The organism is Pseudooceanicola pacificus (assembly GCF_009789075.1).
GTDB classification, from domain to species: Bacteria; Pseudomonadota; Alphaproteobacteria; order Rhodobacterales; family Rhodobacteraceae; genus Pseudooceanicola; species Pseudooceanicola pacificus.
In genome coordinates this window covers 57,216-114,364 of record NZ_WNXQ01000008.1, presented here as the reverse complement: position 1 = coordinate 114,364, position 57,149 = coordinate 57,216, and the positions used below count along the sequence as shown (strand labels likewise).

The window sequence follows — 57,149 nt, the reverse complement described above, 5'->3', positions numbered from 1 at the left end:
TATGCTGCCTCCGACTGACGGGAACCGGGCGTGGCAAGCAACTGGCCTGACGCGTCGAACAGAAAGCAGCCCGCCGGGTCGATGGTGACCCTGCACTCGCTGCCGGTGGGCTGGGGATGCACACCGTCGCGTTTCATCACCCATTCATGGCCGCCATGTTCGAAATGCACGAAGGTGCCCGAACCATCGACCTCGCACAGGCTCACGCGGCCGCACAGGTCTTCGGCTTCCCTGCTCGCGGCGGGGCGGATGCGATGCGGTGGAACCCCAAGCAGGCATGACCCCGGGACGGACCCCTGCATGTGCCGGGGCAGTGCCGTGCGGATCCCTGCAAACTCGATCATCGACCCCGAGACGCTGCACCGGATCACATTCATCGGCGGGTCGTAGAAAATCTCGGCGACCTTGGTCGAGCAGGGGTTGGCGTGAACCTCTGCCGCCGGGCCAACCTGGATCACCCGGCCCTCGTCCATGACGATGGTGGTGCCGCCCATTTGCAGCGCCTCGTCGGGTTCCGTTGTCGAATAGACCACGGTTGCCTCGCCGCCGCGAAAGATCCGCCTGAGATCGGCGCGCAGTTCCTCGCGCAGTTTGTAGTCGAGATTGACCAGCGGTTCGTCGAGCAGCAGGACGCCGGCCTCCTTGACCAGGGCACGGGCGATGGCCAGCCGCTGCTGCTGACCGCCGGACAGGTTCTGCGGCAGGCGGTCAAGCAGGTGGTCGATACGCACCATCCTGGCAGCGGTCCGGACCTTCGCATCCAGCGCTGCCCGGTCCATCCCCTTGCGCCGCAACGGCGCCGCGATGTTGTCGTAGACCGTGAAGGACGGGTAATTGACGAACTGCTGATAGACAAAGGCGATGTCGCGGCGGCGCACCGGCATCCCGGTCAGGTCGGTGCCGTTGTGAACCAGCGTACCGCGATCCGGGCGTTGCAGCCCCGCCGCCACGCGCAGCAGCGATGTCTTTCCGGCTCCGGTCCGGCCCAGAAGCACGTAGAGGTTGCCCGGTTCGAAGGACAGGGTCACGTCCTCCAGCCAGGTTTCTCCGCCCACCTTGCAGCCGATGTTGTTGATTTCAAACGTCATGCGGATGCCCCGACATAGCTGGAGGCACAATCGGGCGCCGTGTGCGGCACCCATGCCGCGGACAGCCGTTCGCCGACCTCGCTGAACCGGCGATAGCGCGCCTTGAGCACTTCGACGCGGTCCGGGTCGGGCGTGTGCGTCCGTGAAATTCGTGTCATCCCGGCGATGGCGTGGGTCAGATCGGGCTGCATTCCCACGGCCACGGCGGCGCACATGGCACCGCCCTTGGCGCCGAATTCTGACCCGTTGGCCACGGCAAGCGGCAGGTTCAGCGCATCGCAGAAGATCTGTGACCAGACCGGGCTGCGGGACGGGCCGCCGGACAGCAGCGCGCGACGGATGCCACGGGTGCCCGAAGCGCCGAGCAGGTAGCCGATGTCCTGACAATGGGCAAAGACGATACCTTCGAACACGGCGCGCAGGACGTCGGGCAAGCGGCTGCCCGCCTGCACCCCGAGCAATCCCGCTGGCGCACCGCTTGGCCCGCCAAAGACATAGGGGAAGAACAGGATGCCGCAGTCACGGTCGATCGCGCTTTCCACCAGGTCGCTGCACACCTCGTAGATCGACCGGCCGTTGCGCCGGGCGATGTCGGCCTCGGCTGCAAGGAGCGTGTTGCACACCCATTCGAGATTGCTGGCCGAAGTGGCCGCCGCCATGGTGGCGAGGTATTTTCCCTCCGTCGGATAGGCGACCTGCAAGGTCGGCAGCGGATCGAGCGACGGCGTCGCGTAAAGGCGGGAATTGATGCTGAAGGTGCCGGCGACGACGCTCAGTTCGTCCGCGCGGGTCAGGCCCGACGCAAGCGAACAGGCGACCACGTCATAGACGCCACGACAGACGGGCGTCCCTTCCAGCAGGCCGGTCTGCGCCGCGGCCTCGGCGGTGACATGGCCGGCGATCTCGGTCGAGGCACCGATGTCCGGCAGCTTGTCGATACAGTCCCTGAGGCCGGCGGCGATCAGCGCATCGGTCGCATAGCGCCCCTTTGCGACATCGGCAAAACCGGCGCATCCGGCATCGGTCGGATCGGTCGAGATGTCACCGCATAGCCGCAGGCGGAGGAAGTCCTTGCACAGCAGGACATGCCGGGTGCGTTTCAGGACGTCGGGCTGATGCTGTGCGAACCACGCAAGGATCGGCAGGCTCTGACCCGCCCAGACCGCTTGCTGAATTGCCGCTTCCAGGTCCGATTTCAGCCCGGTGCGGTCCCAGGTGTTGATGGTTTCGGCACTGCGCGTATCGGTCGATCCGATACCGGGGCGGACGACGGCCCCGTCTGCGTCCACGAAATACAGCCCGGCCCCATAGCCGACTGCGGTGACGGCGGCGATATCGCCCGGCGAGGTGCCGGTCTTGTCGAGCACTGCGCGGATGCCCTCGCAGGCCGCATGCCACATGCCGTCCGGGTCCCGCTCCGTCCAGCCCGCGTGCGGAAACTGGATCCGGTTGGGACTGTGTTCGCAGGCGATCTCGTTGCCGACGTCATCGAACAACGCAACCTTTGTCATGGTACCGCCCGAGTCGATACCGAGTAGCCGAGCCACCATATTCCTCCTCCCTGGTTCCTTCGCGGCCTTCTGGCCGTCTTGTACGTTGAGCACTCACCCTCTAACATGTAATTACATGTGGACTATGGGGACGTGAGGGGCTGTCTGTCAATAGCGTTGGATCCCGACCAATGTCGCATAAACAGCGCCAGAAAGTGCGAATACTGCAGAGATTCGTGCGTCAGGGTTGGCGGATGTGGTTTATTTTGACACCACTCTCAGCCACTTGTAATTATATGTTTGCAGGGCAGCCGGAGGGGCTGCCGGGAGGAACCGATGGAAAAACGCAGCGAAATCCTGGGCCGCCTGAGCAGCGGAGCGTTCGATGGCACTGTCCTGATCGTCGGCGGAGGCATCAACGGAGTCGGGGTCTATCGCGACCTCGCTGCGCAGGGCGTGCCCGCGCTTCTCGTTGACAAGGGCGACTTTGCCTCCGGCACCAGCTCGGCACCTTCGAGGCTGATTCATGGCGGCCTCCGCTACCTGGAAACCGGTGAATTCCAGCTTGTGCGCGAATCCGTCGAAGAGCGGAACCGCCTGTTGCTGAACGCCCCGCACCTGGTGAAGCCGATCCCGGTCTGGGTTCCCGCGCTCAGCCGGTTCGGGGGGGCGCTGTCCGCAGGGTTGCGCTTTCTGCGCCTGAAACGGACGCCCGGCGCCAAAGGCTCCATCGTGGTGCGGATGGGACTCGCCCTGTTCGACCGCTTCGGCGACAAGGACCGCAGCATGCCGCGCCACAGGGCGGTCCCGATCTCCGAGGCGCGCGGGCGCGTCGGATTCGCATCCGGCGTGCGCGCGGTTCTAGAATACTGGGACGCCCGGATCGTTTCGCCCGAACGCTACACGCTCGAACTGGTGGAGGATGCCGAAAACGATTGCCCGGCCTCTGGTGCGCTGCCCTACATGGCCCTGTCCGGTCTGGTCGACGGCCGCGTGCTGCTGACCGATTGCCTCGATGGCGAGAGGTTCACCATGCGCCCCGCCCTGGTGGTGAATTGCGCCGGTCCCTGGATCGACCCGGTCGACGCGAAAATCGGCATTTCCGAACCGCTCAGCGACGGGACGAAGGGCTCGCACCTGATCCTCGAACGCCCGGATCTGGTGCGCGAACTCGACGGCGCGATGCTGTATTTTGAAACCCATGACCATCGCGCCTGCCTGGTCTACGCGCTCGATCAACGGATGATCCTGCTGGGCACGACCGATCTGCGCACCAAGCAGGTCGACGAGGCACGATGCAGCGACGAAGAGATCGAATACCTGTTCGGCGTGCTGCGGGATGTCCTGCCCCAAAGCCGCCCGGCGCGGGATCAGATCCGTTTCACTTTTGCGGGCGTGCGTCCGCTGCCGCGCAGCGATGCGGGCGCGACGGGGGCCATCAGCCGCGATCACACATTCCGCGACTTCCCTGCCGATGAGGCGCGCCCCTTCGAGGTGGTCACGCTGGTTGGCGGGAAATGGACGACCTATCGCGCCTGCGCCGAACAACTTGTCGACCGTATCCTGCCCCGCCTGAACAAGACCCGCCTGCGCTCGACCTTGACCGTACCGGTCGGGGGCGGCCGGGATTTTCCGAGCGAGAGCGCGGGACAACAGGCGCTGGTTGCCACGGTGGCCCGCGACGGCGGCATCGCAACGGCGGCGGCGGAACGCCTGGTCGCACGATACGGCACCCGCGCCAGGACCATCGCGCAAAGCCTCGATGAGGCCGGGCGCAAAGCGCTTTCCGGTGCCTCTGAATACCTTGTCGGCGAGATCCTTTACATGCTGCGCCACGAGCGTGTCGCGCGTCTGCAGGACATCGTGCTGCGGCGCAGTCTGCTGGCATTCGAAGGAAAGGCGAGCGAAACCACGGTGCGTGCAGTGGCCGATATCGTCGCGCCGGAACTGGGCTGGACCCCCGAGCAGCGGAACGCCGAAGTGGAGAAGCTGCTTGAGCAACTTGCAGAACGGCATCATGTTTCGAACATGAGGTATGAAAAAAGGGCAACCACAGATGACGAAGCCACCGTTGCCTGAAGCCGGATCCTCCACCGCCACGGATGTCCTGTCACGGTCGGACGACGACCTGAAGCTGCCGCTTTGGGCCCAGCTGAAGGTCTGGCTCATGTCCCAGATCACAAGCGGTCAGCTGCCTCCGCATGCGCAGTTGCCGTCCGAGGCCGACCTCTGCCGGCGCTTCGGCGTCTCAAGAACGGTGGTGCGCGAGGCGCTCAAGCAGCTGGTCATGGAACAGCGCATCTACAAGATGCAGGGCAAGGGTTCCTTTGTGAGCGAGCCCCGCACCGATCAGGATTTTGTCGGCTCGACCATGTCCTTCACCAGCGACCTGCAACGTTCGGGTCATATCGTGACGCGCCGCTTGTTGAACCAGTCGCTGCGGGCGCCCACCGAACAGGAGGCACGCCTGCTCCAGCTGACCGAAGAAGAGACCGAAGTTGTCGAGCTTGACCGGGTTCTCTGTGTCGATGGAGAGCCGCGCACGCGGGTCTTGGCTGTGCTGCGGGCGTCGGCGGTGCCGGGGCTTGCGGCAGCGCCCATCGGCAACCGCTCGCTCTACCAGACCCTGCAGCAGCGCTATGGGATTTTCCTGAAGAAGGCCGAACGCTGGATCAGTGCCGCAAATGCCGATGCCGGGTCCGCGTCGTTGCTGCAAATCGAACCCGGCAGCGCCGTGCTGAACATCCAGTCTGTCTCGACAGACCAGAACGGCCGACAGATCGAACTGTATTTCGCCCAGCACAGGACCGACAAATCCCGCCTGCATTTCTTCATCAAGTGAGGACGCGCCTCGACAAGCTGGCAATGCCCCGTGTTCCCTCTCGGGGTTGGCGCCGCGCAATGACCGCCTGGCGAAGCCATGCCTGCAATTCCGAATCCATGTTGTCATCCGGTTCAAGCGCGCACCGATTGGTCACGACTTTCCTTGTCCGGTGACAAGGAGTTGGGGACCGTGGGCGGCACGATCCGCCGCGCAAGCGTCCGGTTCGCGGGGCAAAGCAGTCAGTCACGCGAACTTAGACAGCGCGAATGCGATGAACCGCTTTGTCCTCAGCGGCATGTGCCGATCGCGGTGATAGAGCAGGGACATGGGCCTTTCGGGAAGCTGCCAATCCTCCAGAACCGGAACAAGCGTGCCCCTCTGGATGTCCGCCTGCACCAGCACGGCGGGAAGCATTCCCAGCCCCAGGCCCGCCCGGATTGCATTGCGCATGGCGTGGCCGGAGTTGACCGTGATCGCGTGGGATGGCGTCCATCGCAGCGTTTCGCCGTCGCGGGTCATCCGCCAGGGGCGCCCTGCGCCGAGGGCAAACAGGACGGCTTCATGACCCGTCAGGTCGTCCGGGTGATCTGGGACGCCAGCCTTTGCCAGATAGGCCGGTGACGCACAGATCCGCATCCGGTAGGGGGCAAGCGGCCGGTGAACGAGGGCACTGTCCTCAAGCACGCCGATGCGGAACGCCAGATCGACGCCGGCCGGGATCAGATCCAGATTGCGGTCCGACAGAACGATGTCGAGCTCCACATCCGGTGCGGCGGCACGAAACGCACCGAGAGCGGGCATGAGCGCCTCTGCCCCGAAGCTGGTCGGCGCGGTGATGCGCAGCCGGCCCCTGGGGCGCCCGTCAGGATCGCCCGCCAGCCCCTCGGACAGGGCCACCTGATCGAGAATGTCGATGCAGTGCTGCAGGTAGGTTCCGCCAAACTCGGTCAGGCTCTGCTGGCGCGTCGAACGATTGAGAAGCCGGGCCTGCAACCGGTCTTCCAGAGCCGAGAGCCGCTGGCCCACCAGGGCGCCGGACACGCCAAGCTCGTGGCCTGCGGCATTCATCGACCCGCTGCGCACGATGGCGACGAAGGTCCGCATGGCGACAAACAGGTCCAATTATAAAGCCCGGCTTTTAGGTGTTCGTAGATTTGTGTCGATTATGCCTGAAAACCTTTTCCCGTAACAGGGTCCTGTTCGACAGGAAAGGACTCAAGATGGCGATGAAGCGCTTTCAGGATCGCACGATCCTCGTCACTGGCGCGGGCAGCGGAATGGGCCGCGATGCGGCCCTGCGGCTGGCGCAGGACGGGGCCAGGGTTCTGCTGTGGGGGCGGCGCGCGAAGCCGCTGGAGGATCTCGCGCGGGACATTCAGGCGAACGGCGGCACGGCACTTGCGCAGGTCTGCGATATCGCCGATCCCGACCAAATCGGCGCCGCGCTGGACGAGGCGGTCGGCCCCGGCGGCAGGCTGGACGGGGTTTTTGCCAATGCCCTCCACCTGGGGGCGTTCAAACCCCTGGCGCAGACGGGTCCGCAGGATTTCAGCGATCTCGTCGCCGTCAACCTGATCGGCACGCAGCAGACCGTGGCACAGGCGATGGCCCGGATGGACGCGGGGTCGGTCGTGATCAACGCATCCTGGACAGCCCATGCCGTGATGCCCGGCACCGGCGCCTATGCCGCGACCAAAGCGGGGCTGATTGCCATGATGCGGATCTGGGCCGTCGAGGCAGGGCCAGCCGGGATCCGCGTGAACGCGATCAGCCCGGGGATCATCCTCACCCCGATGGCGGATGCGGTGCTGGACCCTGCCGTTTCGGCGCAATTGTCGGGCCATACGCCGCTTCGCCGCAACGGACGGCCTGGGGATATCTGCGGTACGGTCGCATGGCTTCTCTCTGACGATGCCGCATTCGTCACCGGGCAGGAGATCACCGTCGATGGCGGCTTTACCCTTGGAGGAGCACTGCGATGACACACGACACAAACCGCGGGTACACCCTTGCAGAAGATGTGAACCCGGGACTCCGCGATATTCTGGAAGGCCGTTATGGGCATGTCCTGCCGGGAATGGGCGACACGGTGGAGCGTTATGCCTATGGCGAGTTCTATGCCCGTCCCGGCCTCGAACTGCGCCAGCGTTACCTGTGCACTGTCGCCGCGCTCGCCGCGCTTGGCGGTCAGACAGGTCCGCAACTCAGGATCAACATCGCGGCAGGGCTCCGCGCCGGTCTGAGCAAGACCGAGATCGCCGAGGCAATCTGGCAGATGGCTCTTTACGGCGGTCTACCCGCCGCGATCAATGCCCTCAACGCCGCGCTGGAGGTCTTTGCCGAGCACGATCTGGCCGGTAAGCCGCTGCCCATTCGATGAGGGCATGCGCGATCTCCTCTAGACCCGTCAAGTCGACGGCGTGCCGTGTCAGGGCCACGCCGTCCTGCAAGGCGAGACGGTGACATCCGATGTGGTCACGCGCGCCCCGCTCTGGGCGGTTTTCCGATCCATGCAGAACACTCGAAAGCAGCGTGCCGCCATAGCTGTTCACCTGGTCGAGGTCGGGCTTGAGCGTCAGCAGGTTCGCCATCGCATCCGGTAGACCCTCCCACCCGGCGACCTGCACGGGTATGGGCCCTTCCGGATCCGGTCGATCATGTCCGGGCGGGCCATCTCGACCGGGGGCAGGCGGGCCGATCACCTCCTGTGCCCGGGCCAGGAACCTGGATGCAGCCGGTTTGTCGCGGCTTTCGACGGATCGAAACCATGTCGATGCAGCGGATCCCCTCCAACAGGCGTGTGCAACAGCGCGCCTTTGCAATCGCGACCGCATCCCCGGCTGCCACCGCGAGACGGCCCGCCGTGCCGCCCGTCGTCCCGGATCCCGGTCGCGGGGGTCCGACAGGCTGGCGCCGCGCCTTGCAGCCGGATCGCGGCGTTTGCAACAGGGGTCCTCAAGCTGCGGTTTTCGACCGCGACAAGCCCGGTCTGGCCGATTAGGTTCGCGCTGTCTGTTGAAGGGGGTGCCGATGCAATCACATGCCAGGGTCGTTGTCGTAGGAGGGGGCTGTGTCGGGGCATCCATCCTGTTCGGTCTGACTGAACAGGGGTGTTCCGATGCCGTCTTGCTGGAACGCAGCCAGTTGACCGCCGGGTCGACCTGGCATGCGGCGGGTTTGCTGGTCACCTTCGTGCGCTCGCATGTCATCAGCCAGATGACGATGGAAACGATCCGGATCTACGGCGATGTGGAACGCCGGCTTGGAACCTCCTGCGGGCTGCGTCAGGTGGGCCAGCTGCGCGTCGCCAACACCCAGGACCGCTGGGATGAGTTTCAAAGCTATATCGCCATCGCCGAGGCCGCCGGCGTTCCCGCGCAGCTGCTGACGCCCGAAGAGGTGCAGGACCGGCATCCATTCCTCTCCCCCAGCAGCTCCATCCGTGGCGGGATCCTTCACCCCGAGGACGGGTACATCAACCCGGCCGACATCACCCAGGGGCTGGCGCGGCTGGCGCGGGACCAGGGCGCGAAGATCCACCAGAACACCGAAGCGCTGTCTTATGAAAAGCTTTCCGGCGGCGGGTGGAAGGTTGTCACCTCGCAGGGCGCGATCACCTGCGAATACCTGGTCTTTGCCACCGGCAACTATGCCCGCGAGAATGCCAAACGTGTGGGGCTGGACCTGCCGTGCATCCCCATCGTCCATCAATACTGGACAACCGAGGTGGTGCCCGCCCTGAAGGACCGCAAGGCCAGGGGGCTGCCCGAACTGCCGATCCTGCGCGACGAGGATTACGGCGCCTATCTGCGCGAGGATGTCGGCGCCTTTCAGTTCGGGCCCTATGAATTCGAAAAGGATCTGAAGCTGTTCGCCGTGGACGGTGTGCCCAGGGATTTTGGCGCCGACCTGCTGCCCGAGGATTTCGACGCCGTGGAAACCCAGTGGGAACGGGCCATCGAACGGGTTCCGGCCCTGGGCGAGGTCGGTATCAAGGCCAATACCCGGGGGCCGTTCCAGATGACCCCGGACGAGATGCCGCTCTGCGGCCCCGCACCCGGCCATGACGGGCTGTGGCTGGCCGAGGGCGTGCCGGGCGGCATCCTCTGGGGCGGCACGATGGGCGCACGGCTGAGCCGCTGGATCCTGAACGGCGATCCGGGCATCGACATGTCCGCGCTCGACCCCCGCCGCTTTGGCGACTACGTCACCAAGCGCTGGACGGCCGACAAGGTGCGCGAGACCTGGGGGCGGCACATGCTCCCCCATATCCCGGGAGAGGATACGCCAGCGGGCCGCCCGCTGAAGACGGTGGGCTCCTACGACCTGCTGACGGCAAAGGGGGCGGTCTGGACCGTGCTCGACGGCTACGAGGTCCCGAACTGGTACGCCCCGTCGCCCGAACTCGCCGTGCCCGAGGCCAGCTTTCGCAGGACGCGGTCGATGGAACATGTCGCGGCCGAAGTGCGCGCGACCCGCAGCGCCGCCGGCCTGATCGAGATGTCGCCGATGACCAAGTTCCGCCTGCGGGGGCCCGGTGCCGCGGCCTGGCTGGACGGGCTTCTGGCCAACGCGCTGCCGAAGGTGGGGCGCCTTTCCCTCAGCGTCATGTGCAATGCGCGCGGCGGGATCGACGCGGAATATACCGTTGTGCGGTTGGGCGAGGACGAATTCTACCTCGTCAGCACCCCGAATGGCGAGGTCCGCAACCTCGACCAGCTGTCGCGGCTGTTGCCCGGGGACGGCAGCGTCATCCTCGACAACCTGTCCGAGCAGCTTGGCGTCATTGCCATCGCCGGCCCGAAATCGCGCGAGATCCTGCAACCGCTGACCGACAACGACCTGTCGAACGAGGCCTTTCCCTGGCTCACGGCCCAGCTGGGCGAGGTCGGCTATGCGCGCGATGTCCGGCTCATCCGGGTCAGCTACACCGGCGAACTGGGGTGGGAATTGCACCACCCCGTCGCCTACAACCGGCACCTGGTCGATCTGCTGCTGAGCGCCGGTGCCCCGCACGGGCTGGTGCCATTCGGTCTGAGGGCGCTTGAATCGATGCGGCTGGAAAAATCCTATCGCGCCATCAACCGCGAGCTGTCGCAGGACATCTCGCCGCTGGAGGCAGGGCTGGGCCGGTTCGTCAAGCTGAACAAGGGCGCATTCCTGGGACGCGACGCCCTGAGCGCCGAAGCGGCGGCAGGATCGACCCGGGGTCTGGTGACGCTGAAATTGCCGTCATGTGACACATCCGTCCTGGCGGACGAGGGCGTCTACAAGGACGGCGCGCTGGTTGGCCGGGTGACATCGGGCGGGTATTCCTATCATTTCGGCCACGACATCGCGATGGCCCTGGTTCCCCCGGGCCTCTCGGGCGAAGGCACCACGCTTCAAGTCTCTGTTCATGGAGAGGTGCGCGACGCGGTCGTGACGCATGACAGCATGTATGACCCCACAAGCGCACGGGCGCGGATGTAGGGGACGCGGCGGTCGCAAACCGCGGCGAAATCAGGCGCGGCGGTGTGCAATACCCCGGCTGCGCCGGGGATCTTGCCATCATTCAACCCGAATACCCGGGTCTGCCCCTGTCGCTGCGGCAGGGTCACAGCATGACTCTGCCCGGCAATGACTGCGCCGAAATCCGGCGGACCGTCGGCGACGCGGCGGGTCGCTTTGGTGATCAGCAAAGCTTATCATATTGAAGAAAGTTTTTAGTATTCTTTAGCGCCTTGGCACGATTACCCTTGGGTCTGCCCGATCCAGCGGTCGGGGCGGGAGGATTCATGAAACGTGCAAACGCTATCACCGGCGTCGTGCTGGCGATCGTCGCCATCCTGTCCCTGGTGGTCATCATTCCCTGGCAGATCGAGACCGGTCCGCAGGGCATGATGTCCCCCCGGCTGGTGCCGCAGATCATGATGGGCTGCATTCTGCTGCTTTCGGTTCTTCTGTTCGTGACCAACCTCGGCCCGGACGAGACCGGTGCCCCGCAGCCCTTCAGCCAGGCGGAACTCAGGGCCCTGGCCCTGATCGGCGGGATCTTTGCCCTGTCCATCGTGCTTTACTATCTGATCGGCCCGCTCGCCTTTGGCGTGACGCTGGTCGCGGGTTCGCTGATCGGGCTGGGCGAGCGGCGCCCGCTTGTCATCGTCGCGATGCCGCTTGTCCTGATGCTCATGCTCTGGGCCTTGTTCTACAAGGTTCTCGGCACGGCGATCCTGTGAGGCGGCGATGGAACATGTCCTGACCGCGTTCCAGAACGTCTTTACCGGCCCGGCGCTGTTCTGGGTCGGGGCCGGGGTTCTGCTGGGCTACATCCTCGGGGCGATCCCGGGACTCGGGAAGGCAACCGGCGCGGCCGTGGCCATTCCGCTGACCTATTACCTGGACCCGGTTTCGGCGCTTGGCCTGCTGATCGGCATCGCCAAGGGATCGGGCGCGGGCAGCGCGGTGTCGGCCATTCTGCTCAATACGCCAGGCGAGCCGTCCTCGGCCCCCACAGCGCTTGACGGATACCCGCTCGCGCGGCAGGGCAACGCGCAGAAAGCCCTGAAAATGGGTCTGTTTGCCTCGGTCATCGGCGACTTCCTGTCGACCATCGTGCTGATCGTCCTGGCCGCGCCGCTTGCCCGCTATGCCCTGCTGATCGGCCCGGTGGAGCTTTGCGCGATCCTGATCTTCTCGCTCACCTTCATCGGGGGGCTGTCGGGCGGGTCGATGATCAAGGGGCTGATCGCCGCCTGTTTCGGCATCTTCTTCGCCACCGTCGGGATGGAGACCGAAACCTTCGTCCCCCGCCTGACCTTCGGCTTCCTGCAGCTGGATGACGGCATTTCCCTGGTCCCGATGGCGATCGGGATGCTGGCGGTGGCGGAAATGATCGTGCAGGCCGGCAACCGGCGCGAGATCGACGCCCAGTCGGCCGAGATGAAGGACAGCGACAATCCCGACGACCGGCGCATCACCGGCGCGGAATGGCGGCGCTGCGCCCCGGTCATCCTGCGCGGCACGTTCATAGGCTCTGTCGTGGGGATTCTGCCCGGTCTTGGCGCCTCTGTCGGGTCGTTCCTGTCCTACGGCGCGACCAAACGGGCCTCGAAGACGCCCGAAAAATTCGGCACCGGCATGATCGAGGGGGTGGCCGCGGCCGAAAGCGCGGACAATGCGGTGGTGCCGTCCAGCTTCGTGCCGCTCTTTGCGCTTGGCATACCCGGCAGCGTGATTGCCGCGATCCTGATCGCCGCCTTCATCCTGCACGGGCTGACGCCGGGCCCGCGCATGTTCGTGGAACAGCCCGGCCTGGTCGCGGACCTCTATGTCGCGATGCTGTCGGCCAGCCTCATCATGCTGATCCTGGGCTACGCCGGGCAGCGGTTCTTTGCGATGATCATCCGGGTGCCGCTGCGCCTCATCATTCCCGGCGTGCTGCTGTTCTGCTGTGTCGGCTCGTACATGGAGACGTCGAGCGCCTTTTCGATCTACGTCATGCTCTTCTTCACGCTGATCGGATTCCTGTCGCGCAAGCTGGATTTCAGCTTTGTGACCTTCCTCATCGGCTTCGTCATCGCGCCCAAGCTTGAGCTCAGCTTTCGCCAGTCGCTGCAGCTGCTCGATCACGACTGGGCGAACCTTGTCCACCATCCAATTGCCATCGTCTTCTTCCTTGCCGCGGTTGTCACTGTTCTGGCTGTCGCACGGAAGCAGGCCGGACAATCCGTCGAACCAATCGACATCGAAAGGGAGGAACTATCATGACAACCAGACGCACAGTTATTGCCACTGCCGCCGGGCTGGTCCTTGCGCTTAGCGGCTTTGCCGCCGTGGCGCAGGATTACCCGACCAGGCCGATCACGATGTTCGTGGGTTATGGCGCAGGCGGACAGACCGACCTGATCGCCCGCGCCTCGGCCAAGGTCCTGTCGGAACAGCTGGGCCAGCCGGTGAACGTGGTCAACAAGCCCGGCGCCGGCGGCGCGGTCGCGGCAAACGAGCTGAAGAGCAAGGCGCCCGACGGCTATACCATGCTGTTCCAGTCCAACGCCGTCATCAACGCGGCCCCGTTCCTGATGGATCGGGTCGATTTCAAACCGGACGATTTCGAATACGCCGGCATGATCACCGCCTACCAGACCGGCATGGCCGCACCGAAAGACGCCCCCTATGACACGCTGCCGGAATTCATCGCATGGGCGAAACAGAACCCGGGCTTTGCCTATGCCGCCCTGTCGTCCGAAGCGCGGATGTACATGGACGCGATTGCCGAGAGAGAGGGGCTGGAAGCCAATGCCGTGCCGGTCCAGTCGGGGTCCGAGATGGTGAACACCCTGATCGCGCATCAGGTGGCCGTCGCCTTCTCGGGCGGCATCCACTACCGCTATCCGGACGAGATCAAGACCATCGCGCCGACGACAACCTTCCGTCACCCCTCGGCCCCCGACGTGCCGACCATCGAAGAGGCCGGGTTCGATCTGGCCATGGACACGCGGACGGTCATCATCCTGCCCAAGGGCACCCCGAAGGACGTGATCGACAAGATCAGCACGGCGCTGAAAGCGGCTGAAACAGACCCTGATTTCGTCAAGGTGACCAAGGCTGCCGACATCCCGATCATGTATTACGACGCCGCCGCCGCGACGAAGGAAATGAACGACACCTACACCAAGAACAAAGCCATTCTGACGGGCGGCAACTGAGCCTGACATGACATTGCCACGGGCCGTCACGGCCCGCGGCCTTCCGCAATCCGAACCGACCGAGGCCCCATGTTCCAGCCACTCAAAGGTGTGACCGTCGTCGATCTGAGCCAGATCCTCGCCGGACCCTATGCAACCTACCTGCTGTCCCTGATGGGGGCCGACGTCATCAAGATCGAAAAGCCCGGCCAGGGCGACTGGACCCGCGACCTGGGCCCCATCAAGGACCTGTCGGCCCGCAAGATGGGTCTGGGCTACATGACCCAGAACGCGGGCAAGAAATCGGTCGCGATCGACCTCAAGACCGGCGAGGGCCTGGGTCTGGTCAAGCAGATCATCGCCGGGGCCGACATCTTCGTCGAGAATTTCAAACCCGGCATCGCCGAGAAACTGGGGTTGGGCTTCGCGCCGGTGAAGGCGATGAACCCCAGGATCCTCTATTGCTCCATCTCGGCCTATGGCCAGACCGGCCCCTTTGCCCCCCGCCCCGCCTATGATCACGTCATCCAGGGCATGTGCGGCATCATGAAGACCACCGGCAGCGCCGAAAGCGGGCCGACCAAGGTGGGTGCGCCCTATGTCGACTATGCCACGGGCATGAACGCCGCGCTCGCCATCGTCTCGGGCCTGCACGAGGTGCGCCGGACCGGGGCGGCCGTGCACCTGGACGTCGCGATGCTGGACACGGCGCTGATGCTCATGGCCTCGCTGATGACGCAGCACCTGTCATCCGGCTGGGTCCCCGCGCCGAACGGCAACGAGGCCTGGAGCGCGAGCCCCTCGTCCGGCGCGTTCGAGACGACAGACGGGTTGCTGATGCTGGCCGCGAACAACGATGCCCAGTTCCACAAGCTCTGCATCGCGCTTGGCCGGTCCGATCTGGCCGAGGATCCGCGATATGCCTCGCCCTCGGAACGGGCGCTCAATGCCCCGACGCTGCGCACCGAGCTGAACCGCATCTTCCTGACCCGGTCGGCGGCGGAATGGGAGCTCCTGCTGGCCGATCACAAGGTGCCCGCCGCCCGCGTGCGCGGCCTGGACGAGGCGCTGGCCGAGGACCACCTCCGCGCCCGGGGCGTGACGCAGGAACTGACCGTCACCGGCGATGTCGACCATACCGTGCATGTCCCGACGCTGAGCTTTCTGGCGGACGGCCACGCCACCGGACCGCAGAGCGGCCCGCGCCCCCTTGGCGCGGATACGGAGGCGGTTCTGCAGGCGCTCAACATCGACCCCGAGCGCATCCGCGACCTGCGCGAGGCCCGCGTGATCGGATAAAGGGCGCGTCAAGCGGGGACAGGCTGGGCGGTCGCCGTCAAGGGGGGCGTCAACCGCCGGATGCCGGGGCGGTTGCGCCACTTGGCTGACCGCGCGCCTTGCGTCCATGCGACGCCGCGCACCGGGATCGGGACGCTCAGCCGTGGATCGCCCGCGCGGTCCCGGCGGGCATCCGGTCCCCGGCATCGCGCGGATGTTCCGCCGCAATGACCTTGAACGTGGTCCACAACCTGCCGCAGCCGATGGCCGCGCGGACCTGCCGGGGCTCATGTGGCTGGCCTGAACGGCCCGGATGATAGACAGTGCCATGCGGTTTCCCGGATTCGGAAGGTTTTCCTTTGGCCCACTCTCCCCAGCATCTCGACCGGTTGCGCCTGCGTCACCTGCGTCTGCTGGAGCTGATCGCCGATCACAGGTCCCTGCGCGCGGTGGCGCAACATCTTGGCCTGACGCAGCCGGCCGTGTCGCAGATGGTGAAGGATCTGGAATTCGCATTCGGCGCCGATCTGGTGGACCGCTCCGTGCGCGGCGTGTCGTTGAGCGCGGCGGGTCAGCTTGCCCTGCAACGCACCCGCACCGGGCTGGCGACCTTTTCCCATCTCGCGCATCAGCTCGACATGGCCGAACCGCCGGTCCTGCGGATCGGCACCAACCCGGCGGTCATGCTCGACCTGCTGCCCAGTGCGCTGACACTGGCCGCCCTCGCAGAGGAGGGGCCGCGGTTCATCATCCGCACCGGGCTGGCGCATGACATGACAACGGCACTCTGGGACGGCGAGATCGACTGCTACGTGGGCCGTGTCGACTGGGACGAGGTCCCGCCCGAGGCCGCCGTCGCGCTGCGCCACGACCCGCTGATGGCGACGGAGCTGGTCGTGGCCTGTGCCGAGGACCATCCGCTGGCTCAAAAGCGGGACCTGGAGGTGGCCGATCTGGCCGGGCATATCTGGGCCCTGCCGCCTGGCGACTCGCGCAACCGCGTGGCCATCGACACCGGCCTGCGCAACAACGGCCTGCCCGCCGCCACGGTGCGCTATGAAATCGCCGCCGATCCGAATTCGCTGCTGCTGCTGGCACGGCGGGCCGGTGTTCTGACGGTCGTGCCGCGCAACGCTCTGGAGGCGACGCCCCCGGGCCTTCGCGCGCTCGACCTGCCCGCACTTGCGATGCCGGCGGTGCAACTGGGTCTCTTCACCCTGGTCGAGAGCGAGCAATTGCGCGCCGTGCAGGCCCTGCGCGACGCGCTGCGCCACGCCGCCCAAAGCGCCACGGGCATCGCAGCGACCTGAAAAACCGGGCCGCAGGGCCGATCCGCTCCGCGACCGGTGCCAGCCGGACCCGGGACTGCCGCGCCGATGCACGCAAGCGTCAGGCTGACCGCTGCGCCCGAAAGTCCTCGGTTTCAGGCTGGTCCGATCATCGCGCGGGGCCATCGGTTGTCGGTGAGCCAGACCGAACAGCATGTCGGCAAATGGATCAAGCGTGCCGGGGCCGGTTGGCGTCTCGCAAAGGGGTCCCTTCGCTGGCCCCGCGCGCGATGCCTTGGGGACAGGTCACCCCGGTCAGTTCCAGCTGGTCAGTACCGCGCTGTCCGCCAGCTGGACATGCGTGCATCTTACCTTTTCAGGTCAGGTGCGATCTCAGCATGATTTCGTCAGGAGGAGAGGCCATGCTTGTTCAACACAAACACCCACGCGCGGAATACGATGTCGATCTCTATTCCGACGATGCGATCCTCGACCCGTACGACCACTACCGGGAAATTCGCGACCGTGGGCCGGCGGTCTGGTTGCCGCGTCACGATCTCTGGGCCATCGGGCGGCATGCCGATGTGCGCGCGGCTCTGGCGGCACATGACGTGCTGATTTCCGGCCGGGGCGTCGCGGCCAACGACGAGGTCAACAAGATTGCCAACAACAACATCCTCGCCACCGACGAACCGGCCCATGGAAAGCTGCGCAAGGTCATCGCGGCGCCGGTGATGCCCCGTGGCCTGGCCGCGGTGAAAGAGCGGATCGCCGCCACGGCGCAGGACATGATTGCCGGCCTGGTCGAGCGGGGCAGTTTCGACGGAATGCGCGACCTTGCGCAGATCCTGCCGCTGACGGTTGTCTCGGAGCTTCTGGGTCTGCCGGAATCGGGGCGGCAGAACATGCTCCGCTGGGCGGCGGCCTCCTTCGACGCGCTTGGCGGGGGCAACGCGCGGCGCGACGCGGCCTTTCCGACGATCCTTGAGCTGCGCGAGTTCTGCAACAACGGGGCCACGCGCGAGGCGGTGAAGCCCGGCAGCTGGGTGGCCGGGCTTTATGATGCGGCGGATGCGGGTCTGATCGACCCGAACCTCGTGCCACAGTTCACCCGTGACTACATCGCGCCCAGCCTCGACACGACGATCTTTGCCACCGGCCACCTGATGTACCATCTGGGCCAGAGCCCCGAGCAATGGGACACGTTGCGCGCAAACCCCCGACTGATCGGCAATGCAATCAATGAGGCGATCCGGATCGAGGCGCCGATCCGCGGTTTCACCCGCTACGCCGCCGAGGATTACGACGTCGACGGCACGATCATTCCCAAGGGCGACCGGGTCATCGTTCTGTATGCCTCTGCCAACCGGGACGAGCGGCAATGGGACCAGCCCGACCGGTTCGACCTGCACCGCGTCGTGACCGATCACGTCGGGTTCGGCCACGGCGTGCATCAATGCATGGGCATGCAGCTTGCCCGGCTTGAGATGCGGTCCATCCTCGAGGCGATGATCGGGCCCGTGGCCCGGATCGAGACCGGCGAGCCGGTGTTCGAGATCAACAATGTCCTGCGCGGCTATCGGCAGCTTCCGATGAGGTTCCATGCGGCGTGAGGTCTTCGTGCCCGCGCGCCTATGTGATCGCTGAACCGGAAAGGCCTGGCCCATGCTGACGTTCTTGCACTCTCCCGGCGGTCCTTTGGACGGCATCCCCTGCCCGCCGCCCGGCCTGACAGCCTGCCTGATGGGCCTGCGCGACAGGCCCGCATGTGCCGGTCTGGACCGGGTCCCCTTGTCCGCCAAGTGAACAGCTCCGGGTCGTCCGTGGACGGACGCTTCGGGAAAGGCCGAAAAGACCCTCGCCGCGATCCGCGAACAAGACGAAAGGTAAACCGATGTCACTTTTCCCGAGCGAGGTCCCCGTGGTGGTGGTTGGCGCCGGTCCGACCGGCCTGACGGCGGCGAACCTGCTGGCGGCCTATGGCGTCGATTGCCTGCTGCTGGAACGGGACGCCGGGCCGATGAACCTGCCGCGGGCCATCGTGATCGACGACGAAGGCGCGCGCACCCTGCAGGTGTTTGGTCTGGACCGCAGCTATCTCGCCGACCCGATGGAGGGCGATGGATCGCGCTATTACGACGATGCCGGTCATTGCTTTGCCGAGACGGGGCAGGGGCCGCGCAACTTCGGCTTTGCCAAGCGGAACTTCATCTTCCAGCCCGAGCTTGAGGCGGCCCTGCGCGCCCGGCTGGAAGATCAGGCGCCCGCCACGCTGCGCTTTGGCGCCGAGGTCACGGCGATCGAGCAGGCAGAGGGCCACGCGGCGGTTGTCGTGGCCGGGGCCGACGGGCGGGAGCACCGCATCCGCACGCAGTGGGTGCTGGCCTGCGACGGCGGCCGCAGCCCGATCCGCGAGAGCCTCGGGATCCCGATGTCGGGCAACACCTACGAAGAGGACTGGATCGTCGTCGACACGCTGAACGATCCGGACCAATCGCTGTTCTCAAAATTCTTCTGCAGCGACATACGCCCCACCGTCAGCGTCCCCGCGCCGGCCGGAGGACGCCGCTATGAATTCATGCTCTTGCCCGGTGAAACGCGAGAGCAGGTGCTGCAGGACGGGTTCCTTGAAAGCCTGATGGCACCCCTGCGCCCGTGGCGGCCTGCGGATATCCTGCGGCGCACGGTCTATACCTTCCACGCCCGCATGGCCGAGCGGTTCCGGCACGGGCGCATCATGCTCATGGGCGACGCCGCGCATCTGACGCCGCCCTTCGCCGGGCAGGGGATGAACGCCGGGCTGCGCGATGCCCATAATGTGACGTGGAAACTCGCCTGCATGATCCGGGGCGGGGCCGGCGACGTGATGGACAGCTATGCGGACGAACGCCGCAAGCCCGCCTGGGACATGATCCAGCTGGCGGTGGCCATGGGCAGCATCGTGATGCCCGCCGGGCGCGATCAGGTGATGTTCCGCGATCTGCTGCTGAAGGCGCTGGAGCCGTTTCCGAATGTGCGGGACTATCTGATCCAGATGCGGTTCAAACCCAAGCCGCGCTATGAAACGGGGCTGTTCCTGGGGTTGGAGGCACCGGCGTTCGACGCCTCGCTGGTGGGCGAGATGATCCCGCAACCGCTGCTGGCCGGAGGCGGGCGGCTGGACGACAGGCTTGGCCCCGGGTTCGCGCTGATCGCGCAGGACGCGGCAGGCGCGGCGGCGCTGGAGGCCATGACGCAGGACAGTTTCCTGGGCCTGCCGCTGGCGCGGGTACAGCTGGACACCTGCGGCATCGCCACGGGGCTGGCCCTGGCCGATCCGGGTGTCGCCCGGCCGTTGCGCACGCATCGCGACCAGGTGCTGCTGGTGCGGCCCGACCGTTACTGTGCCGCCGCCTTTGCCCCGGAAGATATCGCGGCAGCGCTGGCGGATTACGCGGCGCGGTTCGCCGGAGCGCAGGACATGGCAAAGGATCGCCTGACGGTCTGAGCGGCGCGACCGGCAAGCCGAAGTCTTCGCAGTGCGGCGGCGAGACCGCGCCGGGAGAGAGAGAAAGAAAACGGGGAGGGGACGATATGACTATGGTCTGGACACGCTCTTTGGGTCTGGCGCGTGCGCTGGCCCTGGTGGGGTTCACCGGCCTGCTGATCCTGGCGCTGATGACCACGCTCGACGTGTTGCTGCGCTGGCTGTTCAAGGCCCCGTTGCAGGGGGTGAACGACGTCAGCTCGGTTGTCATGGCGGTGGTCATCGCCGCCTGCATCCCCGCCAACCTCGCCATGAAGCAGAACATCCGGGTCGAGGTGTTCGGCGCGCTAGGCGGGCGGAGGGTGCACAACGTCCTCGAAGTCCTGTCGAGCGTCCTGACGCTCGTCTTCATCCTGATGATCGCCTGGCAATTCGTGCCCTATGCCGCCTCGCTCAAGGCGGGCGGCGACAGGACCTGGGTGCTGGGCTGGCCGGTCTGGCCGTGGTGGAGCGTGGCCGCCGTGATGATGTGGCTGGCGGCATTCGTGCAGGCAATGGTTCTTGTCATCGACGTCATCGCCCTTTTCCACCGGACCGACGATCCGCTGCCGCATGACGATACGGCACCCGCAGCATGACCGGCCCCAGTATTTCGGACATTTGATATGGACCCTCTGATCCTCGCTCTGCTGGGCTTCTGCGCCATGATGCTGCTGATCGCGCTGCATGTGCCGATCGGTATCTCGATGGCGCTTGTCGGTGTCGCCGGCTTTGCCCAGGTCGTGGGCTGGGGGCCGGCGCTGTCGCTCATGGCCAGCGAACCCGCCTCGGCGATGAGCTCGCTCGACCTTGCCGTCATTCCCCTCTTCATGCTGATGGGCAGCCTCGCCGCCGCCGGGGGGCTGGCGACGGATGTCTATGACATGGCGGGCGCGCTGTTCGGGCACCGCAGGGGCGGGCTTGCCACGACGACCGTTGTTGCCAGCGCGGGGTTCGGGGCGATCTGCGGATCGGGTGTCGCGACAACGGCCACCTTCGGCCGGGTCGCCATGCCCGAGATGCTGGCGCGCAACTATCGCCCCAGTCTCGCCTCGGGCGCCATCGCGGCGGGGGGGACGCTGGGCATCATCGTGCCGCCCTCGGCGATGATGATCCTTTACGCTGTCCTGACCGAACAATCGGTGCTGGAACTGTTCAGCGCCGCAATCGTTCCCGCCCTTCTTGCCGTCTTGTTCTATGCCGTCGCGGTGCAGGTCACGGTCTGGCGCGATCCCGATGCCGCCCCGAAATCGGAAAAGCTGCCCCCGCGTGAAAGGCTCGCCGCCATCGGCCGGGCCTGGGGGGTGATCCTGCTGGCCGTGGTGGTGCTGGGCGGCATCTATTCCGGCATCTTCACCGTCAACGAGGCCGCGGCCATCGGCGTTGTCATCGCCTTCTTCTTTGCGCTGCTGCGCAGGCGGCTCGACCGGGCGACCTTCCTGCGGGTGATGGCCGAGGCGAGCGGTTCGACGGCGATGATCTACCTGATGGTCTTTGGCGCGACGATCTTTTCCTACTTCGTCTCGGTCACTGGCGGCGCGCAGTTCATCGTCTCGTCGATCTCGGACAGCGCGATCTCTCCGATCGCCGTGATCTTCTGCATCCTGCTGCTCTACATCTTCCTCGGCGCGTTCTTTGACGAGGTCGCGGCCATGGTCATCACGCTGCCCTTCGTGATCCCGGTGATCCAGGGCTTTGGCTATGACCTGGTGTGGTGGGGGATCATCAACGTCGTGGTGATCGGCATCGGCATGATCACACCGCCCATCGGGATCAACGTGATGCTGCTGAATTCGATGTATCGCGACATCCGCATCACCACGATCTACCGCGGCATCGTGCCCTTTCTGGTGGCCGACCTGGTGCGGCTGGTCGTGCTGGTGCTGTTCCCGCCGCTCACGCTCTGGCTGCCCTCCGTCATCGGGTGACGGGCTGTCCGTCAGTTGGACAGTTTCCACTGGACCGTCGCCCGCGCGACGGGTTGGGGACATCGTGAACGACATAATATCAGGGAGGACACCATGAAACTCATCAATATCGCCACGGCGGTCGCGCTGGCGGTCGGGCTGGCAGCCCCGGCCCGCGCCGAAGTGCTGCGCTTTTCAAGCTTCGAGCCGCCGGTGGCGCATATCACCAAGAACATCCTGACCGCCTGGGCCGCGGATGTGTCCGCCGCCTCCGACGGGGAGCTGGAGGTCCAGATGTTCCCCGGCGGCACATTGGGGCGGAATCCGGCGCAGCAGCTCAAGCTGGTCGAGGACGGGGTGGCCGATATCGCCTGGGTTATCCCCGGCTACACGCCCGGCCGGTTCAACGAGGGGACAGTGGCCGAGCTGCCGTTCCTGGTGAAGACTTCGACAGCCGGATCGGCGGCCATGTGGGCCCTGTTCGACTCCGGGCTGCTCAAGGGGGATTACGAGTCCTTCAAGCTGATCGGGGTCATGTCCTCCTCGCCCAACGGGCTGGCGAGTACCGTGGACATGACAGAGCCGGGCGAATTGAAAGGCCAGAACATCCGCGCGCCGGGCCCCACCATGCTGTCCGCGATCAAGTCGCTCGACGCGGTGCCTGTCGGGGGGATCACGGGCCCGACGCTGGCCGAAAGCCTCAGCCGCGGGCTGATCGACGGGACCTTCACGCAGTGGGGCGCGCTTGAAACCTTCAGCGCAGGCGGGGTCGTGACCCACTTCCTAGAACTGCCCCTCGGCGCGACACCGATGCTGATCGTCATGAACAAGGCCAAATACGAAGGGCTGTCGGACAAGGCCAAGGCGGCCATCGACGCATATTCCGGCGCGGCGTTTTCGGACCGCTTCGGCCGATCCTTCGACGAATACCTGTCCGAGGCGAAGGGCCGCATCCTCGCCGCGAACAAGATCACGGTCATCGACCCGGACGAGGCGCTGACGGCCAAATGGCAGGACGCGATGTCGGTTGCGACACAGGACTGGATCGCGCAGACCGAAAACGGCCAGGCCATCTATGACGCCTTCAAGGCCGAACTTGAAAAGGCGGAGGCCTCGAACTGAAACCTGTGCGCGTCGGGGGGATTTCCCTCGCCGCGCTCTTTCGCTGGGGGCACCGTGGCAAGCCATACCGCCGATACCATCGCCATCATGCAGGTCGTTCAGGCCTGGGGCCTGTGCCGCGATCAGGGCCGGTGGGAGGATCTGGCGCGGTTGTTCACCCCGGACGGGACGATCCACGTCACCTGGTTTTCCGGGGCCTTCACCGATTTCATCGCAGCCTCTCGCAAGACCTATCAGCCGCGCGCGCCACGGGTGAAACACCTGATCGGCACGCCGGTTGTCGATGTGAAGGGCGACCGCGCGCTGGCCGAGACGAACATCCAGATCACCGGGCGGTTTCGGATGGGCAATGCCAAGGTCGATTACACCTCTTTCGCGCGGTTCCTGGACCGGTTCGTGCGCACCCCCGACGGCTGGCAAATCCGCACCCGCCGGGCGATCTACGAAAAGGACAGGCTGGACCCGGTCGCCCCGACCGAAGACTTCGCCCGCACCATGGCAGAGACGGATTTTTCAGCCGTGCCCGAACCCTATCGCTATCTCGGCTACCGGCTACTGAACGCGGGCCGGCCGTTGCAGCCGGATATCATCTGCGACGGCACGCCCGAGATGGACACGCTGCTGTCCGATGCCCGCCAGTGGCTTGCCGCCGCGGGCTGACCTACAGCATGTCCTTTTCGGCCAGCGCGCGGGAAATCCGCCCGGCCGTATCCAGAAGTCTGTCCCGGTAAAGCCTGATCGCATCGTCAAAGCTCAGGGCGCTGCCGGTCCAGATGATCGTCAGGCAGGCAATGACCTGCTCCCGGGCAAAGATCGGGGCCGAGATGCTTTTCGTGGCCGAGCGAAATCCCTCTTTGCGAAAACCCACGCCCAGCTGTCGCGCCTGCGCCAGGACTTGGTCCAGCGGGCCATCCTGAAGGATGATCGGTCTGGTGACGCCTAGCTGCGCTTCCAGCCCGGCCAGCGTCCGTTCGCGTTCCGCCTCGGGAGAAAAAGCCAGGTAGGCCCGCCCGCCCGAGGTGTCGAGCACCGGCAGTTTCAACCCGACCATGCCGTGGTCGATGGAATAGGGGCTGATGTTGTGGGTCGACTCGCGGATCTCCATCTGGTGGTCGTTGAAGGTCACCAGATCGAGCGGCCAGAGGATCTCTCTCCCCAATCGGACCATTTCGGGCACGGCGCTCTGCGCCACCCAGTCCTTGTCGCGGAAGCCCGAGCTGAGCGACTTGGCCTGCAGGGTCGGGCGCCACTTGTCCGACGAATGATCGCGGTTGACGAAGCCCAGCCCCTCTAGCGTTTCCAGCAGGCGGTAGACGGTCGGCCGGGGAATGCCCGTTTCCGCCGCAACCTCTGCGGCCTTGAGGCCGTTGCGCTGGTTCACGGACTGCAACACCTGAAGGCCCCGTTCCAGCGCTCTGACAGATCCAAACCCTGATATGGCGGTGCCTCCCCCTGGCCGGTCGTTCAATTTGGTAGATTTCCCCGCGCTGTCTGGCAAGTCCGGGGGCCCCGAATTGTCCGTCGAACGGACAGACGTGTCATTGGCGGCGCGGCCCGGGCCCGCGTGATATAGCCTTTGCGCCACTGATGCGGCACATCGCCCGCAGCACCGGAGGGAGACCCGGATGACACTTTCATCGCTTGGCTATATTGGCATCCGGTCCGCCAGGACGCAGGACTGGAGCGGCTTTGCCACCGGCCTGCTGGGCATGCAGGAGGTCGACCGCGGCGGCAGCTCGCGCGCCTTTCGCATGGACGACCGCAAGCAGCGCCTGCTGGTCACAGGGGACGGCGACGAGGGCCTCGATTTCCTCGGCTGGGAGGTCGACAGCCCCGAAGAGCTCGACCGCCTCGCCGGGCGGCTGGAGAACGCGGGCGTGGCCGTCAGGCTGGAATCCGCGGCGCTGGCCGACCAGCGTTTGGTCAGCCGGCTGATCTCGTTCAAGGATCCGGATGGCAACCATATCGAAGTGTTCTGCCAACCGCAGATCGCAAGCGATCCCTTCGTGCCGGGCCGCCCGATCTCGGGCTTCAAGACGGGCACCTTCGGCATGGGCCATGCGGTTCTGCATGTCGAAGATGCGCAGGGGCTGCTGCCCTTCTACCGCGACCTTCTGGGCTTCAACGTCACCGATTACGGGCTGACGCCCTTTCCGCTGTATTTCTTTCACCTGAACGGGCGGCATCACAGCTTTGCCATGGTCGGGTCGGGGCGCAAGGGGCTGCATCACTTCATGGTCGAGCTGCAATCGCTCGACGATGTGGGGCAGGGCTATGACATCGCCCAGACCGAGGAAGGGCGGCTGGCCTTTTCGCTGGGCCGTCATTCCAACGATCATATGACCAGCTTCTACGCCAACAGCCCCTCGGGCTTTTTTGTCGAATACGGCTGGGGCGCGCGGGTGATCGACCCCGCCACTTGGGAGCCGCATGAAACCACCGATGGCCCCAGCTATTGGGGGCACGAGCGCGTGCACCTGCCCGATGGCGACCCGACCCGCGACAGGATGCGCGAGATGCGGATGGATGCCGCACGCCGGGGCAAGCGCGCGGCGGATCCGGTGCCGAATTGCGCCTGGCTCGACAGTGTCGTGAACCGGGACTAGCCGCCAGCTCAAGGGCCGAACGGAAGGGCGCGCACCGGCCGCGCCTTACGACATGACAAAGGGCGCGCCTGTCGGAAATTTCGTGTTCGACCTGCCGGATGCGGCCCCTGTCCGCTGAATGGACAATCGCGGGGCGGCACATGCCCGCGTGTCCCTGCCGCGATATGACCGGACCAGACAGTCAATCAGGAGCCAGCTCATGCGCGTCGCCTCTTATATCACTTCCGACGGTACGGCATCGTATGGCATTGCGGAAAACGGACAGCTCAAGGACGTCGGCGCGGCCTTCCGGGACCGGTACGCCGACCTGCGCGCGGTCATCGCCGCCGGAGCGCTGGACGACCTCGCCGATGCCGCCGGGCAGGGCGGCACGCTGGCCGAGGGCGATGTCACGCTGATCTCTCCGATCCCGAACCCGGACAAGATCATCTGCATCGGCCTGAACTACATGACCCATATCCAGGAGACCGGGCGCGACAAACCCGCCAAGCCGTCGATCTTCACGCGCTATCCCTCCTCCGTCACGGGGCACGGCCAGCCGTTGATCCGGCCCCGGGCCTCTGACTGGTTCGATTTCGAGGGCGAGCTGGCGGTGATCATCGGCACGGCTGGTCGCGATATCGCCGAAGGCGACGCAATGAAGCATGTGGCGGGCTACAGCTGTTTCAACGACGGGTCGATCCGCGACTACCAGCGCCACACCTCGCAGTTCTGGGCCGGCAAGAACTTTGTCGACAGCGGGTCGATGGGCCCCTGGCTGGTCACGGCAGAGGAACTGACCGACCCGGCGGCGCAGACGATGGAGACGCGGCTGAATGGCGAGGTCATGCAATCGACGCCAATCAGCGACCTGGCGTTCAGCATCCCGGAATTGATCGCCTATCTGTCCATCGTGACGGAACTGCTGCCGGGCGACGTGATCGCCACCGGCACCCCAAGCGGCGTGGGCCTGTTCCGCGAACCGAAGCTGTTCATGAAGGACGGGGACCGGGTCGAGGTCGAGATTTCGGGCATCGGCACCCTGTCGAACCCGATCCGCGACCAGGCCTGAGGGGCGCAGGCCCCCGGCATCGCCCTGGCAGAGGCGCGACCGCGCCGCGCGCCAGCGATGGCGTGCGGGTGCGTGGTGCAAGGATTGACGCGGGCCCCGTGACGCTGGCCGTAGGTGTAGGTGCGAACCCGGACTCGGCGGGCGGCGGGGCTTGCCGGCAACCCTGTCACAGACCCACTGTGAGGTGAGGGTGCCCGCGCTACGGCTGGCCGCTCAGGTCTCGATGGGACGCGCGGTCAGAGCCTTGTCGATGGCGGCATCCAGCGGCACGTCATAGGTCATCAGGATCGCCCCCAGAACCGAATAGAAGCCGACCGTGGCGATGATGTCGAATACCGCCTCGCGTCCGATGGCGGCCGCGATCTCTTGTTCGAGCGGCCCTGGCAGACGGTGATCGTCGAGGATCGCATCAACCGCCCGGACCAGCAGCCCGTCCTCTCCCTCCGGCATCCCCCGCACGGCGGAGATACGGGCGTCGGGCATCCCGAGGGCGCGCGCCCGCGCGACATGGTGCGCCCATTCGTAGGACGAGCCAAGCCGGACACCGACGCGCAGGATCACGATCTCGCTCCGCTCCTGTCCCAGGGCCGTGTCCTTGACCACATGCTGGCGCAGCGGGGCCCAGGCCCGCAGCAAGGCCGGGTGATGCGCCATGACGCGATAGACATTCAGCCCCCCGGCAAAGCTGTTTCTGAGGTCGCGGATCTCATCCGGCCAGCTTTCATCCGGTATCGGGGCGGGACGTTCCGAAGGTGATGTCATGCAGTTTTCCTATTGTCCGCAGAATGCCCGTTTCTTGCGGAGATCACAGAGTTTGCCGGTACGCTGACCGCCAGCCGGACATCAGGGCCACGCCGGCAAACGGCCCAAGGCATGGCAGCCCGCAATACCCATCTTGGGCGAGGATCTGCCCGATTGCATCCACAATGTCACCTGGCGCATTGCCGCGAATTGCCCGAACCCCAGGGGAGGGCGGCACGCGACTGTGCGACCTTGCCCGCTGCCGCGAAGCGAAACGGCAAGGTCGGGGCGCGCCCGATGTCCGGTCGCGCCCCCTCTGGCGGGGCTACTTCAGCAGCTCGGTCCAGATCTTGGTATAGATTGCCTGGACGTCCGCCGGGCAGGTCAGCATGAAGGACCCCGCTTCGATATGGTCGGCGGGGATGACGATTTCGGGCGCGTCCTTCATGTCGTCCGGCAGAAAGGCTTCGGATCCCTTGATGCCGTTGGCATAGCGCGCGAATTCCGAGATCATCGCGGCATTCTCGGGCGCCATGATGAAGTTCTGGAACAGCTTGGCGTTCTCGACATTCCTGGCATCCTTGAGGACGGCGAGGTTGTCCATCCACAGGGGGTACCCTTCCTTGGGATAGCCATAGACGATGTCGGGGTTCTGCAGGCGCGCACGCATGGTGGCGCCGCTCCAGCCCGTGCCGCCGGACACGTCGCCTTTGACCACCTGTTCGATGGAATCGTACTCGATGGAAATCCAGGCCGGTTTGGCCGCCTCCAGGGTGTCGCGCACCGTCTTGAGCACCTCCAGATCGCCGGTGCAGGGCTCGCCCCCCGCATAGCTCACCGCCATATGCATGACGTCCGACAGTTCGGGAATGACGGTGATCTTGCCCACCAGCTCTTCCGGCGGGTCAAGGAAGATGGCCGAGGTGTTGGGATCGCCCGAATAGACCGCTGTGTTCACGAAAACCCCGGTCGAGCCCCATTGCCACGGCACGGAATAATGCCGGCCGGGATCGAAGGGAACGTCGACCCAACGGGCGTCAACATTGGCGAAGTTCTCCATCTGGTCGGGGCGGGTTTCCAGCAACAGCCCCTCGTCGACCCAGATGCTGAGCACGCTGGACGAGGTCACGACCATGTCCAGCCCGTGCCCGCCCTGGCGCACCTTCGCCAGCGCGGTGTCGTTGGAGTCGAAATCGGTGAGGGTCACCTTGACGTCATATGTCTTTTCGAACTTCTCGATGAGCTCGGGGCTGGTGTAATTGCCCCAGTTGAAGATGTTGAGCGTGCCTTCCGCCCGGGCCGGTCCGCTGAAAGCGAGCAGTGCCAACCCCATTGCGGTTGTGCCGGTTTGCCAGTTCATGATGCTGTTCCCTGTTGTGGTTTTTCCGTTAGGTTCGTTTCCTGCTGACGATGAAGAAAAGTGTCACGATACCGACCGAGATCAGCAGGAAGACCGTCGATATCGCATTCATCTCGGGCGTCACGGCGCGCCTGAGTTGGCCGAGCATGTAGGTCGGAAGCGTCTCCTGACCGGCCGATTTCACAAATTCCGTAATGACCACGTCATCCAGCGAAATGACGAAGGCGAGCATCAGGCCCGCAAGGATACCGGGCCACAGAAGCGGCAGCGTGACCCAGCGAAACGCCTGCCATTTCGTGGCGTAGAGGTCCGCCGCCGCCGTTTCGAGCGAGAGATCCGTCATTTCGAGCCGCGCCCGGATCGGCAGATAGGCGAAGGGGATGCAGAACGCCGCATGGGCGGCGACCAGATAGCCAAGGCCCGTGTATCCCGTGGCAAGCTTGATGCGCGAAAAGAAGATCAGCAGCGCCACGGAGACCACGATTTCGGGCACCATCAGCGGCATGTTGATGAAGGCGTATTTGGCGTTGAGCCCGCGGTAGGGCCGCGTGCGTGTGGTGGCCAGCGCCGCCATGGTGGCTGCCGCGGTGGCGATGAAGGCCGCACAGACGGCGATCCGGAACGACCGCCAGGCGGCGTCCAGCACCTGTTCGTTGTTCCAGGCGGTCACGAACCAGCGCAGCGAGAAACCTTGCCAGACGGCCACCGAGGCGCCGGCGTTGAAGGCATAGACCACCAGCGCGGCAATCGGCAGATACAGCAGGAAAAAGCAGGTCAGCGCGACGACCGGAAAGCCGGTCTGATGCCGGATGTCAAAGGCGCGTCTACTGGCCATGGTGGTGCCCTCCGGTCCGGGCGGCGAAGCGGACATAGACCATCAGCGCCAGCAGGACGATCGCCAGCAGCGTCATCGACAGAGCCGCGCCAAGCGGCCAGTTCCGGCCCTGTCCGAATTGCAGCTCGATCAGGTTGCCCAGCATCAGATTGCGCCCGCCCCCCAGCACACGCGGCGTGACATAGGCGCCGAGGGTGGGAATGAAGACCAGGATGGACCCGGCGATGATGCCGGGCCTGGTCATGGGCATGATCACGTGACGCAGCACCTTCCAGCGGGTGGCATAGAGGTCGTATCCCGCTTCGACGAGGCGAAAGTCGATCTTCTCCATGCTGGCGTAGAGCGGCAGCACCATCAGCGGGAAATAGACATAGGCCATGCCAAGCAGGATGGCGAAATCGGTGAACATCATCTGGATCGGCGCGTCGATCATCCCGATCCTGATGAGCAGTTTGTTGACGATGCCTTCGTTGCGGATCAGCTCCTGGATCGCGAAGGTCCGGATCAGCAGGTTGGTCCAGAAGGGGATCGTGACGAGGAACAGCCAAATCTCGCGCGTGCGGGGCGACCGCGTGGCGATGAAATAGGCGGTGGGAAAGCCGAACAGCAAGGCGATCAGCGTGGTCAGGAACGACAGGCGCAGCGATCGCCAGAAGATCGACAGATGCGCATCGGCAAGCGACAGCGAGTTGTCGAAGATATCGCGCTTGAGAAAGACGGACTCCCAGGCGTCCGGCGAGTACTTCCAGATCACATCGCCGTAGGATCCGGGGGCGAGAAAGGAATAGACCATCACGATGGCGAGCGGCCCGATGGAGGCCAGCGCGATGATGACAAGGGCGGGCGAGGCCAGAAACCACCTGCCCCGGATGTCGCGGGACCGGGCCTGTCGGGCGATGTCAGCGGCAGTCGCCATGATCCCTCAGTCCTTCAGCATCTGCGCGGCGCCATTGTCGATCCTGATGCCGACGACAGCGCCTTCCGGCGGCTCGGCACCCGCGTTGCGGCTGTTCTGGCGCCGCAGGATGAACCTTTGGCCGGTGTCGAGCAGGACGTGGTAATGCGTGTCGGTGCCGAAATAGACGACATGCGCGAGCCGCCCGGTCAGATGGGCCCCGGCCCCCGGGTCGACGAGCTCGGCATGTTCCGGGCGCACCACGATACTGACCTGCCCCGAAGGCCGGACCCCGTCGGGCACGCGAGCCGCAAAACGGGCCCCGCCGGGCAGTGCCACCTGGGCCGTGCCATCGGCACAGGACAGCACATCCGCGGTCATGAAGTTGGTCTCGCCGATGAAGTCGGCGACGAAACGTTCTGCCGGGCGGTCGTAGATGTCGCGCGGAGACCCGATCTGCAGGATGTGGCCCGAGGACATCACGGCGATACGGTCCGCCATGGTCAGCGCCTCTTCCTGATCGTGGGTGACAAAAATGAAGGTGATGCCGGTCTCGTGCTGCAGCCGCTTGAGCTCAATCTGCATTTCCTTGCGCAGCTTGAAGTCGAGCGCCGACAGAGGTTCGTCCAGCAGCAGCACCTTGGGCTGCGGCGCCAGGGCGCGGGCCAGGGCGACGCGCTGCTGCTGGCCACCCGAAAGCTGCCCGGTGCGGCGGTCCTTCAGCGCTTCGAGCTGGACCAGTTTCAGCATCCTGTCGACGCTGTCGCGGATCTCGGCCCGGGGCCGACCCAGCATGACCAGCCCGAAGGCGATATTTTCGCTGACCGTCATATGCGGGAACAGCGCGTAGTTCTGGAACACCGTGTTCACGGGCCGTTTGTGGGGCGGCAGGGCGGCGATATCGCGCCCGTGCAGCCTGATCTCTCCTTCCGTGGGATAGCTGAAGCCCGCGATCAGCCGCAAAAGCGTGGTCTTGCCGCAACCCGAGGGGCCGAGAAGGGTAAAGAACTCGTTTTCCCGGATCGCGACGTCGACATCGTCGAGCGCCTTGAACGCATGGGCGCCGGACCCGAAGACCATGCCCACGTTGCAGACTTCGATAGCGAACTGGTCTTGTGAGTGATGAGTCACCGTCAGGTCCCCTCTTGATCCGCCAAGGATCGTGCTGTTGGCCCGGAAACGGCTGTTCCCGGGCCGATCCGCTTACGACAGGCCATAGACCCGGGCCGCGTCTTCGGCGCTCAGCAGGCCCTGCTCGATCTCACGCCGCAGCACGCCGCGATCCCGCTTTTGCGGATCGCCAAAGCCGCCCCCGCCCGCTGTCTCGATGATCAGACGGTCGCCCTTGAGCAGTTCGGTATTGCCCTTCGACGGCAGCGCGATGCGCTCGCCGTCCCGTTCGACGGTAAAGTGCGAATGCTGACCGTTTTCCCCGCCGAACAGTCCCCAGGGCGCGACCTTGAACCGGTCGGAATAGGAATTGAACGTCACCCCGTCCGCGAGGATGCGATAGACCCGCCGCGCCCCAAGCCCGCCGCGCCGTTCCCCGGCCCCGGCAGAGCCGCGCCGCAAGGTGTATTCCTCGACCCGCATGAAGGGATAATCGGTTTCCAGCGATTCAACCGGCACGTTGGAGCAGTTGCCGACATAGCCGTCCACGACATCGGCCCCGTCCGCGCCTGCCGAGGCGCCCCAGCCGCCCCCGACGACCTCCATGTAAACCCGGTAGCCCTCGGGCGACATATGGCCCATGCCGATGGCGTTTGTCGTGTCGTGGCCCGAGGCCAGAACCTGGTTCGGCACCACCTCGGACATCGCCAGCATGATCACGTTGTAGACCCGGTGGCAGGCGTTGTTCCGGGCGCGCACCGCGCGCGGCTCGCTGGGGTTGAGGAAACTGCCGTAGGGCACGTTGATCGCGCGGATCGGGCGGTAAAGACCGTCGTTCACCGGAATACGCCCGCCGCCCAGCAGGATGCCGATGGCGCCATAGGCGGCCGAAATGGTCGCGGCGAGGGGCGAGTTGATGATGCCCTTGGTCTGCGGCGCGCTGCCTGCGAAATCCAGTTCCAGCGAGTCGCCGTCCACCCTGATCTGCACGGCCACGCGCAGCGGGTCGGGGGAAAAGCCGTTGTCGTCGACAAAATCCTCGGCCTGGTAGATGCCGTCGGGGATGGCGCTGATCGCCTCGCGCGCCAGCCGCTCGGAATAGTCCTGCAACTCGGCCGCGCCGGCGAGCACCGTGTCCACGCCGAAACGGTCGAGCATCTCGATGAAACGCCCCTCGCCGGTCCGGTTGGCGGCGAACTGGGCGTAGATGTCGCCCATCACTTCGTCGGGCGGGCGCACATTGATGCGGATGAACTGTTCCAGCAGACCGTCGCCCAGATCGCGGTGCACATTGAACCGCGACAGCGGAATCCGCAGCCCCTCGGAATAGATGTCGTTCGCCGAGGCATTGGGCCCCGCCGCTCCGCCGCCGGTGTCGATGTGATGGCCCAGCGAGGCGCTGAAGGCGACCAGCTCGTCGCGGTAGAACACCGGCGTGAACAGGATGATATCGTTCAGATGCTGCGCGCCGCTGTAGGGATCGTTGGTCATCAGCCCCTCGTCGGGCTGGATCGTCGACAGGTCGAACTTGTTGGCAAACGCCTCGAACACCTTGCCGAAAGAGTTCATGTGGATCGGGCAGAACTGCGCCTGCGCGATGATCCTGCCGTTGCGGTCCAGGAACGAGGTCGAGCAGTCCCGCGCCTCGCGGATGATGGTCGAATAGGCCGACCGGACCAGCTTTTCGCCCATTTCCTGCGCGATGCCGTGCAGCCCGTTGCTGATGATGTTGAAGGTGGCCTGCGTGAGTTTGTCGGACATCGGATTACGCCTCGCTGATCAGGATAAGGGCCCCGGTGCTCTCTACCGTCGCGGTCCAGCCCGGTGGCACCAGTGTCGTCGCTGTCGGTTCTTCGATGACGGCGGCGCCCGTGATCCTGGTTCCGGGCACCAGGTCGCCGCGCCAATAGTAGCTGCAGGCGACCGGTTCCCCGGCAAAGGTGATTTGCCCCGTCTCCACCGGCTGCGGATCGGCCATCGCATCGACCGGCCGGGTCAGCGAGGACATCACGTCGCTTTCCGTCGCCACCGAAGCCGTCAGGCGGAAGGTCACGATCTCGACCTCGCCCATCGAGGCGACCGCGCCGTAACGGGTTTCATGCGTCGACTTGAACAGCCCCAGCACATAGGCCTTGCCCTCGCGCTCCAGCCGGTCGAGATCGACGTCCGACAGCAGCTCGTACCCCTGGCCCTTGAAGCGCATTTCCAGCTCGTACTGAAAGGCGATGTCCTCGGGCTTGCCGTCGAATTCGGCGAATTCGGCCACGGCCTGTGCGCGGATGCGGTCAAAGGCGGCGCGCACGTCGTCGGCGACGCTGTCGGTGACCCGCATCAGGTTGGTTTCGCGGTAGATGCGCTTGAGGTCCGCCACCAGCAGCCCCAGTGCCGAGAACAGGCCGGGATAGGGTGGCACCACGACGCGCGGCGCCTTGAGCTCGGTCGCGGCCAGCGCCCCGATCATCGGGCCCATGCCGCCATAGGCATAGATCGCATAGCCCTTAGGGTCATGCCCGCGCTGCACCGACACCAGGCGGATGCCCTGGCTGACATGGGCGACGCTGATGTCGATCATCGCCTGGGCCATCGCCTCGGGCGTCTCGCCGTTGCTGGCGCCAAGCGCCGCAAGGGCGTCGCGCGCCCGTTCGGGCTGCAATGTCATGCGCCCGCCCAGGAACCGCTGGGGCCGGATCCAGCCCAGTTGCACCAGGGCATCCGTCAGCGCCGGTTCTGTGCCGCCATGGCCGTAGCAGGCCGGCCCCGGACGCGCCCCCGCGGATTGCGGCCCGACCTGCAGCATGCCGCCTCCGTCGATCCAGCCCAGGCTGCCGCCACCCGCGCCGATATTCGCGATGTCGATGCTGGGCAGGCCTACCGGCAGGCCGTCCACCTCGGTTTCCGAGGTGATTTCGGGCGCGCCATTCGCGATCAGGCAGATATCGGCGCTGGTGCCGCCGACATCCAGGGTGATGACATTGTCATCGCCGATCGTCTGGGCCATGCGCACCGCCCCGATGACGCCCGCCGCCGGGCCCGAGTTCAGCATCTCGACCCCGCGCCCGTGCGAGCCACTGCTGGGAAGGACGCCGCCCGAGGACTGCATCACAAACAGGTTGCACCCGGGCGATCCGGCGTCGAGGTGCTGTTCCAGCCGCTCCAGATATCGCCCGACCAGCGGCACGAGATAGGCCGCCATCGTGGTGGTCGAGGCCCGTTCGTATTCGCGGAACGTGGGCAGCACGTCCGACGACAGCACAACCGGCAGGTCCGGGCGGCGGTCTGCGATGATCTCGCGCACGCGCTGTTCATGGGCCGGATTGCGATAGGCGTGCAGCAGGCAGATGGCCAGCGCCTCGGGCTGTTCCTTGTCCAGCAGCAGGTCCAGCGTCTCGATCAGGGCCGCCTCGTCCAGCGGGGTGACGATCCCTCCCGCGGCATCCACCCGTTCCCTGGCCTCAAAGCTCAGGTTCAGCGGGACCAGGGGTTCGGGCTTGTGGCAGGCGATGGCATAGACATTCGGGCGCAGTTGCCGCTGCAGTTGCAGCAGGTCCTTGAACCCTTCGGTGGTCAGCAGCGCGGTCCGGCAGCCCTTGCGCTCGATCACCGCATTGGTCGCCACGGTCGACCCGTGAAACAGCCGGTCGAGCCCCGAGAGATCGCCGTCCAGCGCCGCGTTCAGACCGTCCAGCACGCCGACAGAGGCGTCTTGCGGCGTGGAGGGCACCTTGTGGCTGTGTACGACGCCACCTTCGATCCAGATGAGATCCGTGAAAGTGCCACCGACCTCGATTGCCATCTTTGCCATATTGTCCGTCCTGTTTGCCGGGTTGCCGGCAGAAAATAGTTGTCCTGCGGCGCGACAGGTGGCGTCGCGCCCTGCGTGCCCTGCACGCCGGTGGTCGATCCATGATCGGAACGCTTCGTCCCGGCCGGCCGACCGCAGGGTGGTGCGGTCTGTCCGGTCGGATCGCAGAGGTGCCCCCGGGGGGCCTCTGCCCGATCGCTATGTCAGAAAGCTTATTGGTTAAAAGGATTGATGCAAGATAATAAAATTGACTGTATTCGTGAAATCAATTGTCGGAAAATTGGATGCGCTTGATCCTGTCTCTGGACTTGGCCTCTGCCGGCCGACGCGGGATCGGTGACGCCTTTGCAGTTTAAATTCGTCAAATCAGTTCGCAATTATCGCGAAGTTTATTGATTTGCGTCAGGTGAATTCCTGACGCTACGCTTCGCTGAACGCTGGCCCAGCCTGGCCGCATGCAGCCGGCCCTGTCCCCGGACAGCCTGGACCGGCCATCGCGACAGACCCGCGCCCGATGCAACGGCGAGACGCCGCCAGCTTGGCCGGACGGAGGATTCAATGCACAGAACCAGGCTCTATATCGACGGCAGATTCACCCCGCCCATCGGAGGCGGCCATTTTCCGGCCATCGACCCGGCCACCGAACACCCCTTTGCCGAAGTCGCGGCCGGCCAGGCCGAAGACATTGACCGCGCAGTGCGGGCCGCGCGCCTGGCTTTCGATTCCGGGGACTGGCCCGGCCTGGACGCACGGGCGCGTTCCGCCACGCTGCGCCGCATCGCCGAGGGCATTCGGGCCCGGCTGCGCGACATCGCGTTGCTGGAGGTCCGCGACAACGGCAAGCCCCTGCCCGAGGCCGAGTGGGACGTCGGCGATGCCGCCTTCTGTTTCGACTACTACGCCGGGCTGGCTGAGCAACAGGCGGCACAGCCGCCCGAGACGGTCGATCTGGGCGATGCGCGGTTCGAGGGCAGGATCCACCGCGAACCCGTGGGTGTGATCGGCGCCATCACGCCCTGGAACTTTCCCCTGCTCATGGCGGTCTGGAAGGTCGCGCCGGCCCTCGCCGCCGGGTGTACCATCGTGCTGAAACCCTCCGAGCTCTGCTCGCTCTCCTGCGAGGTGCTGGCCGAAATCATCGACGCCGCCGGGGTGCCGCCGGGGGTCTTCAACCTTGTCACCGGGACCGGGCCCGAGGCAGGCCAGCCGCTGGCCGATCACCCGCTGGTGGACAAGCTGGCCTTTACCGGATCCGTCGCGACGGGCCGCAAGGTCATGCAGGCCGCCAGCGCCGGGATCCGCACTCTCTCGCTGGAACTGGGGGGCAAATCGCCCTTCGTTGTCTTCGACGACTGCGACATCGACAAGGCCGTCGAATGGATCATGTTCGGCATCTTCTGGAACAAGGGCGAGGTCTGCTCGGCCACCTCGCGCGTTCTGGTCCAGCGCGGGATTTACGACCGGCTTCTGGATCGTCTGCGCGCCGCCGCCGAGGCCATCGAGATCGGGCCGGGCGAGACCCCGGGCGTGAAGCTGGGGCCGCTGGTGTCCAAGGGGCAGTATGACAAGGTACGGGCCGCCATCGACGCGGGCCGCCGCACCACCGCCCGGCTGATCACGGGAGGGGGCCGCCCCGAAGGGTTCGATGCCGGCTATTACCTGACCCCGACCATCTTTGCCGATGTGCCCACCGATGCCGGGATCTGGCGCGAAGAGATCTTTGGCCCGGTCCTGTGCGTCAATCCCTTCGATACGGAACAGGAGGCCTTGGCGCTTGCCAATGACAGCCCCTACGGACTTGCGGCGGCAGTCATGTCCGACGATCCGGATCGGTGCGAACGTGTCGCCGCGCGGCTGCGCGCGGGCATCGTCTGGATCAACTGTTCGCAGCCCACCTTCACGCAGCTGCCCTGGGGCGGATACAAGACCTCGGGCATCGGCCGCGAACTGGGACGCACCGGGTTCGACGCCTGTTTCGAGACCAAGCAGATCACCCGTTTTGACCACAAGGCGCATTGGGGCTGGTATCTCGATGCGCCGGAATGATGCGCGGAGCGACCGATGACGCAGGTGATTGAGAGCCTCGCCGCCACGACCCGCACGCCCTTCTGGGCCGCGACCGCCGGGCCGCAGGCACCTTGTCCGCCGCTTGGGACGGATCTGCGCTGCGACCTTGCCATTGTCGGGGGCGGGTTCACCGGCCTCTGGACCGCGCTCGAGGCGCGCCGCCGCCTGCCGGACGCGCGGATCGTGCTGGTCGATGCCGGGGCCTGCGGCAATGCCGCCTCGGGGCGCAACGGCGGGTTCTGCGCGCCGTCGATCTCTCATGGCATCGGCAATGCGATGCAGCGCTGGCCGAAAGAGGCCGAGGCGCTGGTGCGCCTTGGCATCTCCAACCTGGACGATTTCGAAGCCGACCTTGCCGCCTATGGCATGGAGGTGGAGTTCGAGCGGTCGGGCAAGCTGACGGTCGCCGCGACCCCGTGGCAGATCGAGGGGCTGAAGGCCCAGCAGGCGCTGCGCCGCCGCTTCGGGGGCGAGTCCGAGTTCCTCGTAGGGGACGCTCTGCGCGCGCGGCTGGACTCTCCCGTCTACCCCGCCGGCCTGTTCGAGCCGAATTATGCGCTGCTGAATCCTGCCCGGATGGTGGCCGAGCTGCGGCGGGTCGCGCTGGCCAGCGGGGTCGACATCCATGAGGACACGCCGGTCAGCGGGGTGGCACAGCAGGCCGATGGTGTCGCGCTGGTCACGCCGGGCGGACGGATCGCGGCGCGTCAGGTGGTTCTGGCGACCAATGCCGCGCCGCCGCTGCTGCGCCGGCTGCGCGGCGCGGCCATCCCGATCTTCGACTACACGATCGTGACCCGCCCGCTCGCCGACGACGAGCTTGCCGCGATCGGCTGGACCGGTCGGCATGGCATCGCCGACAGCGGGAACCAGTTCCATTATCTGCGCAAGACGGCCGACAACCGCATCCTCTGGGGCGGCTTCGATGCGGTCTATCACTACGGGTCGCGCCGCGATGCCGCCTTCCTGACCGAGAGCGACAGCTTTGACCGCCTCGCCCGGAATTTCGCGCGTGCGCTTCCGCCGCTGGCGGATGTTCCGCTGACCCATGCCTGGGGCGGGATCATCGACACCTCGGCCCGCACCACCTTCTTTGCGGGCACGGCACATGGCGGGCGCGTGGCCTATGCCATGGGGTTTACCGGGCAGGGCGTCTCGGCCAGCCGGTTCGCGGCCCTGACGATGCTGGACCTGTTGCAGGGGCGCGAAACCGAAAGGACGGCCCTGCAAATGTCGCGCCGCTCCCCCGTCCGCTTCCCGCCCGAACCCTTTCGCTGGCTGGGTATCCGCATGGCCCAGCACGGCCTCGCGCGCGAGGACGCCACGGGGCGGCGGTCTGCCTTCAACAAGATCCTCGACGCATTTGGCGTCGGCTTCGATTCCTGAAAGGACAAGAGCATGACCCAATCCCCCCGGAACGTTCTGGATTTCAGCAATACCGGTGTCGCGGCGGCGCAAAGCACCGTCTCGGACCCGGCCATCGTGGACCGGCCCTACACTGCGCGCAGCTGGCGGCATTTCCAGCGTCCCGAACTTGGGGCCCTGGCCGGTATCTGGGAGGCCGAGCCGCATCTTGAGCGTGTCGCCTGCGATTATGACGAGCTCTGCCATCTGCTGGAGGGCCAGGTGCGGCTGACGGATGCCGAAGGCCTGTCCAGGGTGTTCGGACCCGGCGACAGCTTTGTTGTCGCCGCCGGGTTCACCGGCACCTGGGAAAACCTGACCCCTGTGCGCAAGGTTTTCTTTATCCTGCAACCCGCCTGAGGCGAAGCCTGACGGCATCAAGACGCCGCGCCTGCCGTCAGTCCATCAGCGACGGCAGGTAAAGGCTGATCACGGGAAAGGCGATCAGCAGCGCCAGCGTGATCAGATCGACCGCGATGAACCAGCTGACCCCCCGGAAGATCGACACAAGCGGCACCCGTTCGCCGAGGGCCGCCTTGACGATATAGACGTTCAGGCCGACCGGCGGAGTGACCAGGCCGATTTCGAGCAGTTTCACCAGGATGATGCCGAAGTAGATCGGCTCGATCCCCACTTCGCGGGCCACCGGCAGTATGATCGGCATGGTCAGAAGCATGATCCCGATGGAATCCAGAAAGCACCCCAGGATCAGGTAGAGCACGGCGACCATCGCGATCACGAGGAGCTGGGTCGACCCGGGCGACAGCAGCGAAGAGGCGATGAAGCCAGGCACGCCGCTCAGCGTCATGAACTTGCCCAGCAGGGTCGTGCCGATCACCACCATGAAAATCCCGGCGGTGCTGGTCAGTGTCGCCAGACCGCTGCGGTAGAGCGCACCCCAGCTGAGCGAGCGCCGCGCCGCGCCCAGACAGATGGCCAGCGCCGCCCCGACGGCCCCGGCCTCGGTCGGGCTGAACAGGCCGATGAAGATGCCCGACAACACGCCGACGATGATGGTCGGCAGGGCCCAGATCTCTTTGGCCGCAACCAGGAAATCACGTGTCGTGAAGGTGTCCGTCACGGCGGGGGCAAGGCGGGGGTTGAGCGAACAGCGGATGACGATCATCGCGATGAACATGGTGGCCGACAACAGGCCCGGCAGGAAACCGGCCATGAAGAGCTTGGCGATGGAGACCTCGGCGAGGTAACCGTAGAGCACCATCAGGATGCTTGGCGGGATCAGCGATCCCAGCGTGCCCGAGGCCGCGATGACGCCGGTCGCAAGGCCCGGGTCGTACTTGTAGCGCAGCATTTCCGGTGTGGCGATGCGGGCAAAGGCCGAGGATGTGGCCACGCTGGAGCCAGAGGCCGCCGAAAGCATCGCACAGGCCCCGACGCTGGCCACCGCCAGCCCGCCCGGCAGCCAGGCCAGAAGGATGCGCATCGCCCGGAAGAGGCCGGAGGAAATCCCGGTTTCCGAGGCGACGAAGCCCATCAGCAGGAACATCGGGATCGCCGTCAGATTCCAGTCGCCCACGAAGTTGAACGGCACCGCCGTCAGCATCCCCCAGGCGGCGCGCGCATTCAGCAGCACGCCGATCCCGATGAACGAGACAAGCCCCAGGGCGACCCCGATCTGCACCCGTAGCAACAGCAGGATCAGGCCGGCGCCCAGTCCAAGGAATCCGATTGTCAAATTTTCCATTGCTGTCCCAGTTCAGGTCTCGGCGCCTTCGGGAACATCCGGCGACGGGTTGAAATCGGGGTCCGTCGCCGCCTGCCATGCGTTGGCCAGCACCATCAGCAGCGCCGCGCCAAAGCCGACAGGCAAGGCCAGCTTGGCCGGCCAGATGGTCAGAAAGACCGCACCCATCATCATCTCGTTCATGGCAAAGGACCGCAGCGCATCCCCGCCGGTCTTCCACGCCAGGAAGCCGAAGAAGGTCGCCGTGACCAGGTATCCGCACAGGAGCACCCAGCGTTTGACGATGTCGGGCAGCATCCGATAGACCAGATCGACTGCAATGGGCTCTTTCTTCATCTCGACGAAGGCCAGCGGAAGAAAGACCACAAGCACCATGTGATAGACCGAGATGACCTCGAGGTTGCCGGGGATCGGACGGCCGGCAAGATTGCTGGCCAGCACGTCGATCACCGTTTGCAGCATCATGAGGAACAGGCTCACGCTCGCGAGGACGGCCAGAAGGATGGCGAGACGTCTTGTCCAACGTAAGAACACCCGCTTCTCCTTTCTGCCCGCCCCGTTGGCCCCGATCTTCAGTTCAGGCCGTATGCCGAGACATCGATCTTGCCATAGATCTCGTCGCTGAAGACCGCCTGCAGGGCGGCTGCGTCGTCCCGGTCCACATCGGCCAGAAGACCCTGCCATTTGTCATAGACCGCGCCGAACCGCGAAATCAGATCCGCGGCCCCCTCGACATTCAGACGGGCCGCCACTTCCAGGGCCATCGGCTCCACCTGCTCGGCGACGAAGCTGTCGAGGGCGGCCTGAAGGTCCGCGCCCGGTTCGTGGATCGTGACCCCGTGATCGCCGGCCTCGGCCAGGGCCTCGGCGACCGACTGCTCGAAGGCGATGGTCATGGTGACGAGGTTGTCCGAGATGCTGTCGATCAGCAGTTGGCGGCTCTCTTCCGGCAGGTCGGACCAGGCGCCCTGGTTCATCGCATATTGCCACCCGGCGAAATACTGGCCCAGGTCCAGAAGCGTGACCTCCTTGGCCACATCCCACAGCGAGCGTGTCTTGAGGTCGTTGGGTGAATTGGCGGCGCAGTCGAGCTGACCCTTTTCCAGACCCGTGAACATTTCCGAGGACGGCACGTTGACCGCCGCCGCCTGGACCGAGGCCGCCCAGGCCGCATGGATCGGGCTGGGCATCCTGATCTTCTTGCCCGCGATATCCGCCAGCGAGACCACGGGCGAGGTGCACATCAGCGCATAGGAGGGCGAGGCGTAGCTGCCCAGAAACACGACACCCTGCTGACGGAACATCTGCTGCATCTGGTCGTCGTTCAGGTAGAAATCCGCCACCGCGGCCGTCAGAACCATGCTGTCGTTGAACGAAATGCCAAGCGCCGCCAGAACGTTGTCCGCCGGAAGGTCGGAGGGCGTATAGGTTCCCGCGTGATAGGTCATGTCCACGATGCCGTCGCGCAGACCGGACAGATGGGCCGCCGGTGGCAGCACGGAGTCGCCGGTATAGACCTTCAGGCTCAACTCTCCGCCCGATTGCTGATCGAGCGCTTGGGCCAGGGCCTGATACCCGTCCGTCACCAGCGGATAGGTGTCGGGGAACCAGATGCTGGCGGTGATCTCTTGCGTGGCGGCCGGAACGGCCGTCGCGGTGCACAGCCCGACAAAGAGGGCCCCTGCAATATGTTTCATGTCTTGCCTTTCCCTGTTGTTCACATGTCTTGCATTTCGGACCGGACGTTTCCCGCCCGTGTCACCCGGTCTTTGTCGTCTGACCGAGGGCCTTGCAGCCTGTCGTTCCGTGCGTCACACCAGTCCTCCGGTGCCAAGCCGGAGGACCGCCGACAGACCCCGTCCGGGGGTCTGTCCGGGCAAGTCGGCTGCGGGCAGCCGGCCCGGCCGATCGGTTCACCGGCGCAAGCGACATCAGGCGCGCCACCGGTCGAGCGACGACAGGCGTTTCAACTGTGTCGATCAACGCCAGGCCTGTTACGGGCGGCTTTCGGATTGCTTGATCGGTTCTTTGGAGCCGAGGATCTGCCTCAACTAAAAAGAAGTTTATTTACCAATAGGTTTGACGCAAGAAAAAAAATTTGATGATATGTGTGAAATGAATTCTCATAAACGGCCGAAATCATGCTGAACTTGACCGCGTTGAATACGTTTCACCAAGTTGCCCGAAACGGAGGCATCGCGGCGGCGGCCTCGCAGCTGAATGTCACCGACGGCGCGATCCGCTACCAGATCAGACGGCTGGAAGAGGATCTTGGCGAACAGCTCCTCGTGCGCAGCAAACGCACGCTGACGTTGACCTCGGCGGGGCTGTCCCTGTTCGAACGGCTGAACCATGCGTTCCGCGATATGGAGCGGGCCTGTCAGTCGCTGACCTCCACCTCCGGCATGGACGGCGAGCTGAACATCGCCTGCGCTCCGGCATTCTCGGGCGCGCGGCTGCCCTCGGTAATCAGGGCCTATTGCCAGCAGTATCCGCTGATGACGGTGCGGGTCTTTCCCATTGGCATGTTCGACGAGAGCATGGATGTCGTCATCTCCTACGGAGAGCGCACGACGCCCGGAATGCGCGAAGCGATCCTGCGGGACGAGATGTATTTTCCCGTCTGCCGACCCGAACTGAAATACGAGTGGGGCATCACCAGCACCGCAGATCTGGCCAACTGCATCGCGCTTCACGCGGATCAGGGGGGTGACTGGATGCGGTTGCTCACCGCTGCCTCGCCCGCGTCGATTCAGTTCGCGCAACAGGTCTATTTCCCCAATGCGGCGGTTTCCCTTCAGGCGGCAAGGCGGGGATGCGGCGTTGCGGTGGGAACCTCGATACTATGCGCCGATGATCTTCGCAGCGGGACATTGGTGAGGCTGCTGGACATCGAGGTGCCCGCGCCCAATCCCTATTTCGTCATCCAACCCGGACAGACACACAAAGACAGCGCAGAGCGTTTTGTCGACACCCTCATGGATCAGTTGGAAAATGGCTAGGGTCAGGCCCTACCTGTCCATCGTGCGCGACTGTCCGGCCTTGACCCGCCGCAGCGGGATCGAGCTTTCGATTGACGCAACGCCAGATACCTTTGTGAACGTGCCGGTCAGGAAGCGTTCGAAATCTGCAGGCCCGCGCGTTGCGATGCGCAGCAGATAGTCGCGGTTGCCGGTCATCAGCCAGCAATCGACAACTTCGGGAAAGCTGCGCACGGCGGCTTCGAAACTGGCCAGGGCATCGTCCACCTGACGGTCGAGTTTCACAGAGACAAAGACCGAAAATTCATACCCCAAAGCGGTTTCGTCGATCAGTGCGGCATAGCCGGTGATCACGCCGGCATTTTCCAGAATGCGCAGCCTGCGCGCCACCGGGGAAGGGCTGAGATTGATGCTCTCGGCGATCTCGTTGATCGTGGCCCGCCCGTTGCGCTGCAGGACGTGCAGAATGCCCGCGTCGTAGGAGTCGAGCTTGATGCTTGTCATCAAAATTCCCCGGATTCGTGATGAATATCGACAAGTACAGCATGACACGACTGCACAAAAGGCGAGAATTGCCAATTCCTTGGTGGTAGCCTCGCGAAAACGCATGCTTTGACCGCGAGGACGAACGATGACATTTGAAACGGCGCACCTCACAACAATCCAGCGCCGTCTGCTCTGGCTGTCGCACTGGATGATCCACCACGCCAATCACATCCGGCCAAAGGAAGACGGCATAAAGGTGGGGGGGCATCAGGCCAGCTCGGCCTCGATGGTGTCGATCATGACGGCGCTCTACTTTTCCGCCCTCCGGCCCGAGGACCGCGTGGCGGTCAAGCCGCATGCCTCGCCGATCTTTCATGCCATGCAGTACCTGATGGGCAATCAGACGCTGGAGAAGATGAAGAACTTCCGCGGCTTCGAGGGCGTGCAGAGCTATCCCAGCCGCACCAAGGATGTGGACGACGTGGATTTTTCGACCGGCTCCGTCGGTCTGGGCGTGGCGATGACCGCGTTCGGGTCGATCGTGCAGGATTACCTGATGGCCAAGGACTGGGGCAGGGACCTGACGCCGGGACGCCACGTGGCGCTGGTCGGTGACGCCGAGCTGGACGAGGGCAACATCTACGAAGCCTTGCAGGAGGGCTGGAAGAACGACCTGCGCAATTGCTGGTGGGTCATCGACTACAACCGTCAGTCGCTGGACGGGGTCGTGCGCGAAGGTCTGTTCGAGCGGGTGGAAAAGATCTTCGACGCCTTCGGCTGGACTGTCATCCGCGTGAAATACGGGGCCTTGCAGCGCGCCGCATTCGAGGAAGCGGGCGGCGGCGCCCTGCGCGACTGGATCGACGCCTGCCCGAACCAGGACTATTCGGCCCTGACCTATCAGGGCGGCGCCGTCTGGCGCAAACGTCTGATGGATGATCTGGGCGATCAGGGGCCGGTCACGGCGCTGATCGACAAGCGAAGCGATGCGGAACTTGCGGCGCTGATGGAAAACCTGGGCGGCAACTGCGTGGAAACCATGGCCGAGGTGTTTCGCAGCGTCACCGACGACCGCCCGACCTGTTTCCTTGCCTATACGATCAAGGGTTGGGGCACACCGATCGCGGGCCACAAGGACAATCACGGCGGCCTGATGACAAAGGCCCAGATGGCCGGTTGGCAAGCCCATATGGGCGTGCCCGAGGGTCAGGAATGGGACAGGCTCGCCGCCGTTCCCGACGCCGCCGCGCTGCAGGACTTTCTCGACAAGGTGCCCTTCTTTGCCAAGGGCCGCCGCCGCTTCGGCGATGCCGTGTTGCAGGTGCCCGCCATCGCCCCGTCATCGGACCGCGAGATTTCGACCCAGATGGCATTCGGCAAGATCCTGGATGGCCTGTCCAAGGGCGACAGCGAACTGGCGGACCGCATCGTGACAATGTCGCCCGACGTGACCGGCACCACCAACCTTGGCCCCTGGGTCAACCGTCGCAAGCTGTTTGCCCGGACCGAGCAGGTCGATGCCTTTATCGAACACAGGATCCCCTCAACCGCGAAATGGGAATTCACGCCAAAGGGTCAGCATATCGAACTGGGCATAGCCGAGATGAACCTGTTTCTGCTGCTCGGGGCGGCGGGGCTGTCACATTCGCTGTTTGGCAAGCGGCTGATCCCCATCGGCACGCTTTACGATCCCTTCGTGGTGCGCGGGCTCGATGCGTTGAATTACGCCTGCTATCAGGATGCCCGGTTCATGGTGGTCGGCACGCCCTCGGGCGTCTCGCTGGCGCCCGAGGGCGGGGCGCACCAGTCCATCGGCACACCCCTCATCGGTATGAGCCAGGACGGTCTGGCATCGTTCGAACCCGCCTTCGCCGATGAACTGGCGGTGATCATGGAATGGGCCTTTGGCTACCTCCAGCGCGACGGCTCGGGTGACCCGGACGAACGCACCTGGCTGCGTGACGAAACCGGCGGTTCGGTCTATCTGCGGCTGTCGACCAACCCGATCGAACAGCCGGGCAAGCGCCCGGATCCGGATTGGCAGCAAGGGGCGATCGACGGGGCCTACTGGCTGCGTCGCCCCGGGCCCAATTGCGAGGTCGTCATCGCCTATCAGGGTGTCATCGCCCCCGAGGCGATCCGCGCGGCGGGCGCCATGGCAGAGGCGCGGCGCGATATCGGCGTGCTGGCCGTCACCTCGGCGGACAGGCTGAATGCGGGCTGGACAGCGGCACAGCGCGCGCGGGCCCGCGGCCAACAGGGGGCGACCAGCCATGTGGAACGCCTGCTGCGGGATCTGCCGCCGCATTGCCGTCTGCTCACCGTCCTGGACGGCCACCCCGCGACGCTGTCGTGGCTCGGCGCCGTTCTGGGGCACCAGACGATACCGCTGGGTGTGGAGCACTTTGGCCAGACCGGAACCATCGGCGACCTCTACCACCACTACGGCATCGACGCCCAAAGCATCATCGACAGGATCAACGGTCTGACGGCCGGCCGGAGGATCGCAGCGGCCTGAACCGCCTCATGCAGACTTGCAAAGGGCAGACGCCGCACGACGTCGGGACCGGCCAAGGCCCGAGCAGCAGCCATGCCGCACATGGTTTCGATCGGGCCCGATAACCCGGCATCGCCAGGCAGGCCTGTCCTCATGGCTCAACGCCCCGTGATCTGGATCGAGAAACTGCGCCGCGCGCCCGCAGGCGGCTGGGGGAAGGGGCCCGCGCCCCTGACCAGTTGCAGCGCGGCGCGATCCAGCGCAGCGGACCCCGAACTACGCGCCAGCGACACGGAAGACAGACCGCCATTCGCAGCGATGCTGAAAACGACAACCGCGGTGCCGCGCGCCGTCACCCGCGGCTTGCCCGCGCGCGACAGTCTGCGCATGACCAGGCCGGGGTAATTGCTCGCAGCGGCATTGCCCGCCGCGTGCTGGCGTCCGGCCGTGCCGCTCTGTTGCGCGACGGCCTCCTGCCGTCCCGTAGCTTCGCCCGCCCGCGCGTTGCGTTCGGCATTGCCCGGCGCCTGTGCCGCCCGGGTGGCGGGCTTTGCCGTTGGCCGGGGTTCGGGTTTGGCCACCGGCGCCGGCTTCTGCGTGGCCTCGAATGCGGCACTGCGCGGCTTGGGCCGCAATGACCGGACGACAGCGGCGCTGTCCGGTGCTGCCCCCTCGACCCGGTCCGCAACCGGTGGCGATTGAAGGGTCTCCGCCGCATCGGGGCCGGGAACCACGGCCTGCACCGCCGGGGATGGATCGGCCCGCGCAACCGGCACCGCTTGTGCGGGCGCGGCCGGTTCTGAGGGTGCGCTGTTGACTGCCGACAGGGCCTGTTCGGACGGCACAGGCTCTGCTTGCAGCGGCCGGGCGGTGCCGGTCGGTGCATGGTCAACGGTCGTCGCGGCTCTCTCTGGCGGCGATGGCTCTGCATGCTCGGCGTGCAATCTGTCCGGCGCATCGGGCGCCGTGGCCTCGGCCTTCTCCGCGCTTTGGGAGCTGAGCGTTCCGGCTGCCATGTCTGCGAAGGCACTGCCGAGCCGCACCTCCGTGCCGCCATCTGCGCCTTCGATCTCTGTCGTGTCGCGCGAGACGAGCGCGACCGCCAAAGCGCCGTGCAGGCCAAGTGCGACGGACAGGGCCACAAGCTTGGCGGGACCGGCAAGGCGCATCATTCCAGCCCCCGTTCGGTGACGATCACCACCCGCTCCGCACCGGCATCGCGCAGGGCCCGGCCCCGGGCGACCAGCAGTGCCGCGGGCAGCTCGCGGTCAGGCACGATCCGCACATTTGCCCGTGCTTGCTCTGGAAGACCGGCGACAAAATCCGCGACCCCGGTGATCTCCGCGCCGCGGTTCGTCATGCGACCGTCGGCATGCAGCACCAGGGCGTCGGGCGGGGCGCTGCCTTCCAGACCGGTGGTGCTGACCAGCCGCAGATCTGTGTCGAGCGGCACAGCCAAACGGCCCGCCACGAGAAAGAAGATCAGCATCAGGAAGACGATGTTGATCAGCGCGATGGTCGGCTCGCCGCCGGTCCGGGTGCGGCGGCGTCTCATGACGCCTCCAGAACGGTGACGGAGACGTCCGGGATGGCACGCAACGCGACAAGCAGGTCGGTCAGGCGTTGCGCAGTGACATCCGCCGCGACCGCAACCAGAACCCCGAGCGGCCCGTCGCTGCTGCGGTGCGTTTCCAGCGTTTCGCGCAGGGTATCAAATGCCGCGTCGGACCCGTTCACGCGCAAGGCCCGGGCGGCCAGCGAAAGGAATACGGGACGCTCGGACGACGCGGCGCTGCCGGATCGCGCCGAGGCGAATTCGACCTCTGCAAAGCGGGTGAAGGTCGAGGACAGCATGAAGAACAGCAGCAACAGGAAGATGACGTCGATCAAGGATGTCATCGAAAGCCTGCGCCGACGTCTTATGCTACGCATGAGCGGGCAGGCCTTGCGGGTCGGATGCGCTGCTGCGAGCGCCCGGCGACAGCACCGTATGCACTGCCTTCTGGGCCAGCACTCGGTCGGCATCCATCCGGGCCTCGAACCAGCTCAGGACAACCGAGGTGGGCATGGCCACGGCAAGGCCCACAGCCGTGGTCAGCAAGGCAACCCAGATGCCACCGGCAAGGACCGACGGATCGACTTGAGCGCCCGCGTCCTGCAGCGCCTGAAACGCCGAGATCATGCCGAGAACCGTGCCAAACAGACCGAGAAGCGGCGCGAGTTGCGCCACGGAGTCGAGCAGCCGGAACCCGCTTTCCAATCGGGCAAAACGCGCCTCTGCCTCGGCTTCCAGGCGGGCTGCGTCCGTCTGGCCGTCCAGGGCCATGGACACGACGGGCACAAGGTAGCTGCGCGACCGGCCAAGGTGATCGCGCGCCGCCGTGCGATCGCCGGCATCCCAGGCAGCAATGGCGTCGCGCAGGGCCTTGTGGCGCCCGACACCGGCAACCGTGAATTGCCAGAGCTTGTAGAGGATAACGGCCAGCACAACCACGGAGAGCGCACACAGCAGCAAGACGACCGGTCCGCCAAGATCGGCGATGCGCTGGATGCTGTCTTGAAGATCGGCGATCATCCCAGCACCTCGACATCGGTACGGCTGCGAAGATCAAGGTCCTTGCCGCAGGCGTCTTCCGGCAGGTTTGTCCCGGTACAGGTTTCAGCCCCGTTGATCAGCAGTCGGCCCAAAGACCCGCATGCCAGGCCCGGAACGATAAATTGTCTGACACGTGGCCGGGCAGAGGGCAAAGCGCCGAAATCGAAAAGGGTCAGCCTGTCGACACGGCCGTCGACGTCAAACAGAACCGCCTCGTAGACCGCCTGTTCGATATCAATCGCATACCCGTTCTGAACCAGGAAACTGACCCGGCATGAGCCTTCGACTTGCTGCACCGCATTCAGTTCGATGGAGACATGCGCGCCCTGAACGTCTTGGGCGCTGACGGGGCTGTGCACCAGGCCAAAGGCCAGCCACATGCCCACGTGTTTCAGGACAGAATTTGCCATATCTCCAGCCTTCGATCGCCCAAAAGGTCATCTGGCTGGGGATCGGACCCTCGCTGGATGGCGATCTGTTATCATCCGGAACGTCCGGCTTCAATACCTGATTAAATTCGTATGTCTTTCCGGCGCCGTGCAGGAAAGGGGTCGGCTGCCCTGTGTCAGGCGAGATGAACCCGCAGCATGCAGGCCAGGTCTCGATGCAGCCGACCACGCGCGATGCGCCGATCTTCTGTCAAGGTGCCGCCGTGGCGCCGCATCCCGGTCCGGTTTGGGTGACGGGTTCAGTGAAAGGTCCGGTCTTGGGGTCCGGGTTGGCTGCGCTGCGCCGTGGGCCCGCGTCTTGCCATACGCTGCATCGCCGGTCCGACCTGCGCCGCCAAAAGGGCGACCGGTTCCGCATGCCGCACCGGAACAAGCAGGCTGGCGATCATCGTCGCCTCTGCCAGATCGCCGCATATGGCCTCGCGGGCAAGCGTCGTCAGGATCGCCTCGTCAGAACCGATGCAGGTACAGCCAAGCCCATGCCTGACAAGCGGCCTGCGGGCAAAGGTGCAAAGGCTGGTCAGCAGCGACTCGAAACTGCGCATCTCGGCGCGCCCTGCGGTCGCCCCAAAACACCGCGCAAAGCCGTTCCAAACCTCGTCGCGGCCTTCGGGACCGTCCATCCAGAACCGTATGGACATGATCAGCTCGGCTTCCCAGGGCGCAATGTCGGTCAGTCGGCCTACCACGCCGGCCCCAGCGGTATGAGCGGCACGGGTCATTTGGTCAGGATCAGCTTGCCAGTGCGGGTGATGCGCAGGGTGTAGGTCTGGCCATCCAGCACGATATGGGCCTGGATGCCATTGCGGATCAGGTCGCGGGCGTCGTAGGTCGCCGGGTCGTCGGTCCGGTCGATGGAACTGGCGGGCGGCAGGTTCTGCATCAGGCTCATCGACCCTCTCCCGCGATGCACAGGCGGTCGCGCTGAAAGTCGATCAGGAATTCAAGCGAGACCCCCTCGATCCGAGCACATACGGCACCGGATTGCACGATCTCACGCCAGGTGTTGCTGGCCTTGGCAGGCCGCGGGGCGTCTGCCGGTGGCTCGGTTGTCGTCACGATGCATTCCCTTTCTGTCGGGACCTGGGGCGCAGGGCCGCGGTGTCGGACGTGCCGGTCATGACGCCCGGGATCGTTCAGGAAAGAAGAGCCGGTTGCCGAACGGGTGAGTACGGGCCTCATGCGGATTGCAGGGCGTCGATGTGCTGGATCGCGGTGAAGCCTTCGAAACGCGGGGCGCCTTCATGCAGCTTGCGGCTTTGGCCCGCGCGGGCATGCGAGGCGCGGAATTCCTCGCTGGTGGTCCAGGAACGGAAATGCGCTTCGGACTGCCAGACGGTGTGCGAGGCATAGAGAATGGAGCCCTCGCTCTCGGGTCCTTTCAGCATGTGGAACGACACGAAACCGTCCATGTCCCGAAGACGGCTTTCGCGCGTCAGCCAAAGCTCTTCGAATTCGGCGGCATTCTCCAGCGGTACGGTGAATCGGTTCATCGCAAGATACATGGTGGGCTCCTCAGTTGGATGTCAGGGATGTGCAGGGATCGTCGCGTTCGGCCTGGGCAACGATGCGGATCTCGTCGAAAGGTACGCCGCTGTCCTGTTCGACAAAGCCGATCGCATGTGTCGTGACCTCGGGGGCGGCCATCGCGATCATCGCGGGCACGCCCCAATCGGTGCGCGCATGGCCGTTCCCGGCGATCACGGCAACGGGCGGGCCATAGGCCTCCAGCGCCTCAAGCGCCGCGCGGGCAAAGACCGCATCGCGGTAGCGCTGAACGGCGACCATTCCCGCCATCGTTTCAAACGGCATGGCCGCGCAATGCGCGTCGAACTGCAGCTGCATGCGTGCCTGTTGCTGGTCGTCAGGCAGGGCCTTGTCCAGGCCGAAACGCGCCGCGTCCTGCCCGAAGAGGGCGGCGGCCCCATTGCTGTAGACCCCGCGGATCGCGTCGCGCGGCGCTGCCGCTCCGACGATGCGCGCCGGGCCGAGCGCCTCGAAGATCGGCGCGTAGATCGGGAAATTCGGCCACCCGCTGGCCTCCCATGCGGCGGCGATCCGGTTGCGGTCCGTATCGGCGCGGGCCGCTTCTTCGGCGGTCAGCATCTCGAACACGACTGCGGTGGGGCGCAGATCCCGAACCGCGGCGGCCTGGCCGAGATGCGCATCGGCATTGTCGTGCACCTCGCCCAGGATGACGATGTCGGCAACGGGTTCGGCCATCGCAGGCAGGGCAAGGACGAGAAGCAGGCAGGTCAGGCGCATGGGTGGTTCCTTCAGGCGGAGGCCGCGTGGGGCAGGATATAGGGTATGCCCGCCGGAGGCGGCGCCGACACGCGCAGAGCACAGCCATAGGCGCGCGACAGGATGTCATCGGTCAAGACCTCGCCCGGCGTGCCGAAGGCAAGGCGCCGCCCCTCGGCCAGGATCGCAACGCGATCGGCGAAAAGGGCGGTCAGGTTCAGATCATGCATCACGGCGATCACCCCGCCACCCGCACGGGCGAAGGCGCGGGCTATTTCCATCACCTGCAACTGGTGCGCGATATCGAGGCTGGACACCGGTTCATCCAGCAACAGCCAGCGCGGCTGGCCGTCCTCGACCGGGGCCCAGACCTGCGCGAGCACACGGGCCAGCATGACCCTCTGCGCCTCGCCGCCCGACAATTCGTGAAAGCTCCGGTCGGCGTAATGGGCCAATCCGACGCGGGCCAGCGCCTGCATCGGCACCTCGGGCCTGTCGCCGGCCGTGCCGGATTGCAGACCAAGCCGGACCACCTCGATGACGCTAAAGGGAAAGGCCAGGCGCGACGCCTGCGGCAGCACCGCGCGTTGCGAGGCAAGCTCCCACGGCTTCATGGTACCGATGTCGCGCCCGTTCAGGCTGACCTGCCCGCGAAAGGGCAAAGAGGCCGTGATCGCCCCGAGCAACGTGGACTTGCCGGATCCGTTCGGGCCGACAATGGCGGTCATTTGCCCGGGCAGGGCGGTCAGACCCACGCCGCGCAGCGCCTCACGCGTGCCGTAGCGGACATGGATGCCTTTGGCGATCAGGCTCATAGCTCTACCAGCCCCCTGCGTCTGAGCAGTATCCACAGGAAGACGGGCGCGCCAAGCACGGCCGTCACGATCCCGATGGGCAGTTCCGCCGGCGCGATGACCACCCGGGCGATCACGTCGGCCAGGATCAGCAGGACGGCGCCCAGCAGGGCGGAGTTGAACAACAGCGTCCGATGGTCGGGACCGGACGCAAGGCGCAGCAGATGCGGCACGACGATGCCGATGAATCCGATCCCGCCGGAAACCGCGACCGCAGCGCCAGTGGCGCCCGCCACGGCCAGGATCGCAAGGGATTTCATGCGCTGGACGTCGATGCCGATATGGACCGCCGTCGCCTCACCTAGCGCGAGCCCGTTGAGCGCCCGGCCCAGCCTGAGCGCGGCTGCGACAGACAGCAGGATCAACGGCCCGGCGGACAGGACCTTGGCCCAGCTTGCCCCGGCCAGCGACCCGAGCCCCCAGAAGGTCAGATCCCTGAGCTGCCGGTCGTCCGCGATGTAGACGAGGATGCCCGACACGGCGCCGGCCAGCGCGCCAATCGCGATGCCCGCCAGAAGCATGGTCGCCACAGAGGTGCGCCCGTGCCGCGTGGACAGGCGATAGAGCAGGATGGTCGAACCCCACCCCCCGAGGAAGGCGGCAAAGGGCACCATCTGATTGCCGGTCAGGTCGATGATCCAGGCGGGCAGCACCGCGCCCAGCACAATGGCGAGGATCGCGCCAAGGCCGGCACCCGCACCGACACCCACGATGCCGGGATCAGCCAGCGGATTGCGGAACAACCCCTGCATGGCCGCGCCGGAAACGGCCAGCGCGGCACCCACCAGCACGCACATCGCCAGTCTGGGCAGGCGGATATCCAGCAGAACGACGCGTTCCATCTGGCTCAGCGCCTCGCCCTGGCCCAGCTTGGCCAACATCGCTGACAGCGTTACGCCCGTCGCGCCGATCTGCAGGCTGGCGATGCAGGCCAGCCCGAGCGCGCCTGCAAGCACCCAGTGCAACGAACGGGCACGGGACAGGCGGTCGCGCGGGGCGGCTTCGATCTCGGTCACGGCGGTCAAGGTTCAGGTGCCCTGCGTGTAAAGCGCGTCATGCAACATGCGCACCGCCTCGGCCGTGCGCGGCCCGAAACCCAGCATCAGCAGGCCATCCATCCGCACCACCTGGCGGGTCCGGGCTGCGGGCGTCAGCTTGATCGCGGGCATCGCGAACACTTCGTCATCTGCCGCGCCATGGTCGCCGCCCCTGTCCATCATGAGGATCACATCCGGCGCGGCCTGTCCGACGGCCTCGTCGGTGATCTGCCTGTAGCCTTCGTAATCGGTGACAGCATTCACGCCACCGGCCATGCGGATCAGCGCATCCGCGGCGGTCCCGGCGCCCGACGCGTTGATCTTGCCGCCCTGAGTGGACAGCACGAAAAGCACGCGCTTCTTCTCGGCTTCTGGGCGCTGCGCATCGGTCAGGGCGGCGGACAGCGCGATCCTGACCTCGTCGGCCAGCCTGTCGGCCCGGTCGGGCACGCCCAGGGCATCGCCGATGATCGCGATCTTGCGCAGGATGCCCTCTGGCGTCAGGGCGTCCGGAACCTCGACATAGTCCACATCCGCCGCGCGGATCACATCGAGCGCCTCGGGCGGGCCGGCGCCTTCTTCGGACAGGATCAGAGACGGGCCGACCGACAGCACGCCCTCTGGCGACAGGGCCCTCATGTAGCCCACATCGGGCAGGCTGGTCACCTCCGGTGGATAGCTCGAGGTGGTGTCTCGCGCCATCAGCCGGTGCTGCTGACCAAGCGCCGCAACGATTTCCGTCACCGAGCCGCCGATGGAGAGCACATCCGCATTGGGGTTCGGGGGCTGCGCGCTTTGCTGCGCGTTCGCGGTCAGGGCAAACAACGCGCCGAACATCGCCGTCATCATGGCCAGCCAAGGCGCGCTCATTCTGCTGCTCGATTTCATGCCGGAACCTCGGCAAGCGTCGGCAGCGCTTCGACGATCCGGGCCCAGGCGGGACGCATCTGGCGGCCTTCCTTGTTGACACCAAACACCTGGAAGATCAGTCCGCCTTCGGCGTCAAAGGCTTCGACAGACACCGCAAGGCCGCGCTGCGTGGGCTTTTCGACCGCCCAGACCTCGGCCACCTTGTCGAGCCGAAGATGCAGGTTGAAGCCGGGGTCCATGACGTTCTGCCAGGGCCCCATCGGTTCGAGCGTGTGAATCGGGCCGCTGTGAATCTGGATGCAGCCGCGGTTGCCGACAAAGATCATCACCTCGATGCCCGCATCCCGGACGGCCTTAAGCATCGTATCGGCCGCGCCCGGGTCAAGCTGGCGCACCCAGGGCGCACCGGCGATCCGGTAAGCGCCCAGCCGGTTCATCTTGAGCCTGGAGCACAACCGCAGGAACTGGTGCGTATCGGTGAGCCTCGCCCATTCCTCGCGCAGGCTATCCACCTTGTCGGCACGGGATATGGGTCCCTCGACCGGTTTGCGGTCTTCAACGGCCTGACTGTCTGCCTGATCCTCGACTGCAAGGCCGGCGACGATGTCCGCCCAGGCATCATGGTTCGAGCCGTGACGCAGGTGGATCTTGTGCACCGCATCGCCTGCTGCATCGAAAATCTGCAACGAACGACGCGGGCCCTGCCCGGACATCGTTTCGACCGCAAAGGCATGCACCCAATGCGAGGGGAAGATACGCAGGTCGATATTCTCGGTCAGGGTCATCGCGGCGTGTTGGCCCGGGTGATACCCGCCGTACTCTCCCACCTTTTCATGTACGCAGGCGACCACACGTGTCAGCGCCATGACCTCGCCCAGCCGTTCGGCGGCAGGAATGATCCGGTCGGGATGGGCCGCGATTCGGGTCGCGCCATGCCCGGTGCCGGCGGCCACGAGCTGTGCCTCGGAAATGCCCTGGGCATCCGCCGCATCACGGGCACGCAGTTTCGGGTTTTCCGCCAGAAAAGCGCGAATATCGGAAGGTCTGACAGCGGCTGGCTGCGTCATGGGCGTCCTCGGAGGTTGGGCTGTGGTCCGATGGCTGCGCCCGGAGGGAAGCGGTGCGTGGCTCTCTCAAATTACTTGACTGTTTTAGTATGATACAATTACTGCTGCAACCCATCGCGATGAAGTTCGTCGAAAATCAACCAAAACAGCCGCGCCAGCCTCTGCAAGCTTCGGCCAGAAACTCACGAAGGATGGCGCAATGCTCACTTCCCTGATGCGCGGCACGACCGCGCTCGTCTGTCTGTCGATCGCCGTGCCCGCAATGGCGCAAGACAGCAATCCCGGCTTTCTCGGCACGCTCATACTCACCGGCGGCAAACGCGATCTCAGCTTTGGCACGGCCCTGTCCAGGACAGTCGTCGGCGAGGAAGAGATCCAGGACCGTCAAGCCAGCACCGTCGCGCAACTCATCGACTCGGTGCCCGGCGTCACGCTTGTGAACGGCACCACGCCGCAAGGTTCGGGCATCAACATTCGCGGGTTTGGTGCGAATACGACCTATGGTTCGGACCAGAAGATCGCGGTGCAGATTGACGGGGCCTCGGTCGGGTCGGAAGAACTGTATCGCATCGGGACTCAGCTGTTCACCGACCCGCTGCTCTATCGAGAGGTCGAGGTGTTGCGCGGCACCATCGGCAGCTTTGCCTACGGGTCCGGCATCGTCGGCGGTGTCGTAAAGCTGGAGACGAAAGATGCATCCGATTTCACGGGCGGCGTGCCGGGGTTCGGTGGTTCCCAGACGCTCGAGTTCAGCTCGAACGGAAACGGTTGGGTCAGTTCGACCAATCTCGCCTGGATGCCGACGGAAGGCGCCGAATTTCTGCTCAACTATTCCCTGCGCGATCAGGGCGACCTGACGGCGGGCGACGGCTCGATCATCGGCAACAGCGCGTTCCGCACGCCCACATACCTTGTGAAGGGCAAGTTCACCTTCGGGCAGGACGACGCGCATTCGCTGACATTCAGCCATTCGAGCACCGTCGCGGATGACAAGGACGTACCCTTTGACCAGTTCGTCACGACGGCCGACTCCTTTGGCCGCGTCGACCGCCTGACCGAGACGACGCAAACCGTTCTGGAATACAGGTTCAATCCGGCGAGCGACCTGATCGACCTGCGTGCAAACCTGTCCTACGCCAACCAGGACATCGAATCCGACTATGTCTCTGGCTCGTCGCCCCTGGAAGGCACGCCGAGCTTTCCCTTCCTCCTTCCGCTGGTGAATGCCGATCACCGCTACGAGACGACAAAACTGACCGTCAGCAACCGTGCGCTCTTTGACACGGGCGCCGTATCCCATGACATGCTGGCGGGCTTTGAGCTGCAGCGCCGCAAGCGCGCCGA

The 57,149-nt window shown here is 65.4% G+C and carries 53 protein-coding genes (2 of these 53 cut by a window edge); 24 read left to right on the top strand and 29 right to left on the bottom strand.

Going from position 1 to position 57,149, the window contains the following annotated elements; translation table 11 throughout:
- Together GLS40_RS13845 and GLS40_RS13840 are read right to left on the bottom strand one after the other, a co-directional pair.
- A protein-coding gene (locus tag GLS40_RS13845; protein WP_160383327.1) for an ABC transporter ATP-binding protein crosses the window boundary here: on the bottom strand, window positions 1-1,088 show its 5' portion. Its footprint begins 1 nt before the window's first position; only the first 1,088 of its 1,089 coding nucleotides appear in the window; its start codon is at window positions 1,086-1,088; the stop codon is cut by the window's left edge — 2 of its three bases fall inside, at window positions 1-2.
- A complete protein-coding gene (locus GLS40_RS13840; RefSeq protein WP_160383326.1) occupies window positions 1,085-2,638 on the bottom strand; it encodes an FGGY-family carbohydrate kinase in 1,554 nt (517 codons plus the stop codon). The genes GLS40_RS13845 and GLS40_RS13840 overlap by 4 nt, the downstream gene beginning before the upstream one ends.
- A 276-nt stretch (window positions 2,639-2,914) precedes the next feature.
- Here GLS40_RS13840 and GLS40_RS13835 point away from each other — a divergent pair, with 276 nt between their 5' ends.
- Together GLS40_RS13835 and GLS40_RS13830 are read left to right on the top strand one after the other, a co-directional pair.
- A complete protein-coding gene (locus GLS40_RS13835) occupies window positions 2,915-4,657 on the top strand; it encodes a glycerol-3-phosphate dehydrogenase/oxidase (RefSeq protein ID WP_160383325.1) in 1,743 nt (580 codons plus the stop codon).
- A complete protein-coding gene (locus GLS40_RS13830) occupies window positions 4,635-5,420 on the top strand; it encodes a GntR family transcriptional regulator (protein WP_160383324.1) in 786 nt (261 codons plus the stop codon). Before GLS40_RS13835 ends, GLS40_RS13830 begins: the two co-directional genes overlap by 23 nt.
- Window positions 5,421-5,645: 225 nt before the next feature.
- On the opposite strand, the gene GLS40_RS13825 is transcribed toward GLS40_RS13830, so the two are convergent.
- Complete coding sequence (locus tag GLS40_RS13825; RefSeq protein WP_160383323.1) at window positions 5,646-6,524, bottom strand: LysR family transcriptional regulator; 879 nt, start codon at window positions 6,522-6,524, stop codon at window positions 5,646-5,648.
- Window positions 6,525-6,622: 98 nt separating this feature from the next.
- On the opposite strand from GLS40_RS13825, the gene GLS40_RS13820 reads away from it, so the two are divergent.
- From GLS40_RS13820 to GLS40_RS13755, 14 genes are all read left to right on the top strand, one after another.
- Window positions 6,623-7,384, top strand: coding sequence for an SDR family NAD(P)-dependent oxidoreductase (locus tag GLS40_RS13820; protein ID WP_160383322.1), 762 nt, complete (start codon window positions 6,623-6,625; stop codon window positions 7,382-7,384).
- A complete protein-coding gene (locus GLS40_RS13815; RefSeq protein ID WP_160383321.1) occupies window positions 7,381-7,782 on the top strand; it encodes a carboxymuconolactone decarboxylase family protein in 402 nt (133 codons plus the stop codon). Before GLS40_RS13820 ends, GLS40_RS13815 begins: the two co-directional genes overlap by 4 nt.
- Before the next feature lie 650 nt (window positions 7,783-8,432).
- A complete protein-coding gene (locus tag GLS40_RS13810; protein ID WP_160383320.1) occupies window positions 8,433-10,874 on the top strand; it encodes a GcvT family protein in 2,442 nt (813 codons plus the stop codon).
- Window positions 10,875-11,179: 305 nt separating this feature from the next.
- Window positions 11,180-11,620, top strand: a complete 441-nt coding sequence (locus GLS40_RS13805) for a tripartite tricarboxylate transporter TctB family protein (protein WP_160383319.1) — start codon at window positions 11,180-11,182, stop codon at window positions 11,618-11,620.
- A gap of 7 nt (window positions 11,621-11,627) precedes the next feature.
- A complete protein-coding gene (locus tag GLS40_RS13800) occupies window positions 11,628-13,151 on the top strand; it encodes a tripartite tricarboxylate transporter permease (protein ID WP_160383318.1) in 1,524 nt (507 codons plus the stop codon).
- Window positions 13,148-14,089 (top strand): Bug family tripartite tricarboxylate transporter substrate binding protein, encoded by a 942-nt coding sequence (locus GLS40_RS13795; RefSeq protein WP_160383317.1) that lies wholly within the window; start codon window positions 13,148-13,150, stop codon window positions 14,087-14,089. The genes GLS40_RS13800 and GLS40_RS13795 overlap by 4 nt, the downstream gene beginning before the upstream one ends.
- A gap of 69 nt (window positions 14,090-14,158) precedes the next feature.
- Window positions 14,159-15,367, top strand: a complete 1,209-nt coding sequence (locus GLS40_RS13790; protein WP_160383316.1) for a CaiB/BaiF CoA transferase family protein — start codon at window positions 14,159-14,161, stop codon at window positions 15,365-15,367.
- Between the two features lie 338 nt (window positions 15,368-15,705).
- Window positions 15,706-16,656 (top strand): LysR family transcriptional regulator, encoded by a 951-nt coding sequence (locus GLS40_RS13785; protein WP_160383315.1) that lies wholly within the window; start codon window positions 15,706-15,708, stop codon window positions 16,654-16,656.
- Between the two features lie 380 nt (window positions 16,657-17,036).
- Window positions 17,037-18,227 carry a cytochrome P450 gene (locus tag GLS40_RS13780; protein WP_160383314.1) on the top strand — a complete coding sequence of 397 codons (1,191 nt, stop codon included), beginning with the start codon at window positions 17,037-17,039 and terminating at the stop codon, window positions 18,225-18,227.
- A 281-nt stretch (window positions 18,228-18,508) separates the two neighbouring features.
- Window positions 18,509-20,101, top strand: coding sequence for a bifunctional 3-(3-hydroxy-phenyl)propionate/3-hydroxycinnamic acid hydroxylase (locus GLS40_RS13775; RefSeq protein WP_160383313.1), 1,593 nt, complete (start codon window positions 18,509-18,511; stop codon window positions 20,099-20,101).
- An 86-nt stretch (window positions 20,102-20,187) separates the two neighbouring features.
- Window positions 20,188-20,718: a TRAP transporter small permease gene (locus GLS40_RS13770; protein ID WP_160383312.1), complete on the top strand. Its 531-nt coding sequence runs from the start codon at window positions 20,188-20,190 to the stop codon at window positions 20,716-20,718.
- A 27-nt stretch (window positions 20,719-20,745) separates the two neighbouring features.
- Entirely contained in the window at window positions 20,746-22,047 is a 1,302-nt protein-coding gene (locus GLS40_RS13765; protein WP_160383311.1) for a TRAP transporter large permease, read from the top strand.
- A gap of 93 nt (window positions 22,048-22,140) precedes the next feature.
- On the top strand, window positions 22,141-23,148 hold the full coding sequence (locus GLS40_RS13760) for a TRAP transporter substrate-binding protein (protein ID WP_160383310.1): 1,008 nt from the start codon (window positions 22,141-22,143) through the stop codon (window positions 23,146-23,148).
- Window positions 23,149-23,202: 54 nt separating this feature from the next.
- Window positions 23,203-23,808 (top strand): nuclear transport factor 2 family protein, encoded by a 606-nt coding sequence (locus tag GLS40_RS13755; RefSeq protein WP_160383309.1) that lies wholly within the window; start codon window positions 23,203-23,205, stop codon window positions 23,806-23,808.
- A 1-nt stretch (window position 23,809) separates the two neighbouring features.
- Here the strand turns inward: GLS40_RS13755 and GLS40_RS13750 are convergent, their stop codons facing one another.
- Window positions 23,810-24,616 (bottom strand): helix-turn-helix domain-containing protein, encoded by an 807-nt coding sequence (locus GLS40_RS13750; protein WP_202076165.1) that lies wholly within the window; start codon window positions 24,614-24,616, stop codon window positions 23,810-23,812.
- Between the two features lie 157 nt (window positions 24,617-24,773).
- Here GLS40_RS13750 and GLS40_RS13745 point away from each other — a divergent pair, with 157 nt between their 5' ends.
- Entirely contained in the window at window positions 24,774-25,754 is a 981-nt protein-coding gene (locus GLS40_RS13745) for a VOC family protein (protein WP_160383308.1), read from the top strand.
- Window positions 25,755-25,953: 199 nt separating this feature from the next.
- Complete coding sequence (locus tag GLS40_RS13740) at window positions 25,954-26,805, top strand: fumarylacetoacetate hydrolase family protein (RefSeq protein WP_160383307.1); 852 nt, start codon at window positions 25,954-25,956, stop codon at window positions 26,803-26,805.
- A gap of 213 nt (window positions 26,806-27,018) precedes the next feature.
- Here GLS40_RS13740 and GLS40_RS13735 read toward each other — a convergent pair whose 3' ends face one another.
- From GLS40_RS13735 to GLS40_RS13705, 7 genes are all read right to left on the bottom strand, one after another.
- Entirely contained in the window at window positions 27,019-27,567 is a 549-nt protein-coding gene (locus tag GLS40_RS13735) for a carboxymuconolactone decarboxylase family protein (RefSeq protein ID WP_160383306.1), read from the bottom strand.
- A 304-nt stretch (window positions 27,568-27,871) separates the two neighbouring features.
- On the bottom strand, window positions 27,872-28,906 hold the full coding sequence (locus GLS40_RS13730) for an extracellular solute-binding protein (protein ID WP_160383305.1): 1,035 nt from the start codon (window positions 28,904-28,906) through the stop codon (window positions 27,872-27,874).
- Window positions 28,907-28,934: 28 nt separating this feature from the next.
- The gene (locus GLS40_RS13725; RefSeq protein WP_160383304.1) at window positions 28,935-29,741 is read right to left on the bottom strand and encodes an ABC transporter permease; all 807 of its coding nucleotides are present in this window, start codon (window positions 29,739-29,741) and stop codon (window positions 28,935-28,937) included.
- On the bottom strand, window positions 29,731-30,657 hold the full coding sequence (locus GLS40_RS13720; protein WP_160383303.1) for an ABC transporter permease: 927 nt from the start codon (window positions 30,655-30,657) through the stop codon (window positions 29,731-29,733). Before GLS40_RS13720 ends, GLS40_RS13725 begins: the two co-directional genes overlap by 11 nt.
- A 6-nt stretch (window positions 30,658-30,663) precedes the next feature.
- A complete protein-coding gene (locus tag GLS40_RS13715) occupies window positions 30,664-31,716 on the bottom strand; it encodes an ABC transporter ATP-binding protein (protein WP_160383397.1) in 1,053 nt (350 codons plus the stop codon).
- A 123-nt stretch (window positions 31,717-31,839) separates the two neighbouring features.
- Complete coding sequence (locus tag GLS40_RS13710; protein ID WP_160383302.1) at window positions 31,840-33,507, bottom strand: hydantoinase B/oxoprolinase family protein; 1,668 nt, start codon at window positions 33,505-33,507, stop codon at window positions 31,840-31,842.
- Between the two features lie 4 nt (window positions 33,508-33,511).
- Complete coding sequence (locus GLS40_RS13705; protein ID WP_160383301.1) at window positions 33,512-35,548, bottom strand: hydantoinase/oxoprolinase family protein; 2,037 nt, start codon at window positions 35,546-35,548, stop codon at window positions 33,512-33,514.
- A 558-nt stretch (window positions 35,549-36,106) separates the two neighbouring features.
- On the opposite strand from GLS40_RS13705, the gene GLS40_RS13700 reads away from it, so the two are divergent.
- From GLS40_RS13700 to GLS40_RS13690, 3 genes are read left to right on the top strand one after another with little or no spacing between them, the layout of a single operon-like run.
- Entirely contained in the window at window positions 36,107-37,594 is a 1,488-nt protein-coding gene (locus GLS40_RS13700) for an aldehyde dehydrogenase family protein (RefSeq protein WP_160383300.1), read from the top strand.
- A gap of 15 nt (window positions 37,595-37,609) precedes the next feature.
- Window positions 37,610-39,001, top strand: a complete 1,392-nt coding sequence (locus tag GLS40_RS13695) for an NAD(P)/FAD-dependent oxidoreductase (RefSeq protein ID WP_160383299.1) — start codon at window positions 37,610-37,612, stop codon at window positions 38,999-39,001.
- A 12-nt stretch (window positions 39,002-39,013) separates the two neighbouring features.
- Complete coding sequence (locus tag GLS40_RS13690; RefSeq protein WP_160383298.1) at window positions 39,014-39,379, top strand: cupin domain-containing protein; 366 nt, start codon at window positions 39,014-39,016, stop codon at window positions 39,377-39,379.
- 37 nt (window positions 39,380-39,416) lie between these two features.
- Here GLS40_RS13690 and GLS40_RS13685 read toward each other — a convergent pair whose 3' ends face one another.
- The 3 genes from GLS40_RS13685 to GLS40_RS13675 are packed head-to-tail and all read right to left on the bottom strand — an operon-like array spanning window position 39,417 to window position 42,421.
- Window positions 39,417-40,724 carry a TRAP transporter large permease gene (locus GLS40_RS13685; protein ID WP_160383297.1) on the bottom strand — a complete coding sequence of 436 codons (1,308 nt, stop codon included), beginning with the start codon at window positions 40,722-40,724 and terminating at the stop codon, window positions 39,417-39,419.
- 12 nt (window positions 40,725-40,736) lie between these two features.
- Window positions 40,737-41,258 (bottom strand): TRAP transporter small permease subunit, encoded by a 522-nt coding sequence (locus GLS40_RS13680; RefSeq protein WP_328598907.1) that lies wholly within the window; start codon window positions 41,256-41,258, stop codon window positions 40,737-40,739.
- A gap of 38 nt (window positions 41,259-41,296) precedes the next feature.
- A complete protein-coding gene (locus GLS40_RS13675; RefSeq protein ID WP_160383296.1) occupies window positions 41,297-42,421 on the bottom strand; it encodes a C4-dicarboxylate TRAP transporter substrate-binding protein in 1,125 nt (374 codons plus the stop codon).
- Window positions 42,422-42,865: 444 nt separating this feature from the next.
- On the opposite strand from GLS40_RS13675, the gene GLS40_RS13670 reads away from it, so the two are divergent.
- Window positions 42,866-43,726, top strand: coding sequence for a LysR substrate-binding domain-containing protein (locus tag GLS40_RS13670; RefSeq protein WP_160383295.1), 861 nt, complete (start codon window positions 42,866-42,868; stop codon window positions 43,724-43,726).
- A gap of 9 nt (window positions 43,727-43,735) precedes the next feature.
- Here the strand turns inward: GLS40_RS13670 and GLS40_RS13665 are convergent, their stop codons facing one another.
- Complete coding sequence (locus GLS40_RS13665) at window positions 43,736-44,209, bottom strand: Lrp/AsnC family transcriptional regulator (protein WP_202076163.1); 474 nt, start codon at window positions 44,207-44,209, stop codon at window positions 43,736-43,738.
- A 127-nt stretch (window positions 44,210-44,336) separates the two neighbouring features.
- On the opposite strand from GLS40_RS13665, the gene GLS40_RS13660 reads away from it, so the two are divergent.
- Entirely contained in the window at window positions 44,337-46,709 is a 2,373-nt protein-coding gene (locus GLS40_RS13660; protein WP_160383293.1) for a 1-deoxy-D-xylulose-5-phosphate synthase N-terminal domain-containing protein, read from the top strand.
- 137 nt (window positions 46,710-46,846) lie between these two features.
- Here the strand turns inward: GLS40_RS13660 and GLS40_RS13655 are convergent, their stop codons facing one another.
- The 14 genes from GLS40_RS13655 to GLS40_RS13590 form a co-directional block, all read right to left on the bottom strand.
- Entirely contained in the window at window positions 46,847-47,860 is a 1,014-nt protein-coding gene (locus GLS40_RS13655) for an energy transducer TonB family protein (RefSeq protein ID WP_160383292.1), read from the bottom strand.
- A complete protein-coding gene (locus tag GLS40_RS13650; RefSeq protein WP_160383291.1) occupies window positions 47,857-48,243 on the bottom strand; it encodes an ExbD/TolR family protein in 387 nt (128 codons plus the stop codon). Before GLS40_RS13650 ends, GLS40_RS13655 begins: the two co-directional genes overlap by 4 nt.
- Complete coding sequence (locus GLS40_RS13645) at window positions 48,240-48,587, bottom strand: biopolymer transporter ExbD (protein ID WP_160383290.1); 348 nt, start codon at window positions 48,585-48,587, stop codon at window positions 48,240-48,242. The genes GLS40_RS13650 and GLS40_RS13645 overlap by 4 nt, the downstream gene beginning before the upstream one ends.
- Window positions 48,588-48,612: 25 nt before the next feature.
- Window positions 48,613-49,263, bottom strand: coding sequence for a MotA/TolQ/ExbB proton channel family protein (locus GLS40_RS13640; protein WP_160383289.1), 651 nt, complete (start codon window positions 49,261-49,263; stop codon window positions 48,613-48,615).
- Complete coding sequence (locus GLS40_RS13635; RefSeq protein WP_160383288.1) at window positions 49,260-49,664, bottom strand: hypothetical protein; 405 nt, start codon at window positions 49,662-49,664, stop codon at window positions 49,260-49,262. The genes GLS40_RS13640 and GLS40_RS13635 overlap by 4 nt, the downstream gene beginning before the upstream one ends.
- A gap of 308 nt (window positions 49,665-49,972) precedes the next feature.
- The gene (locus GLS40_RS13630) at window positions 49,973-50,374 is read right to left on the bottom strand and encodes a hypothetical protein (RefSeq protein WP_160383287.1); all 402 of its coding nucleotides are present in this window, start codon (window positions 50,372-50,374) and stop codon (window positions 49,973-49,975) included.
- A 77-nt stretch (window positions 50,375-50,451) separates the two neighbouring features.
- On the bottom strand, window positions 50,452-50,616 hold the full coding sequence (gene hemP, locus GLS40_RS13625; RefSeq protein ID WP_235905934.1) for a hemin uptake protein HemP: 165 nt from the start codon (window positions 50,614-50,616) through the stop codon (window positions 50,452-50,454).
- 5 nt (window positions 50,617-50,621) lie between these two features.
- Entirely contained in the window at window positions 50,622-50,792 is a 171-nt protein-coding gene (locus GLS40_RS13620) for a hypothetical protein (protein WP_160383285.1), read from the bottom strand.
- A gap of 119 nt (window positions 50,793-50,911) precedes the next feature.
- Window positions 50,912-51,238: an antibiotic biosynthesis monooxygenase family protein gene (locus GLS40_RS13615; protein ID WP_160383284.1), complete on the bottom strand. Its 327-nt coding sequence runs from the start codon at window positions 51,236-51,238 to the stop codon at window positions 50,912-50,914.
- Between the two features lie 10 nt (window positions 51,239-51,248).
- Entirely contained in the window at window positions 51,249-51,998 is a 750-nt protein-coding gene (locus GLS40_RS13610) for a ChaN family lipoprotein (RefSeq protein WP_160383283.1), read from the bottom strand.
- 11 nt (window positions 51,999-52,009) lie between these two features.
- Window positions 52,010-52,792 (bottom strand): heme ABC transporter ATP-binding protein, encoded by a 783-nt coding sequence (locus GLS40_RS13605; RefSeq protein WP_160383282.1) that lies wholly within the window; start codon window positions 52,790-52,792, stop codon window positions 52,010-52,012.
- The gene (locus tag GLS40_RS13600) at window positions 52,789-53,856 is read right to left on the bottom strand and encodes a FecCD family ABC transporter permease (RefSeq protein ID WP_160383281.1); all 1,068 of its coding nucleotides are present in this window, start codon (window positions 53,854-53,856) and stop codon (window positions 52,789-52,791) included. The genes GLS40_RS13605 and GLS40_RS13600 overlap by 4 nt, the downstream gene beginning before the upstream one ends.
- 3 nt (window positions 53,857-53,859) lie before the next feature.
- Entirely contained in the window at window positions 53,860-54,738 is an 879-nt protein-coding gene (locus GLS40_RS13595) for a heme/hemin ABC transporter substrate-binding protein (protein ID WP_235905928.1), read from the bottom strand.
- Window positions 54,739-54,752: 14 nt separating this feature from the next.
- Window positions 54,753-55,805 carry a hemin-degrading factor gene (locus GLS40_RS13590; RefSeq protein WP_160383280.1) on the bottom strand — a complete coding sequence of 351 codons (1,053 nt, stop codon included), beginning with the start codon at window positions 55,803-55,805 and terminating at the stop codon, window positions 54,753-54,755.
- A gap of 199 nt (window positions 55,806-56,004) precedes the next feature.
- On the opposite strand from GLS40_RS13590, the gene GLS40_RS13585 reads away from it, so the two are divergent.
- Window positions 56,005-57,149 carry the 5' portion of a TonB-dependent receptor domain-containing protein gene (locus tag GLS40_RS13585; protein ID WP_160383279.1) on the top strand. The gene runs 892 nt beyond the window's last position, so only the first 1,145 of its 2,037 coding nucleotides appear in the window; the start codon lies at window positions 56,005-56,007; its stop codon lies beyond the right edge, outside the window.

Coding starts and splice junctions, on each gene's coding strand:
- GLS40_RS13840 (WP_160383326.1), bottom strand. CDS start 2,638: ATGGTGGCTCGGCTACTCGGTATCGACTCGGGCGGTACCATGACAAAG.
- GLS40_RS13835 (WP_160383325.1), top strand. CDS start 2,915: ATGGAAAAACGCAGCGAAATCCTGGGCCGCCTGAGCAGCGGAGCGTTC.
- GLS40_RS13830 (WP_160383324.1), top strand. CDS start 4,635: ATGACGAAGCCACCGTTGCCTGAAGCCGGATCCTCCACCGCCACGGAT.
- GLS40_RS13820 (WP_160383322.1), top strand. CDS start 6,623: ATGGCGATGAAGCGCTTTCAGGATCGCACGATCCTCGTCACTGGCGCG.
- GLS40_RS13815 (WP_160383321.1), top strand. CDS start 7,381: ATGACACACGACACAAACCGCGGGTACACCCTTGCAGAAGATGTGAAC.
- GLS40_RS13810 (WP_160383320.1), top strand. CDS start 8,433: ATGCAATCACATGCCAGGGTCGTTGTCGTAGGAGGGGGCTGTGTCGGG.
- GLS40_RS13805 (WP_160383319.1), top strand. CDS start 11,180: ATGAAACGTGCAAACGCTATCACCGGCGTCGTGCTGGCGATCGTCGCC.
- GLS40_RS13800 (WP_160383318.1), top strand. CDS start 11,628: ATGGAACATGTCCTGACCGCGTTCCAGAACGTCTTTACCGGCCCGGCG.
- GLS40_RS13795 (WP_160383317.1), top strand. CDS start 13,148: ATGACAACCAGACGCACAGTTATTGCCACTGCCGCCGGGCTGGTCCTT.
- GLS40_RS13790 (WP_160383316.1), top strand. CDS start 14,159: ATGTTCCAGCCACTCAAAGGTGTGACCGTCGTCGATCTGAGCCAGATC.
- GLS40_RS13780 (WP_160383314.1), top strand. CDS start 17,037: ATGCTTGTTCAACACAAACACCCACGCGCGGAATACGATGTCGATCTC.
- GLS40_RS13775 (WP_160383313.1), top strand. CDS start 18,509: ATGTCACTTTTCCCGAGCGAGGTCCCCGTGGTGGTGGTTGGCGCCGGT.
- GLS40_RS13770 (WP_160383312.1), top strand. CDS start 20,188: ATGACTATGGTCTGGACACGCTCTTTGGGTCTGGCGCGTGCGCTGGCC.
- GLS40_RS13765 (WP_160383311.1), top strand. CDS start 20,746: ATGGACCCTCTGATCCTCGCTCTGCTGGGCTTCTGCGCCATGATGCTG.
- GLS40_RS13760 (WP_160383310.1), top strand. CDS start 22,141: ATGAAACTCATCAATATCGCCACGGCGGTCGCGCTGGCGGTCGGGCTG.
- GLS40_RS13745 (WP_160383308.1), top strand. CDS start 24,774: ATGACACTTTCATCGCTTGGCTATATTGGCATCCGGTCCGCCAGGACG.
- GLS40_RS13740 (WP_160383307.1), top strand. CDS start 25,954: ATGCGCGTCGCCTCTTATATCACTTCCGACGGTACGGCATCGTATGGC.
- GLS40_RS13735 (WP_160383306.1), bottom strand. CDS start 27,567: ATGACATCACCTTCGGAACGTCCCGCCCCGATACCGGATGAAAGCTGG.
- GLS40_RS13730 (WP_160383305.1), bottom strand. CDS start 28,906: ATGAACTGGCAAACCGGCACAACCGCAATGGGGTTGGCACTGCTCGCT.
- GLS40_RS13725 (WP_160383304.1), bottom strand. CDS start 29,741: ATGGCCAGTAGACGCGCCTTTGACATCCGGCATCAGACCGGCTTTCCG.
- GLS40_RS13720 (WP_160383303.1), bottom strand. CDS start 30,657: ATGGCGACTGCCGCTGACATCGCCCGACAGGCCCGGTCCCGCGACATC.
- GLS40_RS13715 (WP_160383397.1), bottom strand. CDS start 31,716: ATGGTCTTCGGGTCCGGCGCCCATGCGTTCAAGGCGCTCGACGATGTC.
- GLS40_RS13710 (WP_160383302.1), bottom strand. CDS start 33,507: ATGTCCGACAAACTCACGCAGGCCACCTTCAACATCATCAGCAACGGG.
- GLS40_RS13705 (WP_160383301.1), bottom strand. CDS start 35,548: ATGGCAAAGATGGCAATCGAGGTCGGTGGCACTTTCACGGATCTCATC.
- GLS40_RS13700 (WP_160383300.1), top strand. CDS start 36,107: ATGCACAGAACCAGGCTCTATATCGACGGCAGATTCACCCCGCCCATC.
- GLS40_RS13695 (WP_160383299.1), top strand. CDS start 37,610: ATGACGCAGGTGATTGAGAGCCTCGCCGCCACGACCCGCACGCCCTTC.
- GLS40_RS13690 (WP_160383298.1), top strand. CDS start 39,014: ATGACCCAATCCCCCCGGAACGTTCTGGATTTCAGCAATACCGGTGTC.
- GLS40_RS13685 (WP_160383297.1), bottom strand. CDS start 40,724: ATGGAAAATTTGACAATCGGATTCCTTGGACTGGGCGCCGGCCTGATC.
- GLS40_RS13675 (WP_160383296.1), bottom strand. CDS start 42,421: ATGAAACATATTGCAGGGGCCCTCTTTGTCGGGCTGTGCACCGCGACG.
- GLS40_RS13670 (WP_160383295.1), top strand. CDS start 42,866: ATGCTGAACTTGACCGCGTTGAATACGTTTCACCAAGTTGCCCGAAAC.
- GLS40_RS13665 (WP_202076163.1), bottom strand. CDS start 44,209: ATGACAAGCATCAAGCTCGACTCCTACGACGCGGGCATTCTGCACGTC.
- GLS40_RS13660 (WP_160383293.1), top strand. CDS start 44,337: ATGACATTTGAAACGGCGCACCTCACAACAATCCAGCGCCGTCTGCTC.
- GLS40_RS13655 (WP_160383292.1), bottom strand. CDS start 47,860: ATGATGCGCCTTGCCGGTCCCGCCAAGCTTGTGGCCCTGTCCGTCGCA.
- GLS40_RS13650 (WP_160383291.1), bottom strand. CDS start 48,243: ATGAGACGCCGCCGCACCCGGACCGGCGGCGAGCCGACCATCGCGCTG.
- GLS40_RS13645 (WP_160383290.1), bottom strand. CDS start 48,587: ATGACATCCTTGATCGACGTCATCTTCCTGTTGCTGCTGTTCTTCATG.
- GLS40_RS13640 (WP_160383289.1), bottom strand. CDS start 49,263: ATGATCGCCGATCTTCAAGACAGCATCCAGCGCATCGCCGATCTTGGC.
- GLS40_RS13635 (WP_160383288.1), bottom strand. CDS start 49,664: ATGTGGCTGGCCTTTGGCCTGGTGCACAGCCCCGTCAGCGCCCAAGAC.
- GLS40_RS13630 (WP_160383287.1), bottom strand. CDS start 50,374: ATGTCCATACGGTTCTGGATGGACGGTCCCGAAGGCCGCGACGAGGTT.
- hemP (WP_235905934.1), bottom strand. CDS start 50,616: ATGCAGAACCTGCCGCCCGCCAGTTCCATCGACCGGACCGACGACCCG.
- GLS40_RS13615 (WP_160383284.1), bottom strand. CDS start 51,238: ATGTATCTTGCGATGAACCGATTCACCGTACCGCTGGAGAATGCCGCC.
- GLS40_RS13610 (WP_160383283.1), bottom strand. CDS start 51,998: ATGCGCCTGACCTGCCTGCTTCTCGTCCTTGCCCTGCCTGCGATGGCC.
- GLS40_RS13605 (WP_160383282.1), bottom strand. CDS start 52,792: ATGAGCCTGATCGCCAAAGGCATCCATGTCCGCTACGGCACGCGTGAG.
- GLS40_RS13595 (WP_235905928.1), bottom strand. CDS start 54,738: ATGAGCGCGCCTTGGCTGGCCATGATGACGGCGATGTTCGGCGCGTTG.
- GLS40_RS13590 (WP_160383280.1), bottom strand. CDS start 55,805: ATGACGCAGCCAGCCGCTGTCAGACCTTCCGATATTCGCGCTTTTCTG.